This is a genomic window from Pseudacidovorax intermedius (assembly GCF_003350475.1).
Lineage (GTDB): Bacteria > Pseudomonadota > Gammaproteobacteria > Burkholderiales > Burkholderiaceae_C > Xenophilus > Xenophilus intermedius.
Map to the genome: position 1 here is coordinate 1 of NZ_QQAV01000018.1, position 54461 is coordinate 54461.

The 54461-nt window shown below is 69.2% G+C and carries 56 protein-coding genes and 1 tRNA gene (1 of these 57 running past the window's edge); 37 read left to right on the plus strand and 20 right to left on the minus strand.

What is annotated here, in order from left to right; all coding sequences use genetic code 11:
* Positions 1-90: 90 nt before the first annotated feature.
* From dnaB to ppsA, 6 genes are all read right to left on the minus strand, one after another.
* Entirely contained in the window at positions 91-1503 is a 1413-nt protein-coding gene (dnaB, locus tag DFR41_RS26295; protein ID WP_076511839.1) for a replicative DNA helicase, read from the minus strand.
* Positions 1504-1691: 188 nt separating this feature from the next.
* Positions 1692-2144, minus strand: coding sequence for a 50S ribosomal protein L9 (gene rplI, locus DFR41_RS26300; RefSeq protein ID WP_017757857.1), 453 nt, complete (start codon positions 2142-2144; stop codon positions 1692-1694).
* Between the two features lie 19 nt (positions 2145-2163).
* Positions 2164-2445 (minus strand): 30S ribosomal protein S18, encoded by a 282-nt coding sequence (gene rpsR / locus DFR41_RS26305; RefSeq protein WP_017757858.1) that lies wholly within the window; start codon positions 2443-2445, stop codon positions 2164-2166.
* A gap of 21 nt (positions 2446-2466) precedes the next feature.
* Positions 2467-2772, minus strand: a complete 306-nt coding sequence (priB, locus tag DFR41_RS26310; RefSeq protein WP_244917889.1) for a primosomal replication protein N — start codon at positions 2770-2772, stop codon at positions 2467-2469.
* A 1-nt stretch (position 2773) separates the two neighbouring features.
* Complete coding sequence (gene rpsF / locus DFR41_RS26315) at positions 2774-3154, minus strand: 30S ribosomal protein S6 (protein WP_017757860.1); 381 nt, start codon at positions 3152-3154, stop codon at positions 2774-2776.
* A gap of 242 nt (positions 3155-3396) precedes the next feature.
* Positions 3397-5790, minus strand: coding sequence for a phosphoenolpyruvate synthase (gene ppsA, locus DFR41_RS26320; RefSeq protein ID WP_114804917.1), 2394 nt, complete (start codon positions 5788-5790; stop codon positions 3397-3399).
* A gap of 201 nt (positions 5791-5991) precedes the next feature.
* On the opposite strand from ppsA, the gene ppsR reads away from it, so the two are divergent.
* Positions 5992-6813, plus strand: coding sequence for a posphoenolpyruvate synthetase regulatory kinase/phosphorylase PpsR (gene ppsR / locus DFR41_RS26325; RefSeq protein ID WP_017757862.1), 822 nt, complete (start codon positions 5992-5994; stop codon positions 6811-6813).
* On the opposite strand, the gene DFR41_RS26330 is transcribed toward ppsR, so the two are convergent.
* Together DFR41_RS26330 and DFR41_RS26335 are read right to left on the minus strand one after the other, a co-directional pair.
* Positions 6807-7157, minus strand: coding sequence for a DUF3861 domain-containing protein (locus DFR41_RS26330; protein ID WP_017757863.1), 351 nt, complete (start codon positions 7155-7157; stop codon positions 6807-6809). The two genes, ppsR and DFR41_RS26330, sit on opposite strands and share 7 nt — an antisense overlap.
* Positions 7158-7183: 26 nt before the next feature.
* Entirely contained in the window at positions 7184-7759 is a 576-nt protein-coding gene (locus tag DFR41_RS26335) for a PadR family transcriptional regulator (RefSeq protein WP_114804918.1), read from the minus strand.
* Positions 7760-7951: 192 nt separating this feature from the next.
* Between DFR41_RS26335 and DFR41_RS26340 the strand changes: the two genes are divergently transcribed.
* Together DFR41_RS26340 and DFR41_RS26345 are read left to right on the plus strand one after the other, a co-directional pair.
* Positions 7952-10822, plus strand: coding sequence for an adenosylcobalamin-dependent ribonucleoside-diphosphate reductase (locus DFR41_RS26340; protein WP_114804919.1), 2871 nt, complete (start codon positions 7952-7954; stop codon positions 10820-10822).
* 117 nt (positions 10823-10939) lie between these two features.
* Positions 10940-11704, plus strand: coding sequence for a Crp/Fnr family transcriptional regulator (locus DFR41_RS26345; protein WP_170159483.1), 765 nt, complete (start codon positions 10940-10942; stop codon positions 11702-11704).
* Between the two features lie 62 nt (positions 11705-11766).
* Here DFR41_RS26345 and hrcA read toward each other — a convergent pair whose 3' ends face one another.
* Positions 11767-12780, minus strand: a complete 1014-nt coding sequence (gene hrcA / locus DFR41_RS26350) for a heat-inducible transcriptional repressor HrcA (protein WP_017759773.1) — start codon at positions 12778-12780, stop codon at positions 11767-11769.
* A gap of 95 nt (positions 12781-12875) precedes the next feature.
* On the opposite strand from hrcA, the gene DFR41_RS26355 reads away from it, so the two are divergent.
* Genes DFR41_RS26355 through rapZ form a run of 3 tightly spaced genes read left to right on the plus strand, consistent with a single transcriptional unit; the run spans position 12876 to position 16345 of the window.
* Positions 12876-13775, plus strand: coding sequence for an NAD kinase (locus DFR41_RS26355; RefSeq protein WP_114804920.1), 900 nt, complete (start codon positions 12876-12878; stop codon positions 13773-13775).
* The gene (gene recN, locus DFR41_RS26360) at positions 13776-15458 is read left to right on the plus strand and encodes a DNA repair protein RecN (protein WP_114804921.1); all 1683 of its coding nucleotides are present in this window, start codon (positions 13776-13778) and stop codon (positions 15456-15458) included. It begins immediately after the preceding gene.
* A 5-nt stretch (positions 15459-15463) separates the two neighbouring features.
* Positions 15464-16345 carry an RNase adapter RapZ gene (gene rapZ / locus DFR41_RS26365; protein WP_017758146.1) on the plus strand — a complete coding sequence of 294 codons (882 nt, stop codon included), beginning with the start codon at positions 15464-15466 and terminating at the stop codon, positions 16343-16345.
* A gap of 65 nt (positions 16346-16410) precedes the next feature.
* Here the strand turns inward: rapZ and mutY are convergent, their stop codons facing one another.
* The 3 genes from mutY to mutM form a co-directional block, all read right to left on the minus strand.
* Complete coding sequence (mutY, locus tag DFR41_RS26370; protein ID WP_114804949.1) at positions 16411-17484, minus strand: A/G-specific adenine glycosylase; 1074 nt, start codon at positions 17482-17484, stop codon at positions 16411-16413.
* A 29-nt stretch (positions 17485-17513) separates the two neighbouring features.
* Positions 17514-19484 carry a dynamin family protein gene (locus DFR41_RS26375; RefSeq protein WP_114804922.1) on the minus strand — a complete coding sequence of 657 codons (1971 nt, stop codon included), beginning with the start codon at positions 19482-19484 and terminating at the stop codon, positions 17514-17516.
* A gap of 99 nt (positions 19485-19583) precedes the next feature.
* Positions 19584-20399, minus strand: coding sequence for a bifunctional DNA-formamidopyrimidine glycosylase/DNA-(apurinic or apyrimidinic site) lyase (gene mutM, locus DFR41_RS26380; RefSeq protein WP_017758149.1), 816 nt, complete (start codon positions 20397-20399; stop codon positions 19584-19586).
* Between the two features lie 222 nt (positions 20400-20621).
* On the opposite strand from mutM, the gene DFR41_RS26385 reads away from it, so the two are divergent.
* The 8 genes from DFR41_RS26385 (at position 20622) to DFR41_RS26420 (ending at position 26859) form a co-directional block, all read left to right on the plus strand.
* Positions 20622-22250 carry a tetratricopeptide repeat protein gene (locus tag DFR41_RS26385; protein ID WP_244917890.1) on the plus strand — a complete coding sequence of 543 codons (1629 nt, stop codon included), beginning with the start codon at positions 20622-20624 and terminating at the stop codon, positions 22248-22250.
* A gap of 14 nt (positions 22251-22264) precedes the next feature.
* Positions 22265-22747 (plus strand): outer membrane lipoprotein LolB, encoded by a 483-nt coding sequence (locus DFR41_RS26390; protein WP_114804950.1) that lies wholly within the window; start codon positions 22265-22267, stop codon positions 22745-22747.
* Positions 22744-23613 carry a 4-(cytidine 5'-diphospho)-2-C-methyl-D-erythritol kinase gene (ispE, locus tag DFR41_RS26395; RefSeq protein WP_114804924.1) on the plus strand — a complete coding sequence of 290 codons (870 nt, stop codon included), beginning with the start codon at positions 22744-22746 and terminating at the stop codon, positions 23611-23613. Before DFR41_RS26390 ends, ispE begins: the two co-directional genes overlap by 4 nt.
* A 70-nt stretch (positions 23614-23683) precedes the next feature.
* Positions 23684-23760, plus strand: a tRNA-Gln gene (locus tag DFR41_RS26400).
* Between the two features lie 54 nt (positions 23761-23814).
* Complete coding sequence (locus DFR41_RS26405; RefSeq protein ID WP_017758153.1) at positions 23815-24789, plus strand: ribose-phosphate pyrophosphokinase; 975 nt, start codon at positions 23815-23817, stop codon at positions 24787-24789.
* Positions 24790-24915: 126 nt separating this feature from the next.
* The gene (locus DFR41_RS26410; RefSeq protein ID WP_017758154.1) at positions 24916-25548 is read left to right on the plus strand and encodes a 50S ribosomal protein L25/general stress protein Ctc; all 633 of its coding nucleotides are present in this window, start codon (positions 24916-24918) and stop codon (positions 25546-25548) included.
* 141 nt (positions 25549-25689) lie between these two features.
* On the plus strand, positions 25690-26319 hold the full coding sequence (gene pth, locus DFR41_RS26415) for an aminoacyl-tRNA hydrolase (RefSeq protein WP_114804925.1): 630 nt from the start codon (positions 25690-25692) through the stop codon (positions 26317-26319).
* Positions 26320-26418: 99 nt separating this feature from the next.
* Positions 26419-26859 (plus strand): hypothetical protein, encoded by a 441-nt coding sequence (locus DFR41_RS26420; RefSeq protein ID WP_114804926.1) that lies wholly within the window; start codon positions 26419-26421, stop codon positions 26857-26859.
* A 23-nt stretch (positions 26860-26882) separates the two neighbouring features.
* Here DFR41_RS26420 and DFR41_RS26425 read toward each other — a convergent pair whose 3' ends face one another.
* Positions 26883-27161 carry a YfhL family 4Fe-4S dicluster ferredoxin gene (locus DFR41_RS26425; RefSeq protein WP_114804927.1) on the minus strand — a complete coding sequence of 93 codons (279 nt, stop codon included), beginning with the start codon at positions 27159-27161 and terminating at the stop codon, positions 26883-26885.
* Positions 27162-27262: 101 nt separating this feature from the next.
* Between DFR41_RS26425 and DFR41_RS26430 the strand changes: the two genes are divergently transcribed.
* From DFR41_RS26430 to DFR41_RS26495, 13 genes are all read left to right on the plus strand, one after another.
* Positions 27263-28222, plus strand: coding sequence for an ABC transporter permease (locus DFR41_RS26430; RefSeq protein WP_114804928.1), 960 nt, complete (start codon positions 27263-27265; stop codon positions 28220-28222).
* Positions 28219-29112, plus strand: a complete 894-nt coding sequence (locus DFR41_RS26435; protein ID WP_017762148.1) for an ABC transporter permease — start codon at positions 28219-28221, stop codon at positions 29110-29112. Before DFR41_RS26430 ends, DFR41_RS26435 begins: the two co-directional genes overlap by 4 nt.
* A 58-nt stretch (positions 29113-29170) precedes the next feature.
* The gene (locus DFR41_RS26440; protein ID WP_017762149.1) at positions 29171-30166 is read left to right on the plus strand and encodes an ABC transporter ATP-binding protein; all 996 of its coding nucleotides are present in this window, start codon (positions 29171-29173) and stop codon (positions 30164-30166) included.
* 79 nt (positions 30167-30245) lie between these two features.
* Positions 30246-31064 carry an ATP-binding cassette domain-containing protein gene (locus DFR41_RS26445; RefSeq protein ID WP_017762150.1) on the plus strand — a complete coding sequence of 273 codons (819 nt, stop codon included), beginning with the start codon at positions 30246-30248 and terminating at the stop codon, positions 31062-31064.
* A gap of 92 nt (positions 31065-31156) precedes the next feature.
* A complete protein-coding gene (locus DFR41_RS26450; RefSeq protein WP_017762151.1) occupies positions 31157-32647 on the plus strand; it encodes an ABC transporter substrate-binding protein in 1491 nt (496 codons plus the stop codon).
* A gap of 34 nt (positions 32648-32681) precedes the next feature.
* Positions 32682-34037, plus strand: coding sequence for a tetratricopeptide repeat protein (locus DFR41_RS26455; protein WP_114804929.1), 1356 nt, complete (start codon positions 32682-32684; stop codon positions 34035-34037).
* 3 nt (positions 34038-34040) lie between these two features.
* The gene (locus DFR41_RS26460) at positions 34041-34745 is read left to right on the plus strand and encodes a phosphoribosyltransferase (RefSeq protein ID WP_114804930.1); all 705 of its coding nucleotides are present in this window, start codon (positions 34041-34043) and stop codon (positions 34743-34745) included.
* Between the two features lie 163 nt (positions 34746-34908).
* Complete coding sequence (locus tag DFR41_RS26465; protein ID WP_170159484.1) at positions 34909-36033, plus strand: ABC transporter substrate-binding protein; 1125 nt, start codon at positions 34909-34911, stop codon at positions 36031-36033.
* Positions 36033-36755 carry an isochorismatase family protein gene (locus DFR41_RS26470; protein ID WP_114804932.1) on the plus strand — a complete coding sequence of 241 codons (723 nt, stop codon included), beginning with the start codon at positions 36033-36035 and terminating at the stop codon, positions 36753-36755. Before DFR41_RS26465 ends, DFR41_RS26470 begins: the two co-directional genes overlap by 1 nt.
* Positions 36752-37504, plus strand: coding sequence for an ABC transporter permease (locus DFR41_RS26475; protein ID WP_114804933.1), 753 nt, complete (start codon positions 36752-36754; stop codon positions 37502-37504). Before DFR41_RS26470 ends, DFR41_RS26475 begins: the two co-directional genes overlap by 4 nt.
* Before the next feature lie 13 nt (positions 37505-37517).
* Positions 37518-38348, plus strand: coding sequence for an ABC transporter ATP-binding protein (locus DFR41_RS26480; RefSeq protein WP_244917891.1), 831 nt, complete (start codon positions 37518-37520; stop codon positions 38346-38348).
* Positions 38320-39039, plus strand: a complete 720-nt coding sequence (locus tag DFR41_RS27580; protein WP_170159486.1) for a GntR family transcriptional regulator — start codon at positions 38320-38322, stop codon at positions 39037-39039. The genes DFR41_RS26480 and DFR41_RS27580 overlap by 29 nt, the downstream gene beginning before the upstream one ends.
* Positions 39040-39180: 141 nt before the next feature.
* Complete coding sequence (locus DFR41_RS26495) at positions 39181-39375, plus strand: oxidoreductase-like domain-containing protein (RefSeq protein WP_114804953.1); 195 nt, start codon at positions 39181-39183, stop codon at positions 39373-39375.
* Here DFR41_RS26495 and DFR41_RS26500 read toward each other — a convergent pair.
* Positions 39363-40547: a M20 aminoacylase family protein gene (locus tag DFR41_RS26500; RefSeq protein ID WP_114804952.1), complete on the minus strand. Its 1185-nt coding sequence runs from the start codon at positions 40545-40547 to the stop codon at positions 39363-39365. The two genes, DFR41_RS26495 and DFR41_RS26500, sit on opposite strands and share 13 nt — an antisense overlap.
* Positions 40548-40746: 199 nt before the next feature.
* On the opposite strand from DFR41_RS26500, the gene DFR41_RS26505 reads away from it, so the two are divergent.
* The 7 genes from DFR41_RS26505 to DFR41_RS26535 are packed head-to-tail and all read left to right on the plus strand — an operon-like array spanning position 40747 to position 46861.
* On the plus strand, positions 40747-42342 hold the full coding sequence (locus tag DFR41_RS26505) for an ABC transporter substrate-binding protein (protein ID WP_170159487.1): 1596 nt from the start codon (positions 40747-40749) through the stop codon (positions 42340-42342).
* 18 nt (positions 42343-42360) lie between these two features.
* A complete protein-coding gene (locus DFR41_RS26510) occupies positions 42361-43326 on the plus strand; it encodes an ABC transporter permease (RefSeq protein WP_017761139.1) in 966 nt (321 codons plus the stop codon).
* A gap of 25 nt (positions 43327-43351) precedes the next feature.
* The gene (locus DFR41_RS26515) at positions 43352-44251 is read left to right on the plus strand and encodes an ABC transporter permease (protein ID WP_081682317.1); all 900 of its coding nucleotides are present in this window, start codon (positions 43352-43354) and stop codon (positions 44249-44251) included.
* Entirely contained in the window at positions 44248-45315 is a 1068-nt protein-coding gene (locus DFR41_RS26520; protein ID WP_114804936.1) for an ABC transporter ATP-binding protein, read from the plus strand. The genes DFR41_RS26515 and DFR41_RS26520 overlap by 4 nt, the downstream gene beginning before the upstream one ends.
* The gene (locus DFR41_RS26525) at positions 45312-46229 is read left to right on the plus strand and encodes an ATP-binding cassette domain-containing protein (protein ID WP_017761136.1); all 918 of its coding nucleotides are present in this window, start codon (positions 45312-45314) and stop codon (positions 46227-46229) included. The genes DFR41_RS26520 and DFR41_RS26525 overlap by 4 nt, the downstream gene beginning before the upstream one ends.
* 21 nt (positions 46230-46250) lie before the next feature.
* Entirely contained in the window at positions 46251-46550 is a 300-nt protein-coding gene (locus DFR41_RS26530) for a YlcI/YnfO family protein (RefSeq protein ID WP_017761135.1), read from the plus strand.
* On the plus strand, positions 46550-46861 hold the full coding sequence (locus DFR41_RS26535; protein ID WP_017761134.1) for a type II toxin-antitoxin system RelE/ParE family toxin: 312 nt from the start codon (positions 46550-46552) through the stop codon (positions 46859-46861). The genes DFR41_RS26530 and DFR41_RS26535 overlap by 1 nt, the downstream gene beginning before the upstream one ends.
* A 9-nt stretch (positions 46862-46870) precedes the next feature.
* Here DFR41_RS26535 and add read toward each other — a convergent pair whose 3' ends face one another.
* From add to DFR41_RS26555, 4 genes are all read right to left on the minus strand, one after another.
* Complete coding sequence (add, locus tag DFR41_RS26540; protein ID WP_017761133.1) at positions 46871-47911, minus strand: adenosine deaminase; 1041 nt, start codon at positions 47909-47911, stop codon at positions 46871-46873.
* 70 nt (positions 47912-47981) lie between these two features.
* Complete coding sequence (locus DFR41_RS26545; RefSeq protein ID WP_114804954.1) at positions 47982-48914, minus strand: nucleoside hydrolase; 933 nt, start codon at positions 48912-48914, stop codon at positions 47982-47984.
* A gap of 8 nt (positions 48915-48922) precedes the next feature.
* Entirely contained in the window at positions 48923-49612 is a 690-nt protein-coding gene (locus DFR41_RS26550) for a histidine phosphatase family protein (RefSeq protein ID WP_017758432.1), read from the minus strand.
* Between the two features lie 18 nt (positions 49613-49630).
* Positions 49631-50245, minus strand: coding sequence for a Yip1 family protein (locus tag DFR41_RS26555; protein WP_114804937.1), 615 nt, complete (start codon positions 50243-50245; stop codon positions 49631-49633).
* Positions 50246-50365: 120 nt separating this feature from the next.
* Here DFR41_RS26555 and DFR41_RS26560 point away from each other — a divergent pair, with 120 nt between their 5' ends.
* The 3 genes from DFR41_RS26560 (at position 50366) to DFR41_RS26570 (ending at position 53470) form a co-directional block, all read left to right on the plus strand.
* The gene (locus tag DFR41_RS26560) at positions 50366-51085 is read left to right on the plus strand and encodes an alpha/beta fold hydrolase (protein WP_114804938.1); all 720 of its coding nucleotides are present in this window, start codon (positions 50366-50368) and stop codon (positions 51083-51085) included.
* A gap of 108 nt (positions 51086-51193) precedes the next feature.
* Positions 51194-52141: a helix-turn-helix domain-containing protein gene (locus DFR41_RS26565; RefSeq protein ID WP_114804939.1), complete on the plus strand. Its 948-nt coding sequence runs from the start codon at positions 51194-51196 to the stop codon at positions 52139-52141.
* 159 nt (positions 52142-52300) lie between these two features.
* Positions 52301-53470, plus strand: a complete 1170-nt coding sequence (locus DFR41_RS26570; RefSeq protein WP_114804940.1) for a serine hydrolase domain-containing protein — start codon at positions 52301-52303, stop codon at positions 53468-53470.
* Between the two features lie 42 nt (positions 53471-53512).
* Here the strand turns inward: DFR41_RS26570 and pxpA are convergent, their stop codons facing one another.
* Positions 53513-54256, minus strand: coding sequence for a 5-oxoprolinase subunit PxpA (gene pxpA / locus DFR41_RS26575; RefSeq protein ID WP_114804941.1), 744 nt, complete (start codon positions 54254-54256; stop codon positions 53513-53515).
* A 23-nt stretch (positions 54257-54279) separates the two neighbouring features.
* Positions 54280-54461, minus strand: partial view of a 5-oxoprolinase subunit C family protein gene (locus DFR41_RS26580; RefSeq protein ID WP_114804942.1) — the end only. It continues 859 nt past the right edge of the window; 182 of the gene's 1041 nt are visible here — the last part of the coding sequence; the start codon falls outside the window, past its right edge; the stop codon is at positions 54280-54282.

Consider the following 54461-nt stretch of genomic DNA (forward strand, 5'->3'; position numbering starts at 1 on the left):
TCGGTCATATCGGCGCTGCCGTTCACCTTGTAGCGCAGCAGCACCATCGTTTCTTCGCGAACGCCGGGCGCGGTCATGGGCCTGGGATGCTCAGAAGTCATCGCCCCCGAAGCCGCCGGCCAGGTTCTCGAACTTGGTCAAGGGCTTCAGGAAGGCCAGCTTCACCGTGCCTGTCGGGCCGTTCCGCTGCTTGGCGATGATCACCTCGGCGACGCCGGGCTCCTTGGAGTCCTTGTTGTAGTAGTCGTCGCGGTAGATGAACATGATCACGTCCGCATCCTGCTCGATGGCGCCCGATTCGCGCAGGTCGCTCATCATCGGACGCTTGTCGGTGCGGCTTTCCACGCCGCGCGAGAGCTGCGACAGAGCGATCACCGGGCACTTGAGCTCCTTGGCCAGCATCTTGAGACCACGCGAGATCTCGCCCACCGCGGTCGCGCGGTTCTCGTCGGCCATGCCGCCCGAGACGCTCATCAGCTGCAGGTAGTCGACCACGATCAGGCCCAACTGGCCGCACTGGCGCGCCAACCGCCGCGCATTGGCTCGCAGCTCGCTGGTGGACAGGCCCGGCGTCTCGTCGATGTGCAGCGAGATGTTGCGCAGCTTCTCGATGGCCTCGGTCAGGCGCGGCCACTCCTCGTCGGTCAGCTTGCCGGTGCGTAGATGGCCCTGGTCGATGCGGCCGATGGAGCCCACGATACGCACCGCCAGCTGCGAGGCGCCCATTTCCATCGAGAACACCGCCACCGGCAGGCCCTCGTTGAGCGCCACATGCTCGGCGATGTTGATGGCCAGCGAGGTCTTGCCCATGGAAGGGCGCGCCGCCAGCACGATCATGTCGCCGGCCTGCATGCCCGAGGTCATGCGGTCGAAGTCGTAGAAGCCCGTCGGCACCCCCGTGATGTCGTTGGGGTTGTCGGCCATCTCGGTCACGCGGTCCAGCAGTTCGACCACCAGCGAGTCCATGCTGTGGAAGCCCTGCTTGTTGCGCGAGCCTTCTTCGCCGATGTTGAAGATCTTCTGCTCGGCCTCGTCCAAGATCTTGTCGACGGCCTTGCCCTGCGGATTGAACGCGGCGGTGGAGATCTCGTCGGCGGCGGAGATCAGCTTTCGCAGCACCGCGCGCTCGCGCACGATCTCGGCGTAACGGCGGATGTTGCTTGCGCTGGGCACGAACTGCGCCAGCGAGTTGAGGTAGGCCAAGCCACCCGTCTCCTCGGACTGGCCGAGGTTCTGCAGGTGCTCGTGCACCGTGATCACGTCCGCCGGCTTGTTGCCGTTGATCAGCTGGCCGACAGCGGCAAAGATCAGCTTGTGCTCGTGGCGGTAGAAGTCGCCCTCGGTGAGCAGATCGCCCACGCGGTCCCAGGCGCTGTTGTCGAGCAGCAGGCCGCCCAGCACGCTGGATTCGGCCTCGACGGAATTCGGCGGCACACGCAGTTGCGCCACCTGGCGGTCGCCGGAAGGGTCGTTGGGAGCGAAGGGAGAAAAGACAGCGGACATGGCGTGCAGGGCAGTCGGCGATGCTAGGCCGCCATGGCAGCCAAGTCACGGGATAAGTCTGGGGACAACCCGTGGGCTTCCGGTGCGCAGGCCGGGACAACTGGCCGGTGCGCCAATGACAAGGCCGCCCGGAGGCGGCCTTGGGATGCGAGGGCGGGCGGAAATCCGCCCACAATTCGCAAGGGGTATCAGGCGGTTTCGCCGTAGACCGTGACGGTGATCTCGACGACCACGTCCGTGTGCAGGGCCACGCTCACCGTGGTGTCGCCCACGGTCTTGATCGGGCCATTGGGCAGGCGCACTTGCGACTTGACCACGTCGTAGCCGGACTTCTTCAGTTCGTCGGCGATGTCGTGGTTGGTCACCGAGCCGAACAGGCGGCCGTCGACGCCGGCCTTCTGGGTCAGCTTGACGGTGGAGCCGGACAGCTTCTCGCCTTGCGACTGGGCCTCGGCCAGCTTGGCGGCGGCCGCCTTTTCCAGCTCGGCACGCTTGGCTTCGAATTCGGCCTTGGCCGACTCGGTGGCGCGGCGGGCACGGCCGGTGGGGATCAGAAAGTTGCGGGCGTAGCCGTCCTTGACCTTGACGATGTCGCCGAGCGCACCGAGGTTGACGATCTTGTCCAGAAGAATGACTTGCATGGAATGGACTCCTTCTGGATCAGACGCGGTGCTGGTCGCTGTACGGCAGCATCGCGAGGAAGCGGGCACGCTTGATCGCGGTGTTCAGCTGACGCTGGTAGATGGCACGGGTGCCGGTCAGGCGGGCGGGGACGATCTTGCCGTTCTCGCCGACGAAGTCGCGCAGGGTGTCGATGTCCTTGTAGTCGATCTCTTCCACACCGGCGACGGTGAAGCGGCAGAAACGCTTGCGCTTGAACAGCAGCGACTGGGTGTTGCGCTTCGGACGCTTGTCCTTGTTGAATTTCTTGAACGTGGCCATTTGAGGGACCTCTGTCGAAAATTAATCTTGCTGAAAATCCGTGACGTGGAGCACCGGGTGCTTGCCATTGCGGGGATTGGCCAGGAAACCCTGGAACCGCCACTGGCTGCCCAGCGCCTGCCGCGCGAGCCGCTCGGCCACTGCGCCAAAGGCCACTGCCTTGAGTGCCGCCTTCACCTGCCGGGCCTGTCCGGCTTCGTCCTGGGTCGATTCGTGATCGAGCCGCAGATCGATGGCCGGGAGCCCGGCCGGGGTGAAACGCAAGGCGGCAAGCTCTTCGATGCAGGCCGTCAGGAGCAGGTGGTTGGCCGCAGCGGGCGCAGCCACATCAGTTGCTGCTGTTGTTGGCGGCGTACTCGGCCTGCTGGGCCTTGCGGGCTTCCTCGCGCTCGACGGTCTTCATCATCGAGGAGGGGCCGGTGTCGGCCTTCTTCTTCAGCACGGTCAGGTGGCGCAGCACGGCGTCGTTGAACTTGAAGGCATGCTCCAGTTCGGACATCACGGCCTGGTCGGCCTCGATGTTGACGCACAGGTAGTGGGCCTTGTTCAGCTTGTTGATCTGGTAAGCCAGCTGGCGGCGGCCCCAGTCTTCGACACGATGCACCTTGCCGTTGCCGGCGGCGATCATGCCCTTGTAACGCTCCAGCATGGCCGGAACCTGCTCGCTTTGATCCGGATGGATCAGCAGAATGATTTCGTAGTGACGCATGACACTCCTTGGGGGTTTGCGGACGTTGCGCGCATGCGCGCCCGTCCAGAAAAGCCACCCGCCGCGTCCAGGCGGTGTGGCAAGGTAAAGCCCACGAGTATATGCCGAAACGAGCCAACGGTGCGAGCGGCTACGCGGTGGCTGCAAAAGCAAAGGGCAGGCCGCGCGAGCGGCCCGCCCTTTTCGATGTGGCGCCGCCCCGGTGAAGGGCCGGCGCGGCCTCCAGGGGCCTCAGGCCGCGATCAACGCTGCGCCAGGCGCTGCCAGGTCTCGATCACGCTGTCCGGGTTGAGCGAGATCGAGGCGATGCCCTGGTCCGCCAGCCACAGGGCGAAGTCGGGATGGTCGCTGGGCCCCTGGCCGCAGATGCCCACGTACTTGCCCTGCGACTTGCAGGCCTCGATGGCGCGCGAGAGCATGGCCTGGACGGCCGGGTCGCGCTCGTCGAAGTCGGCCGCCAGCAGCTCCAGGCCGGAATCGCGGTCCAGGCCCAGCGTGAGCTGGGTCAGGTCGTTCGAGCCGATGGAGAAGCCGTCGAAGAACTCCAGGAAGCGGTCCGCGAGGATGGCATTGCTGGGTACCTCGCACATCATGATGATCTTGAGCTCGTTCTCGCCGCGCTTGAGGCCGTGCTGGCCCAGCAACGCGGTCACGCGCTCGGCCTGCTTCAGCGTACGCACGAAGGGCACCATGATCTGCACGTTGGTCAGGCCCATCTCGTTGCGCACGCGCTTGAGCGCCTCGCACTCCATGGCGAAGGCCTCGCCGAACTCGGCGCTGATGTAGCGCGCCGCGCCGCGGAAGCCCAGCATGGGGTTCTCTTCTTCCGGCTCGTAGCGGCTGCCGCCGATCAGCTTGCGGTATTCGTTGGACTTGAAGTCCGACAGGCGCACGATCACCGGCTTGGGCCAGAAGGCCGCGGCGATGGTGGCCACGCCCTCGGCCACCTTGTCGACGTAGAAGGCCTTAGGCGAGGCATGGCCGCGCGCCACCGATTCCACGGCCTTCTTCAGGTCGGGGTCGACCTGCGGATAGTCCAGGATGGCCTTCGGGTGCACGCCGATGTTGTTGTTGATGATGAACTCCAGCCGCGCCAGGCCCACGCCTTCGTTGGGCAACTGGGCGAAGTCGAAGGCGAGCTGCGGGTTGCCCACGTTCATCATGATCTTGGTCGGGATCTTGGGCATCTCGCCGCGCTGGACCTCGGTCACCTCGGTCTCCAGCAGGCCGTCGTAGATGTGGCCGGTGTCGCCCTCGGCGCAGCTGACGGTGACCAGCGTGCCGTCCTTGAGCAGGCTGGTGGCATCGCCGCAGCCCACCACCGCCGGAATGCCCAGTTCGCGCGCGATGATGGCCGCATGGCAGGTGCGCCCGCCCCGGTTGGTGACGATGGCGCTGGCGCGCTTCATCACGGGCTCCCAGTTGGGGTCGGTCATGTCGGTGACCAGCACGTCGCCGGCCTGCACCTTGTCCATCTCGCTGATGCTGTGCACCAGGCGCACGGGGCCGGTGCCGATCTTCTGGCCGATGGCGCGGCCTTCGGCCAGCACGGCGCTCTTGCCCTTGAGCTTGAAGCGCTGCTCGACCTTGCCCTGCTGCTGGCTCTTCACCGTCTCGGGGCGGGCCTGCAGGATGTAGAGCTGACCGTCGGTGCCGTCCTTGCCCCACTCGATGTCCATCGGGCGGCCGTAGTGCTTCTCGATGACCATGGCGTACTTCGCCAGTTGCTCGACCTCGGCGTCGGTCAGCGAATAGCGATTGCGCAGCTCGGTCTTGACGTCGGTGGTCTTAACCAGCTTGCCCGAGGCCTTCTTTTCCTCGGGCGTGGCGAATTCCATCTGAATCAGCTTGGAGCCCAGGTTGCGGCGGATCACCGCGCGCTTGCCGGCTTCGAGCATCGGCTTGTGGACGTAGAACTCGTCGGGGTTGACAGCGCCCTGCACCACCGTCTCGCCCAGGCCGTAGCTGGAGGTGATGAAGACGACCTGGTCGAAGCCCGACTCGGTGTCGATGGTGAACATCACGCCCGCGGCGCCCAGGTCGGAGCGCACCATGCGCTGCACGCCGGCCGACAGGGCCACCACGTCGTGGGCGAAGCCCTTGTGCACGCGATAGCTGATGGCGCGGTCGTTGTAGAGGGAGGCGAACACCTCCTTCATCTTGTGCAGCACGTCCTCGATGCCGACGACGTTCAGGAAGGTTTCCTGCTGGCCGGCAAAGGAGGCATCGGGCAGGTCCTCGGCGGTGGCGGAAGAGCGGACGGCGAAACTGGCCTGGTCATTGCCTGCGCTCAGCTTGGCGAAGTGCTCGCGCACGGCCTTCTCGAGGTTGGCGGGGAAAGGCTGGGCCTCGATCCAGCTACGGATCTCGGCGCCGGCGGCAGCCAGGGCGCGAACGTCCTCGATGTCGAGGGTGGCCAGGCGCTGGGCGATACGTTCGGTCAGGCCTTCGTGGGCAAGGAACTCGCGGAAGGCGTGGGCGGTGGTGGCGAAGCCGGTGGGTACGCGCACGCCCTCGGGCAGCTGGGAAATCATCTCGCCGAGGCTGGCGTTCTTGCCGCCAACGGCCTCGACATCGCTCATCCTCAGGTTTTCGAAGGGGACGACCAGGGCGGTCGCTTCGAACAGTGCAGACATGGGAAGACTCCGGAGTTTAAAAAGCGGTGCGTTCCATGCAGCGGGCAGCCGGGCGCGATCGTTCTTCTTGCTCTGGGTGCGCGGGGCGACTGCATGGGAAGGGATGCGGGTGCGGCGCGCGGAGGGCACGCGCCGATAATCTGTGGGATTGTAGGGGCCGGCCCGAGCCGGCGCCGCAGGACAGAAACTACAGGCCGCCCCATGCACAAGCGCACCGTTTTCTTCGTTTCGGACGGCACCGGCATCACCGCCGAGACCTTCGGCAATGCCGTGCTCAACCAGTTCGAGCTCAAGGCGCGCCACGTCCGCATGCCCTTCACCGACACGGTGGACAAGGCCCACCAGGCGGTGCGCCAGATCAATCACACGGCCGAACTCGAAGGCTACCGGCCCATCGTCTTCACCACCCTGGCCAACATGGAAGTGCTGGAGGTGATCGAGACCGGCTGCAAGGGCATGCTGCTCGACCTGTTCGGCACCTTCGTGCGGCCGCTGGAGATCGAGCTGGCGATGAAGTCCAACCACCGCATCGGCCGCTTCTCGGACATCAGCAAGAGCAAGGAATACCACGACCGCATCGCCGCCATCGACTTCAGCCTGCAGCACGACGACGGCCAGAGCCATGCGGACCTGGAGGCGGCGGACGTGATCCTGGTGGGCGTGAGCCGCAGCGGCAAGACGCCGACCTCGCTCTACCTGGCGATGCAGCACGGGCTGAAGGCGGCCAACTATCCGCTGATCCCCGAGGACTTCGACCGCCGGCAGTTGCCGCCGGCGCTGATCGCCTTCCGCAAGAAGATCTTCGGCCTGACCATCCAGCCCGAACGGCTGGCCGAGATCCGCAACGAACGGCGGCCCAACTCGCGCTACGCGAGCATCGAGAACTGCCGCTACGAGGTGAGCGAGGCCGAGGCGATGATGCGCCGTGCCGGCATCCGCTGGCTGTCGACCACCACCAAGTCGATCGAGGAGATCGCGACCACCATCCTGCAGGAGCTGCGGCCGGAGCGGCTCAACTACTGAGCCTGGTCGGATTCGGGCGAGGCGTCGGTCGCCGGCGCGTCGCCAGCGGATCGTTGCGGGCCCTTCTTCAGGTGCTGCATGAAGGCACGGAAGTGCGGCGCGAAATCCGCGAAGAGCGGATGGCCGCGGTTCTCCAGCATCACTTCGCTGAACAGCTTCAGGCCCACCGCCAGCGCGTTGGCCGTGTCGGGCGGGAATTCGCCGCGGCCGCGCATGCGCTCGGCGATGGCGAGGATGTCGTCGTGGTTGCCGGCCTCGAAGCGCAGCGGCTCGGCGTGGGCGGACGGGTTGCCGTGCGCATCGGCCAGGTGTTCGACGGTGATTTGGTAGCGGTGTTGTTTCATGGTCGATCTCTCTGTCGGGGCGCCTCTCAGGCGCGTTCCACCTCGACCGCGGCGCGGTCGATGATCTCGGCGAGTCGACGGACCAGTTCCGTCGACTCCATCTCGCCTTCCAGGCGCAGGCGCAGCGCCATCTTCAGGTTCTCCATCGCGCGGCGGATCTCGGGGAGCCGGCGCGCATGGGCGCGGGCCCGCGCCTGCGCCAGGCGCTCCAGCACCGCCTCGATGGCCGACGCCTGCGCAGCACGTTCCGCCTCGCCCTGGGGCGTCAGATGGAAGCGCTTGCGGCCACCATCGCTGGCTTCCGAGCGGGCAAGGCCCAGATCCTCCAGCAACGCCAGCGTCGGATAGACGGTTCCCGGACTGGGGGTGTAGTCACCCCCGACCCACTCTCCGATCGCCTTGATCAGTTCATAGCCATGGCTCGGCTGGGCGGCCAGCGCATGGAGCATCAGCAGTCGCAGGTCGCCCGGCTCGAGCTGACGCGGCCGCCGACCACCGCTGCGGCCGTCCGCCGCCCCCTCCCCCAGCATGTCGGCACCTGAATGCCGGTGACCATGGCCTCTGCCGCCGCCACGTCCCGAGCGCATCCATTCTTCAGTCATCGTGCACCTTTCAACGTACTCAAGATGCTTCAATGATATATCTTAAAAGATCAAAAAAGCGTTAAGGACCGCAACCCACAGCATGAAAGTGGTCTTCCGACAGACCAAAGCGCTGGATTTCCATACAGTCAAAGCCACCGCTGCCGTATTGCTTGGAGACACGCAGCGACCGCCACCCTCCAGGAGTTGTCCATGCCGATCCTGAACAGCACCGCCCTGCCCGTCCAGGCCATCAGCCAGGACGTGCTGCGCGAGAAGTACGCCAAGGGCGACGAGCAAGAAGCCGCAGATGTCCGGCGGAGGGTGGCTCGAGCCCTTGCCGCCGTCGAGGCGCCAGAGCGCCGCGCCCAGTTCGAGATTGCTTTCATCGATGCACTGGAAGCCGGCTTCATCCCCGCCGGCCGCATCCTTTCGGCCGCCGGCACCGCGTTGGAGGCAACGCTCATCAACTGCTTCGTCCAGCCCGTGGGCGACTCCATCGCCGAGGACGACGAAGGCCACCCCGGCATCTACACCGCCCTGACCGAGGCAGCAGAAACCATGCGGCGCGGCGGCGGCGTGGGCTATGACTTTTCGCGCATCCGCCCCAAGGGCGCACGGGTGCGCAGCACGCAGTCGAGCGCATCGGGCCCGGTGAGCTACATGCGCGTGTTCGACCGCTCCTGCGAGACGGTGGAATCGGCCGGCTCGCGGCGCGGCGCGCAGATGGCCGTGCTGCGCTGCGACCATCCGGACGTCGAAGAGTTCATCCACGCCAAGGACAGCGGGGACCTGCGCAACTTCAACCTATCGGTGGGTGTGACCGACGCCTTCATACAGGCGGTACAGGCCGATGCTGAAGTGGAACTGGTGCACCGCGCCGAGCCCGGCGAGGCGCAGAAGGCCGAAGGCGCTCATCCACGCGGCGATGGCGCCTGGATCTACCGCCGCGTACCCGCACGCGCGCTGTGGGACCAGATCATGCGCGCCACCTACGACCATGCCGAGCCGGGCGTGCTCTTCCTCGACCGCATCAATGCCGACAACAACCTCGGCTACTGCGAGACCATCGCCGCGACAAACCCTTGCGCCGAACAGCCGCTGCCACCCTACGGCTGCTGCTGCCTGGGCTCCATCGACCTCACGCGCTTCGTGCGCCAGCCCTTCGAGCCCGAGGCCCGCTTCGACGAGGCGGCCTTCGACGCGCTGATCCCCACCTGCGTACGTATGCTCGACAACGTGCTGGACATCTCCATCTGGCCGCTGCCTCGCCAGCGCGAGGAAGCCATGGCCAAGCGGCGCATCGGCCTGGGCTTCACCGGTCTGGGCGATGCGCTGGCCATGCTCGGTCTGCGCTATGACGAGGCGCCCGCGCGGCAGATGGCCGCTCGGATCGCCGAGCGGCTGCGGGACGCGGCCTATGCAGCCTCCGCCGATCTCGCACGCGAGCGCGGCGCCTTCGCCCTGTTCAATGCCGACCTGTATCTGCAGCGTGGGCGCTTCGCCTCGCGCCTGCCTGCACCGCTTCGCGAGCGCATCCGCCAACACGGGTTGCGCAACTCGCATCTGCTGTCCATCGCGCCGACCGGCACCATCAGCCTGGCCTTTGCCGACAACGCCAGCAACGGCATCGAGCCGCCTTTCAGCTGGAGCTACCAGCGCAAGAAGCGCATGGCCGATGGCACCTTCCAGGAGTTCGCCGTGGAGGACCACGCCTGGCGCCTGTTCCGCCACCTGCGCGGGCTGGACGCGCCGCTGCCGTCCGCCTTCGTCACGGCACTGGAGATGAGCGCCCAGTCGCATGCGGCCATGGTGGCCGCCGTCGCGCCCTTCATCGATACCTCGATCAGCAAGACGGTGAACGTGCCGGCCGACTATCCCTACGCGGCCTTCCAGGATCTTTACCTGCAGGCGTGGCAGTCCGGCCTGAAGGGCCTGGCCACCTACCGGCCCAATGCCGTGCTGGGCGCCGTGCTCAGCGTGCCGCAGCCGGCCGCCGCCCTGCCCGCGCCGGGCATCGCCGACCGCCGCCTGGCGCTGGATCGCCTGCCGCGCGAGCCGGTGCTGGCCTCGCTGCGCTGGCCCGGCCGGCCGGACTTTCCCGCCGGCAATGCGGCGTGGTGCACCATGGTTCGGCATCCGCACGGGCAGTTCGCGCTTTTCGTCGGCGAAGCCCCGGACGGCGGCGAGGGCGCTCGGCCGCTGCCCTTCGAGGTGTGGGTCAACGGCGCCGAGCAGCCGCGCGGCCTGGGCGCCCTGGCCAAGACGCTGTCGATGGACCTGCGGGCGCGCGACGCCGAATGGGTGCGCCTCAAGCTCGACGCGCTCGCCACCGTGCAGGAGGAGCGCCCCTTCGACATGCCCTTCCCACCCCATGGCGAGGTGCGCACCTTCCCCGGCGTGGTTGCTGCCACCGCCGCCGTGCTGCGCTGGCGCTGCGAGCAGCTGGGCCTGTGGAACCCACCCGCACCCGGCACGCCGGTGCTCGATGCCCTGTTCAGCCTGGACGAGCCGCACACCGGCCCCTCCGGCACGCTGGCCTGGGCCGTGGACATCGAGAACCCGGCCACGGTCGAAGCCTTCACCCTCACGCTCAAGGAGGTGCTGCTGCCCAGCCCCGGCGGCGCCAACCATACCCGGCCTTGCGCCCTGGGCTTCTCGGGCAACTACCCGCGCGCGCTGGACGGCTTGGCGCGCGTGCTGTCGCTGGACATGCGGGTGATCGACCCGGCCTGGATCGGCATGAAGCTGCGCAAGCTGCTGAGCTATGCCGAGCCGCTGGGCCAGTTCATGGCCTTCGTGCCCAGCCTGGACCCGAAGGTGCGGCGGCAGCAGACCTGGCCCTCGACCGTGGCGTACCTCGCACGGCTGGTGATCCATCGCTACGCCATGCTCGGTGTGCTGGACGAAGAAGGCTTTCCGCTCCAGGAGATGGGCATCCTGGCGGCCCCTGCTACCACAGCGCTGGGCGTGCAGCAGGCCATGGCGGGCGCCGCCTGCCCTGAATGCGGCAACGCCACCCTGATCCGCAAGGACGGCTGCAGCTTCTGTACCGCCTGCGGCTTCACCGGACTGTGCGGCTGAGCGCAGGCGGCGGCCGATCCGCCAACCCTTGCGCTGGCTCAAGGCAGCGCGGTCGCATCGTGGGCAGAGTCGGGCATCGACCACCTGACGCCACCCCGACCTTTCATGCTGCCGGCTTTGTCCTCCCTGACCTCCGACGCCCCGCGCCCCGAAGCGCGGCGCTGGAAAGCCGCCACCGGGCGGCGGCCGGTCGTGCTGTCCGGCGTGCCCTTGTTGCGCAGCGCTTTCGCCCCGTGCGAGCCAGCACCGGCGACGCTGGAGCGGCTGGCCGGCGCCATGCGCCTGCATGTGCTGCCCAAGGGCGCCATCGCCGCCATGCCGGACAACCACCCACCGTCGTGGTGGCTCGTCGCCGAAGGCCGCATCGTGGTCGGCCGCATCGGCGCGGATGGGGGTCTGGTGGAAAACCGCGTCCTGGGCCCGGGCCAATGGCTGGATCTGGCCTCTGCCTGGCTGGAGTCGGACTGGATCGAGTCGGCCGTGTGCCCGGCCCGTGTCACCCTTGCGGCGCTGCCGCTGGAGCACCTGCTCGAAGCCGCCCGGCAGGACCCCGCCCTGCAGCGCGCCGTCGGCCTGGTCATGGCCGAGCGCATCCGCCAGCTGACCGATGGCCGGCACGAACTGGCCACCAAGGACGTGCTGGGCCGCCTGGCCGCGTGGCTGCTGCGCGAGCCCTTCGAGCCGGCCGGCAAGGACCGCTCGGTCCGGCTGCCGGTACAGAAGCGCTCCATTGCGCGCCAGCTCGTGATGGCGCAGGCCACGCTGTCCCGCTGCTTCCGCCGGCTGGTGGAACTGGGCTGCATCGAGATGCATGGCTACGTCGTGCTGATCCGCGACGTGCCGGCGCTGCAGGCGCTGGCGGGGGAAGCGCCGGCGCGTTGAGCGGCGACCGGCCGCAACGCGGGTCGCGCGCCTCGGCGCGTTGCCCGTGCCGCGCCGGACGACTACTTGTTGTTGTGGCTCAGCGCGTTGCTGACCAGCCGCGACGTGATGTCCACGATCTGGATCATGCGGTCGTAGGGCATGCGGGTCGGTCCGATCACGCCCAGGGTGCCGACCACCTCGCCGTTGACCTCGTAATTGGCGCTGACGACCGACAGTTCTTCGTACGGCACCACCTGGCTTTCGCCGCCGATGAAGATGCGCACGCCGTCGGATTTGCTGGACATGTCCAGCAGGCGCATCAGCTCGGCCTTCTGCTCGAACAGCTCGAAAGCGCGTCGCAGCTGGCCCATGTCGCTGGAGAAGTCGCTCACGGCCAGCAGGTTGCGCTCGCCGGCAATGATGACTTCTTCCTGCGCCTGCGAAAACGCCTGCGAACTCGCCTGCACGGCCGCCTGCATCAGCGAGGCGATCTCGGCGCGCAGGCCGTCCATCTCGCCCTTGAGACGGTCGCGCACCTGCTCGATGGACAGGCCGCCGTAGTGGGCGGTGAGGTAGTTCGACGTTTCGATCAGCTCCGACTGCGTGTAGTCCCGGTCGGTGAAGATCACCTGGTTCTGCACGTCGCCATCGGGCGAGACGATGATGACCAGGAGCCGCCGCTCCGACAGCCGCAGGAATTCGATGTGCCGGAAGGCCGTGGTGCGCCGCGGCGCCATCACCACACCGACGAACTGCGACAGGTTCGAGAGCAGTTGCGCGGCGCTGGCGATCACCTTCTGCGGCTGGTCGGGCGGCAGGCTGGGCGGCGTGGCCTGCAGTTGCGCCCGCTGCGCCGTCAGCATGGTGTCGACGAACAGGCGGTAGCCGCGCGCAGTGGGAATGCGGCCGGCGGAAGTGTGCGGGCTGACGATCAGCCCCAGGTCCTCGAGATCGGCCATCACATTGCGGATGGTGGCGGGGGAAAGCTCGAGACCGGCGGCGCGCGAGAGCGTGCGCGAGCCGACGGGTTGGCCGTCGGCGATGTAGCGTTCCACCAGGGTCTTGAGCAGCAGCTTGGCGCGGTCGTCCAGCATCGGCAAATGATACCCCGCAGCCCGCGATCCACTGGCAGCGGACAAGGCCTTGCCACGCAGCGGGACGCCGCCGGTGTCGTGATGTAATTTGTCCCATGCACGCACCCTTTCGCCATGTGGCGCTCATCGGCAAGTACCAGGCGACGGCGGCGCGCGAGCGCGATGCCGTCATCGAGGGCATCGCGGCGTTCCTGGAGTCGCGCGGCTGCGTCGTGGTGCTCGAGCGCAGCAGCGCCGAATGCGGCGAGGACGGTGTTCCGCGCGCCAGCCGCTGGCCCGTGCTGACCGTGCCCGAGATCGGCGAGCAGTGCGACCTGGGCTTGGTCGTCGGCGGCGACGGCACCATGCTCGGCATCGGCCGGCAACTGGCCCGATACGGCGTGCCGCTCATCGGTATCAACCGCGGCCGCCTGGGCTTCGTCACCGACATCCCGCTGGAACATTACGAGGCCACACTCACCCCGATGCTGGCTGGAGACTATGAGGAAGACCACCGCAGCCTGATCCAGGCGCGGGTCATGCGCGCCGGGGAGGTCGTCTTTACCGCCCAGGCCATGAACGACGTGGTGGTCAATCGTGGTGCCACCTCGGGCATGGTCGAGCTGCGAGTCTCCGTCGGCGGTCACCTGGTGGCCAACCAGCGCGCCGACGGGCTGATCATCGCCACACCCACCGGCTCGACCGCCTACGCGCTGTCGGCCGGTGGCCCCATGCTGCACCCCTCCATCCCTGGCTGGGTGATGGTGCCGATCGCGCCACATACCCTGTCGAACCGCCCGATCCTGCTGCCGGACGCCGAGGAGATCTCGGTGGAGGTGGTGGGCGGGCGCGATGCCAGCGCCAATTTCGACATGCAGTCGCTGGCCTCGCTTGCGCATGGCGACCAGGTGCTGGTGCGGCGCTCCGAGCACCGAGTGCGCTTTCTGCATCCGCGCGGCTGGAGCTACTTCGACACCCTGCGCAAGAAACTTCACTGGAACGAAGGAGGCTCCTGAGTGGCCCTGCGACGCATCGTCCTGCGCGATTTCGTCATCGTCCGCGCGCTCGACCTGGACTTAGCCGAGGGCTTCACCGTGCTCACCGGCGAGACCGGCGCCGGCAAGTCGATCCTGATCGACGCCCTGCAACTGGCGCTGGGCAACCGGGCCGACGCCGGTTCCGTGCGCGAAGGCGCCGAGCGACTGGATGTGAGCGCCGAATTCGACGCCGACCCGGCGCTCGGCACTTGGCTGGAAGAAGGCGGCTTCGAGGCCGGCGACACCCTGCTGCTGCGCCGCACCGTCGACACCCAGGGCCGCAGCCGCGGCTGGATCAACGGCAGCCCGGCCACCGCCACGCAGCTGCGTGAACTGGGCGCGCACCTGCTGGACATCCATGGCCAGCATGCCTGGCAGAGCCTGACACGCCCCGATGCCGTGCGCGGCCTGTTGGACGCCTACGCCGGCGTCCGCACCGCCGCCCTGGAGGCCGCGTGGCAGAACTGGCGCCAGGCCGGCACCGCGCTGGAAGCCGCCCGCAATGCGCAGGAAAGCCTGCTGCGCGAGCGCGAACGCCTCCAGTGGCAGATCGGCGAGGTCGACAAGCTCGCGCCCGGCGCCGACGAGTGGGAAGAACTCTCCAGCCAGCACACCCGGCTGGCCAACGCCCAGTCGCTGATCGATGCCGCGCAGGCCGCCACCGGCCTGCTGGAAGAGGACGAACAAGGCGCCCTGGCCCTGCTTTCCCGCGCCGCCGACCGCCTGCAGGATCTGGCCCACATCGAGCCCGAATTCAAGACGCTGGGTGACGAACTCGCCGGCAGCTTGGCCCAGGCCTCCGACGCGCTGCATGCGCTGCACGGCTACCTGCGCCGCACCGAGACCGACGCCGATCAGCTGCAGGCACTGGACGAACGCCTGGGCCTGTGGATGTCCCTGGCCCGCCGCTACCGCCGCCCGCCCGAGGAGCTGCCCGCCCTGCTCGCCAGCTGGCGGCAGGAACTGCAGACGCTGGAAGCCCAGGCCGACCTCGCCGCGCTGGAGCAGGCCGAGCAGCGGGCGCGCCTGGCCTTCGACAAGGAGGCACGCGCCGTCGGTCAGGCCCGCAAAAAGGCGGCCCCGAAGCTCGCCGCGGCCATCACCGAAGCGATGCAAGGCCTGGGCATGCAGGGCGGCCGCTTCGCCGTCGATCTGCAGCCGCTTCCGCAACCGGCGCGCCATGGGCTGGAAGACATCGCCTTCCTCGTGGCCGGCCATGCCGGCGGCACGCCGCGGCCCGTGGGCAAGGTGGCCTCGGGCGGGGAGCTGTCGCGCATCGCGCTGGCCATCGCCGTCACCACCAGCCAGTTGGGCACGGCGCAGGCGCTGATCTTCGACGAGGTGGACACCGGCATCGGCGGCGCGGTGGCCGACACCGTGGGTCGCCTGATGCGCCAGCTCGGCCGTGATCGCCAGGTGCTGGCGGTGACCCACCTGCCGCAGGTGGCGGCCTGCGCCGACCACCATCTGCGCGTGGCCAAACGCACGCTCAATGCGGCGAGCGCACAGGGCGGCAAGCCGCAGCCGGTCACGGAAAGCACGGTCGCGCCGCTCGACGGCGAAGGCCGCATGCAGGAGATCGCCCGGATGCTGGGCGGCGAGCGCGTCTCGGCCGCCTCCCTCGCCCATGCCCGCGAAATGCTGAGCCCGCAGGAAAGCTGACGACGATGAATCCCTCCATGGACCTGGTGCTGATCACCGGCATGTCCGGCTCCGGCAAGTCGGTGGCCCTGGCCGCGCTCGAAGACGCCGGCTACTACTGCGTCGACAACCTGCCGCCCGAGCTGCTGGATGACTTCATCCGGCTGCAGAAGGAGAACCAGGCGCCGCTGGTGGCCGTGGCCATCGATGCGCGCAGCGGCACCTCACTGTCGAAGGCGCCCATCCGCCTGGCGGCGCTGCGGCAGGAAGGCATGGCCGTGCGCTCGTTGTTCCTCGATGCGACCACCGAGGCGCTGGTGCGCCGCTATTCCGAGACCCGGCGCCGGCATCCGCTGTCGCGCCAGCACGGCGGCGTCGACGCGCCGGAGCAGGAGCGCGCCTTGATCCAGGCCATCGAGCTGGAGCGCGAACTGCTGGCCGAACTGCGCGAGGGCGCAGACCTGATCGACACCAGCCTGATCCGCCCGGCCCAGCTTCGCACCTACATCAAGGCGCTGATCGAGGCGCCGCAGCGCACGCTGACCCTGGTGTTCCAGTCCTTCGCCTTCAAGCGCGGCGTGCCGCTCGATGCCGACTACGTGTTCGATGTCCGCATGCTGCCCAATCCGCATTACGTTGCGGCGCTGCGCCCGCTCACCGGCCGCGACCAGCCGGTGATCGACTGGCTGCGCCAGCACGATGCCGTGGCCCGCATGTTCGGCGACATCGAGCAGTTCCTGCAGCATTGGATGGATGCGCTGGCGGACGACCATCGCAGCTATGTCACCGTGGCCATCGGCTGCACGGGCGGTCAGCACCGCTCGGTCTTCCTGGTCGAGCAGTTGGCCCGCACCTTCGGCGAACGCTGGGTGACGCTGCGGCGGCACCGCGAGATGGACGCCGAATAACCGCTGATCGCCCAGACTCCAGCGCCCTGGGCGAGGCGTCCTGACCCGGGTCCCACCCGGCGGGCTCAGCCGATGATCCGGGTGGGGCGCTCTTCCAGCAACCGACGCACCGGCGCAGGCAGGCCCAGCGCCGGCCAGTCCTCGGCGGCCACCCACCGCCCCTCCAGGCCAGCCATGTCGCTGCGCGCCGCGTCGACCTGGACGGGGTGCAGATGCAGGTCCTTGTGCGTGAGCACATGCAGGAAAGCCGGCAGATGCCGCAACGCCGGGCGCAACGCCTCTGGCATGACCGCCTCCAGCGCTTCGGCGCTGTCGAAGACCGGCAGCGCATGCAGGCCGGACCAAATGCCACTGGCCGGCCGCTTCTGCAACCACACCGCCTCCCCGTCGGCCGAGCGCGCCAGCAGCAGCCACAGCGACTGCGCGCTGCGCTTGAGCTTGCGTGTCTTGATGGGCAGCCGCGCCGGATCGCCCTGCCGGCGGCCTTCGCACAGCGCCTCGACCGGGCAGATCAGGCACTGCGGCTGGCGGGGCAGGCAGACCGTGGCACCCAGGTCCATCAGCCCCTGCGTGTAGCGGGAGATGGCCTCGGTGTCGCCCTCGGGCGGCAGCAGTTCGTCGGCCGCCTTCCACAGCAGTTTCTCGTTGGCGGTGCTCGCCAGGTCGCCCTCGAAGGCCAGCAGGCGCGAGAGCACGCGCTTGACGTTGCCGTCCATGATCGACACCCGCTCGCCGAAGCAGAAGGCGGCGATGGCGGACGCCGTGGAGCGGCCGATGCCGGGCAGCGTCTGCAGCAGTTCGGCGCTGTACGGAAAGCTGCCGCCGAAGCGCGCGACCACGTCCTGGGCGCAGCGGTGCAAGTTGCGTGCGCGGCTGTAGTAGCCCAGTCCGCTCCACAGGGCCATGACCTCGTCCTCGGGCGCTGCGGCCAAATCCGCCACCGTGGGACAGCGCGTCAGGAAGCGCTCGTAGTAGCCCAGCACGGTCGACACCTGCGTCTGCTGCAGCATGATCTCGGACAGCCAGACCCGGTACGGGTCGCGGGTGTTCTGCCAGGGCAGGCTGCTGCGGCCATGCGTCTTCTGCCAGGTCACCAGGCGCAGCCAGAACGCATCGGCGCATTGGCGCGCCTGCCGCACGACCGGTGCGGCGTCGGTCGCGGCGGATCTCACGCCGCGCGCAATTGGGTGTCGCCGGCAGCCGGCGGGGCGCCGGGCTCGGGCTTGCGGCCGACGAGCACCTCGCAGAGGTCGCGCAGCCGCTGCTCCAGGGCCCGCAGCTGCGCGCCCTGGCCGGCCAGTTCCGCCAGGCGCTCGTCCAGGCTGCTGGCGGCGTCGCGCACGCGGGCCATCGACTCCACGCGCCGGGCATAGGTCGCACGGCGCTCGTTCATCTGGCGGTCCATCTGGGAGAAGGCGCTGCGGCGCCAGTCTTCGATCTCGCCCAGGGCGGCATCGCGGACGGTGCGCACGCGGCTGGACAGGGCCTGCGCCAGCCGCTCGCAGAATTCGGATTGCACGAGGCGCAGGATGTTGCCCATGCCAAGGTAGTGCAGATGGCTCTGCTCGATGCTGCTCATCTCGGCAATGTACTTCGACAGATCGGGCTCGGCCGGGGCCTGCAGGGCAAAGCCATGTTCGGCATTGAGTTGGCGGAAGGCCGCATGCAGCATGGCCTGCAACTCGGCCATGGTGGCCTGCACATCGCAGAGGTTGGTGCGCAGCCCGTCGAAGGTGCGGGCGTAGACCTGCGCAAGCTGCAGCTTGATGCCGGGCCGGCCCAATGCCTGCGCAAACTGCGCCATGTCGGACTTGAGTGCCGTCGGGCCGAGAACGGCCTGCATCTCGCGCATGCGCTTGCCCAGCACGGCGCGCAGGGCCGAGACGCGTTCGGCCCCCGCCTCGAATTCCGACTGTTCCTGCTCGACCCGGCGCATCATGTGCCGCAGCGTGGCGGTGTTCTTGCCGCGCAGGCCTTCGAGCTCCATGCCCTGCTCCGTCAGCTCCCGCTGGCGCAGGCGCAGGATGCGCTGCGCCTCGGCGCGCACGGCGTCCAGCCCGCCCTCCACGGCGCGGCGCAGGATGGCCTCCCGTTCGGCGAGCAGCCCCTGGCCCAGCAGCGCCTCGAGGGCCGGCAACCGGCTGGCCTGCAGCAGCGGCGCATCGCCTGCGATGCGCGCCTGCAGGCCCTTCTGCGCCGATACCGGCAGCACGCGCCGGCGGGGCACGCCCAGCATGTCTGCGGACAGGGCGCACTGCCGCTCGATCTGGGCCTCGATCTGTCCGGGTGCGCTGAGCGAGTCCCACAGCGTGTCGATCTTGTTCAGCGCGACGATGCGCGAGGCAACGGCCGGTGCGGCCTCGCCCAGGTGTTCGCGCCAGATGGCGAGGTCGGAGCGGGTCACGCCCGTGTCGGCCCCCAGGATGAACAGCACTGCGTGGGCCTGGGGCAGCAGGCTCATCGTGAGCTCGGGCTCGGCGCCGATGGCGTTGAGCCCCGGCGTGTCCAGGATGACCAGGCCCTGCTCCAGCAGAGGATGCGGAAGGTTGAGCACCGCATGGCGCCAGCGCGGGACCTCGACGTGCCGATGGGCATCCACGGGCAGGGCGTCGTCGCAGGCGTCCTCGCGCCAGAAACCCAGCGCCTTGGCCCGTTCGAGCGGGACACGGTCGACCTCGGCCACTTTCTGCATGGCGGCCGCGAGCTGCTCGCCGTCATCGGGCGACAGCGCAATCCCGGTCCAGCCCTCGGACGATTCGCGCCACTGCTGCAGCGACCGGGGAACGAGCCGCGTGTCGATCGGCAGCAGCCGCAGCCCGGGGGCCTGCCCCGCGTCATGGCGAAGCTCCACGGGGCACATGGTGGTGCGTCCGGCGCTGGCCGGCATGATGCGCCGGCCATAGTCCGCAAAGAACAAGGCGTTGATCAGCTCGGACTTGCCGCGCGAGAACTCCGCGACGAAGGCCACCATGACCCGGCTGTCGCGCATCAGGGACTCGGCATGCCTCAGCCGCTCGGCCACGGCGTCGTCGAGCAGGTCGTTGTCGCCCAGCCAGGAAGCCAGCCAACGCAGCCGATGGGCCAGACTGCGTCGCCAGGCACCGTGCTGCTCGAACTGCTGGGAGAAAGGAACGCTCACGGACGCCTGCGAAAGAATTTACAAAATATAACAGTTGCGAATACCCTTCACCGCCCTGCGGCGAGGCGCCGGCGCCCGAGGCTCCGGTCCGTACGGCGCTCAAGCCTTCTGGCAATTCGGGCAGAAATAGGTCGAGCGCTGGCCCTGGCGCAGAAGCCGGATCGGCGCGCCGCATTGCCGGCAGGGCTCGCCTGCCCGTCCGTAGACCATGGCCTGGAGCTGGAAGTGCCCAGCCTGACCGTCGATGTGGGAGAAATCGCGCAGCGTGCTGCCGCCCGCCTCGACCGCACGCGCCAACACCTCTCGGACGGCGGCATGCAGCCGTGCGGCACGCGGCCGTGAAATGCGGGCCGCGGGCACCGTCGGCCGGATGCCGGCAAGGAACAGTGCCTCGGAGGCGTAGATGTTGCCGACCCCCACCACCACATCGCCGGCCAGAAGCACCTGCTTGACCGGCGCACGCCGTCTTCTCAGCCCCTCGTGGAAGCGGCCGAGGTCGAAGGCATCGCCGAGCGGCTCCATGCCCAGACCACCCAGCAGCTTGCGCGCCAGCGGCGCGTCCTCGCCATCGACATGGATCACCGCGCCGAAGCGCCGCGGATCGTTCAACCGCAGCGTGCCACGCGTGGTGGTCAGGTCGAAGTGGTCGTGCGGTCCGGGCTCGGGCAGCGCCGGCGCAAACCGCAGGCTGCCCGACATGCCCAGGTGCACCAGCAGCATGCCCTGGTCGAGATCGATCAGCAGGTACTTGCCACGCCGCCGCACCTGCACCACGGTGCGCCCGACCAGCGCGTCCGGGTCCACCTCGAGCGCCCATCGCAGCGGCTTGCCCACACGCAGGGCGGTGATGACGCCGCCGGCAATGCGCTCGGCAAAACCGCGGCGGGTGACTTCGACTTCTGGGAGCTCGGGCATCGGAACAGGCCGCATGCGCAGGAGCAGCGCACCATCGCCCTCGCCCCAGATGCGGACAAAGGCTTGGATTATTATGGTTCGATGAGTCCCTTGCCCCGCCGGCGCCATCTGGCGACAGCCGTTCTGACCCTCGCCTCGCTCAGCGCCGCCGCGCAGTCGGTGCCCCCCGGTCCACCACCCGCGCCGCCCGCCCCGGCCGCGGAACCCGCCCAGCCCTCGGCCATGACGGCCGAGCTGTTCTACGAAGTGCTGCTGGGCGAACTCAACGCCCGCGACGGCGATCCGGTCGAGGGCTTCCAACTGCTTCTGGACTCCGCTCGCCGTACCCGCGAGCCGGCCCTCTTCCAGCGCGCCGTCGATGTCGCCGTGCGCGCCCGCTCGCCCGAAGCCGCCCTGGTGGCCGTTCGTGCCTGGAAACAGGCCATTCCGGACGCCCGGGAGCCGCGCCGGCTGGAGCTGCAGATCCTGATCCTGCTGGGCCGCCTGACCGAGACCGTGGACCCGCTGCGTGCGGACCTCGCCGCCACGCCGGTGCCGGAGCGCCCCGCAGCCCTTGCGAGCGCCGTCAGGGCCTACAGCCGGGCGTCCAACAAGCAGGCCGCTGCCCAGGCCTTCGAACAAGGCCTGTCGGATGAACTGAAGGCGGGCGCCCCCTCGGCTGGACTGGCCTGGGCGGCCGTCGGCCGTCTGCGCCTGAACGCGGCCGACACCGCCGGCGCCCTGGCGGCTGCGCAGCAGGGCAACGCCGCCGACCCGAAGGCCGACGCGCCTGCCGTGCTGGCACTCGAACTGATGGACCCGTCCCGGCCCGACGCCGAGGCGCTCGTGCGCCGCTACCTGAGCCAGGAGGACGCCCTGCCCGAGGCGCGCGTGGCCTATGCCCGCGCACTGGCACTGGGGCAGCGCTACGACGAGGCCACGGCGCAGATGGAGACGCTTACGCGCAGCCGACCCGACCTGCCCGATCCCTGGCTGCTGCTCGGCTCTCTGCAGGCGCAGGTCCATCAGGACGCGGCCGCGCAGACGTCCCTGCAGCGCTACCTGGACCTCGCCACCGGCCAGAGCGATGCGGACGAACGCGCCCGCGGCATTGCGCAGGCCTACCTGCAGCTCGCCCAGTTGGCAGAACGTCGCAAGGATTTCGCCGCCGCCGAACAGTACCTGTCGCGCGTGGAGGGCGACGAGGACATGGCGTCCGCCCAGTTGCGTCGGGCGATGCTGCTGGCCAAGCAAGGCAAGGTGGCCGAGGCACGCCAGATCGTGCGCAGCATGCCCGCACGCACGGATGCCGACCGCCGCCAGCAATTGCAGGCCGAAGCCCAGGTGCTGCGTGAGGCCAAGATGAACCAGGCCGTGTACGACCTGCTTGCCGCCGCCAGCGCCCAGGCGCCGAACGACGCCGACCTGCTCTACGACCTCGCCATGGCGGCCGAGAAGCTCAACCGCGTGGACGAGACCGAACGGCTGCTGCGCCGCGTGATCGCCCTCAAGCCGGACAATGCCAACGCGTACAACGCGCTGGGCTATTCGCTCGCCGATCGGAGCATCCGTCTTCCGGAAGCCCGCCAGTTGATCCGCAAGGCGGTGGAACTTTCGCCCAACGATCCCTTCATCGCCGACAGCCTGGGTTGGGTCGAGTTCCGGCTCGGCAATATGGCCGAGGCGCAGCGCATCCTCGAAGGCGCCTACAAGACGCGGCCCGATCCGGAGATCGGCGCCCATCTCGGCGAGGTGCTGTGGGCGCAGGGCCAACACGACCGTGCATTGAGCATCTGGCGCGAGGCCTCCATGGCCGATGCGGAGAACGAGACCCTGCAGGCCACGCTGCGGCGCCTGCGCGTCAAGCTGTGAAGCGCCGCCTGCTGATGACCAGCGCTGCGGGCGCCGCCCTTGCGCTGGCCGGCTGCGCCGCCCCGCAGGCGGCACGTCGCGCGGAGGCCGGCAGCAGCCACTGGAGCGGGCGCCTGTCCCTGTCGGTCGACAGCAATCCGCCGCAGTCTTTCGCAGCCGTGTTCGAGCTGGACGGCAATCCGGAGCAGGGCGAGCTCTTGCTGACCACGCCGCTTGGCAACACCCTGGGCGCCCTGCAATGGAGCCCCGGCACCGCCGTGCTGCGCGATGGCGCCCAGCAGCGACGCTTCGCCTCCATCGCCGCGCTGACCGAGGCTGTGACGGGCGCGGCACTGCCCATCGACGCATTGTTCGAATGGCTGCAGGGCCGTCCGGCCCAGGTCCCGGGCTGGCGGGCCGAACTGTCGCAGGTGGCGCAAGGCCGACTCCAGGCGACGCGCGATGCCCCCTTGCCCACCGCGCAGCTACGGGTCGTCTTCGAGCGCCCTTCGCCATGAAGGCCCTCTATGACCTGCCCGCGCCTGCCAAGCTGAACCTCTTCCTTCACATCACCGGTCGGCGCGCAGATGGCTACCACCTGCTGCAGTCGGCGTTCATGCTGATCGACTGGTGCGACACGCTGCATGTGGAGCGGCGCCTGGACGGTGGCCTGTCGCGCGAAGACCTGGGACAACCCCTGCCCGCCGACGATCTCGTATTGCTCGCCGCCCGCGCGCTGAAGAGCGCGACCGGCACGCAGCAGGGTGCCCACATCGGCGTGCACAAGCGCATACCGGCGCAGGCGGGCATGGGCGGCGGCTCATCGGATGCGGCCACCTGCCTCCTGGCGCTGAACCGGCTCTGGCGGTTGGATCTGCCGCTGGCCGAACTCGAACGCATCGGCCTCACCCTGGGCGCCGACGTGCCCTTCTTTCTGCGCGGCCGCAATGCGTGGGTCGCGGGCATCGGCGAGCAGATCACTCCGCTGACGCTGCCCGCAGCCCGCTTCGCCGTGCTCAAGCCAGAGGCTGGACTCGACACACGCCTTATTTTTTCTGCGGATGATCTTCACAGGTCCACAAAACCTGCTATAGTTTCTGTCTTCGCTGCTCAGGACGGCAAACGAATCTTCCAATTCGGACACAACGACCTGCAGCCGGTTGCCCAGCGGCTTTGTCCGCAAGTGAGTCAAGCCCTTCAATGGCTCGATGCACAAGGCCTCAGTGCCAGGATGACCGGCTCCGGAAGTGCCGTCTTCGCGCAGCTGCCGAACGATGCGCCGCAAGGCCCGATCGATCAGCTCTCGAAGGATCTTCCCGAGGGTTGGCAATATCGGATCTGCAGCAATCTCGCTCACCATCCTCTTCAGGGCTGGGCCGCGTAGGCAATAACCAGTCGCTCGCGATTGGTTGCGACATTCATCGGTGGATGGTCACTGGACCGTCCTCCTGTGTAGGGGAGTCGCCAAGTTGGTTAAGGCACCGGATTTTGATTCCGGCATTCGAGGGTTCGAGTCCTTCCTCCCCTGCCAAATGCTTTAAAGCATCAGGCCCCACCTTTTCTCTCTGACCGCCGGGAAGCGCACATGCAGGCCCCACATCCTGACTTCATGGTTTTCACCGGCAATGCCAACCCTGGCATGGCAGCAGAGATCGTCCAGCATCTCGGCACCTCGCTTGGCGCTGCGCGTGTCGGCCGCTTCTCCGATGGCGAGGTCACGGTCGAAATCAACCAGAACGTGCGGGCCCGTGAGGTCTTCGTGGTGCAGTCCACCTGTGCGCCCACGAACGAAAACCTGATGGAACTGCTGATCATGGTCGACGCGCTCAAGCGCGCCTCGGCCGAGCGGATCAGCGCCGTGATTCCCTACTTCGGCTATGCCCGCCAGGACCGCCGCCCGCGCTCCTCGCGCGTGCCGATCTCGGCCAAGGTCGTCGCCAACCTGCTGCAGACCGTCGGCGTCTCGCGCGTCCTGACGATGGACCTGCACGCCGACCAGATCCAGGGTTTCTTCGACATCCCCGTCGACAACATCTACGCCTCTCCGGTTCTGCTGGGCGACCTGCGCACCAAGAACTACGAAGACCTGATGGTGGTGAGCCCCGACGTCGGCGGCGTGGTGCGTGCCCGCGCCATCGCCAAGCAACTGGGCTGCGACCTGGCCATCATCGACAAGCGCCGCCCCAAGGCCAACGTCAGTGAGGTGATGCACGTCATCGGCGAGATCGAAGGCCGCAACTGCGTGATCATGGACGACATGATCGACACGGCCGGCACGCTGGTGAAGGCGGCGGAGGTGCTCAAGGAGCGCGGCGCCAAGAAGGTGTACGCCTACTGCACGCACCCGGTCTTCTCGGGTCCCGCCATCGAGCGCATCGCCCAGGGCTCAGCCCTCGACGAGGTCTGCGTCACCAACACCATCCCGCTGTCCGACGGCGCCCTGGCCTGCGGCAAGATCCGCCAGCTGTCCGTGGCCCCCCTCTTCGCGGAAACCATCCACCGTATCGCCAACGGCGAATCGGTCATGAGCCTGTTCTCGGATTCGGACAGCGCCGCCTGAGGCGCACTCCGGTCCTGGAACTTTCAGTGGGCGCCCTCGCGGCGCCTTTTTGTCGAACGGCACCGCACTGGTCGCGGTGGGTGCCACAGAGGCGGGTCTTTGGCCTGGACCTCACAGGAGTCACTTATGAAATTTGTCGCTTTCGAGCGCGCCAAGCAGGGCACGGGTGCGAGCCGCCGTCTCCGCAATTCGGGCAAGACGCCCGGCATCGTCTACGGTGGCGAAGGCCAGCCGCAACTGGTCGAACTCGACCACAACGCCCTGTGGCACGCCCTGAAGAAGGAAGCCTTCCACTCCTCCATCCTCGAGATGGACCTGGGCGGCAACGTGACCAAGGTGCTGCTGCGCGATGTGCAGTACCACCCGTACAAGCAGCTGGTCCAGCACGTGGACTTCCAGCGCGTCGATGCCCGCACCCGCCTGACCGTGAAGGTGCCGCTGCACTTCAAGGGTGAGGAAGAGTCCGAAGCCGTCAAGCTGCACCAGAACCTGGTGAACCACGTGATGACGGAAATCGAAATCAGCGTGCTGCCGGCCGACCTGCCCGAGTTCATCGAGGTCGACCTGTCGGGTCTGGCTGCTGGCGGTACCGTGCACCTGGCCGACATCAAGCTGCCGGGCCGCGCCAAGGCCATCACCCATGGCAAGCCGAACCCCGTGATCGTGTCGGCCGTGGCGCCTGTGGTCGAGGAAGAGGCGCCTGCTGCTGCGCCCGCTCCGGCTGCCGAGCCCGCCAAGGGCAAGGGCAAGAAGAAGTAATTGCTTCTTTGCCCGAGGCTGCGCACCTTCGGTGCGCCCGCCTCACGGCTCGAACAGGCCCGCCTCGCGCGGGCCTTTTTCATGGGCGGATCGCCCACTCCTTCTCTCCTTCGCCCGGCCAGGCGCCGGGATAATCCATCCATGATCAAGCTCTTCGTCGGCCTCGGCAATCCGGGGCCCGAGTATGAGGACACGCGCCACAACGCCGGCTTCTGGTGGATCGACGCCCTCGCCCGCGACTGGAAGCTCCACCTCGCACCCGAGCGCAGCTACCACGGCCTGGCCGCCAGAACGAATGTGGGCGGCCAGACAGTCTGGCTGCTGGAGCCGCAGACCTTCATGAACCTGTCGGGCAAGTCGGTGGCGGCGCTCGCCCGCTTCTTCAAGATCGCGCCGGAAGAAATCCTGGTGGTGCACGACGAGCTGGACGTGGTGCCCGGCCAGGCCAAGCTCAAGTTCGGTGGCAGCCACGCCGGCCACAACGGCCTGCGCGACATCCATGCGCAGTTGGGCACCGGCGACTACTGGCGGCTGCGCGTCGGCATCGGCCATCCGGGCGTGAAGTCCGAGGTGGTGAACTGGGTGCTGAAGAAGCCGCTGCGCGAACAACGCGAAGCCATCGACGACGCCATCGTCCGCAGCCTGCGGGCGGTCCCCACCCTCCTGGCCGGCGACATAACCGCCGCGATGCAACAGATCCACACCCACAAGCCGCCCCGGCCCAAGCCGCCGCGCCAGGAGAACGCGCCTGCGGAAAAACCGCCAGGCTAGATCCACCACTCGTTCGATCAGGGAGGAACCGTGCGACCCATCCACCACCAACAACCGGCGCACCACGATCATCCAGGGCGGCGCCCGGGCCGGCACTCCATGCTCGCCGTGCTGACGGTGCTGCTGGCAACGACTGCAGCAGCGCAGGCGCAGCCCCAGCCGACGCGCAGCGGGACCATCTGGCGCTGCGGCAACACCTACAGCCAGATCCCCTGCGACAACGGGCGCTCGCTCGACGAGACCCCGCCGTCATCTCCCCAGAAGGCCCGCGAGGCGCAGGCCCAGACCGACCGCATCCAGCGCCGCGCCGATGCCATGGCCCGCGAGCGGGAGCGGATGGAAGACCGGGCCAATGGTCAGCGGCCCGCCGTCTTCGACCACCCCCCGGCGCAACACGCCGGGCCTGCACTGGCCGACCACCACCTGAACAAGCCCCGCGCGCCCAAGCGCGCCACCGTCGGCGGCGACTTCAGCGCACGTGCCGCGGGCGAGGCACCCGCGGGCGCCAAGAAAAAGAAGAAGAAAAAGTCGGAGGCGTGAAGCGGCCGGTCGAGCCGCAGCGCTCAACGCTGCGGCTCGACCGGTTCCACGGACACGGCGCCCGTCAGCCGCTCGTACTTGGCCATCAGCATCGGCCGGGTCTCCACATGCGCGGGATTCACCGGGATGCAGGCCACCGGGCAGATCTGCACGCACTGCGGTTCGTCGAAGTGGCCCACGCATTCGGTGCAACGGTGCGGATCGATCTGGTAGAAGGATTCGCCCATCGAGATGGCATCGTTGGGGCACTCCGGCTCGCAGACGTCGCAGTTGATGCATTCGTCGGTGATCATCAGGGCCATCCCCGGATTATCCCTGGGCGGGCACGCACGTTGCATGCGCGTGAATCATTCCCCTGTCCGGTTATGCTGCGCCGCTTGCCTTCGCGGGCCCAGCTTTCACGATGAGTCTCTTTCTTCTCAAGCGTCTGACGACGCTGGTCGGCACCCTGATCGGGGCGTCCGTCATCATCTTCCTCGTTCTCGAAATCCTGCCCGGCAACGCGGCCCAGATGCTGATGGGCCCGGATGCCTCGCCCGATGCCGTGGCGGCCCTGGCCACCAAGCTGGGCTTGGACCAGCCAGCCTGGACGCGCTACTGGCACTGGGTCGGCGGCATGCTCACCGGCAACCTGGGCGACAGCTACACCTACGGCTCGCCGGTGGCCGAGCTGATCCTGGAGCGGCTGCAGCTGACCATCCCCCTCGCCTTCATGGCCATGCTGCTGACCACGGTGCTGGCGCTGCTGGTGGGCATGACCGCTGCCGCGCGCCACAACCAGTTGGGCGACGTGGGCCTGATGGGCCTCACGCAGGTGGGCATCGCCATTCCCAACTTCTGGTTCGCCATCCTGCTGATCCTGCTGTTCTCGGTGAAGCTGCAATGGTTCTCCGCGGGCGGCTTCGATGGCTGGGGCGAAGGCGTGGGCGGCATCCTCGACGGCGTGAAGTCGCTGCTGCTGCCCGCGCTGTCGCTGGCGGTGGTGCAGGCCGCGATCCTGGCGCGCATCACGCGCTCGGCGGTGCTTGAGGTGATGCGCGAGGACTTTGTGCGCACCGCCCGCGCCAAGGGCGTGAGCCAGCGCGCCGTGCTGTGGCTGCACGTGCTGCGCAATGCGCTGATCCCGGTCATCACGGTGATGGGCATGCAGTTCTCCGAACTGCTGGCCGGCACCATCGTGGTGGAGAACGTGTTCTACCTGCCGGGCCTGGGTCGCCTGATCTTCCAGGCCATCAGCAATCGCGACCTGGTCGTGGTGCGCAACTGCGTGATGCTGCTGGCCGCCTTCGTGGTGATCGTCAACTTCGTGGTCGACGTGCTCTATGCCGTGATCGACCCGCGCATCAAGGCTTCCGACATATGAGCAGCGCCGGCACTCCTGCAGCCACGCCCTCCGCCACTGGCCGCCTCATGCGCCGGCACGGCTTCTGGCAGCGAGCGCTGCGCCACCGCAGCTTCATGATCGGCGGCGTGCTCACGCTGGCGCTGATCGTGGCGGCCGCCCTGTCCTTCGTGTGGACGCCCTGGTCGCCCTACGACATGGACATGGCCAACAAGCTGGCCGGTCCGTCGGCCAAGCACTGGCTGGGCACGGACGCCTTCGGCCGCGACGTGGCCTCGCTGCTGCTGGTGGGCGCGCGGGCCTCGATCCTGGTGGGCATCATCGCGGTGGGCATCGGCCTGGTGGCCGGCACGGCGCTGGGCCTGCTGGCGGCGGCCAGGCGCGGCTGGGTCGAGGAGGCCATCATGCGCCTGACCGACTTCTCGCTGGCCTTCCCGGCGATCCTGCTGGCGATCATGCTGACGGCCGTGTTCGGGGCGGGCATCGTCAACGCCATCATCGCCATCGGCATCTACAACATCCCGATCTTTGCGCGCATCACGCGCGCCTCGGCCAATGCCGTGTGGTCGCGCGAGTACATCGCGGCGGCGCAAGCCTGCGGCAAGGGGCCGTTCGCGATCACGGTGCAGCACGTGCTGCCCAACATTTCGGCAGTGCTGATCGTGCAGATCACCATCCGCTTCGCCATCGCCATCCTGGCCGAGGCGGCGCTGTCGTACCTGGGGCTTGGCACGCAGCCGCCGCAGCCCTCGTGGGGCCGCATGCTGAGCGAGGCGCAGACGCTGATGTTCCAGCAACCGCTGCTGGCGGTGTGGCCCGGCGCGGCCATCGCCATGGCGGTGCTCGGCCTGAACCTGATGGGCGACGGCCTGCGCGACCTGCTCGACCCTCGCCTGGCTCGCGCACGATGAACCGCATTCCTTCCGCCTCCCTTTACGCGCCCGGCCTGCACCGGGCGGCGCGCTGACCATGGCCCTGCTCGACGTCAACGACCTGCACATCGGCCTGCAGACCCACCGCGGCCCGGCCGAGGCGGTGCGCGGCATTTCCTTCTCGCTGGAGCGCGGCGAAACGCTGGGCATCGTCGGCGAATCCGGCTGCGGCAAGTCCATCACCGTGATGGCGCTGATGGGTCTGCTGCCCAACACTGCCCGCGTCACCGGCAGCATTCGCTTCGACGGCCAGGAACTCGTGGGCCTGCCCGAGAAGGCGCTGTGCGGCATCCGCGGCAACCGCATCGGCATGGTGTTCCAGGAGCCGATGACGGCCCTGAACCCCGTGCACACCATCGCCCGCCAGGTGGGTGAACCGCTGCGGCTGCACCGCGGCCTGTCGAAGGCCGAGGCGCGCAAGGAAGTGCTGGCCCTGCTCGACCGCGTGGGCATTCCCGATGCGACATCGCGGCTGGACGCCTATCCGCACCAGTTCTCCGGCGGCCAGCGCCAGCGCATCGGCATCGCCATGGCGCTGGCCTGCGGGCCCGACCTGCTGATCGCCGACGAGCCCACCACCGCCCTGGACGTGACCATCCAGAAGCAGATCCTCGATCTGATCCAGGACTTGGTGAAGGAGCGCGGCATGGGCCTGATCCTGATCTCGCACGACCTGGGCGTGATCGCCAACAACGTGCAGCGCATGCTGGTGATGTACGGCGGCAGCGTGGTCGAGAGCGGGCCGACGGCCTCGGTGTTCGCGGCCAAGGCGCATCCCTACACCCAGGGCCTGTTCGCGGCCCGGCCCGTGCTGGGCGCACCGCGCGGGGGCCGGCTGGCCACCATCCGCGGCAGCGTGCCCGAGCTGGTCGACCTGCCGGCCGGCTGCCCGTTCGCGGGCCGCTGCAGTTTCACCGAAGACTATTGCCACACCACGCCCGTGCCGCCGACGCAGTTGCCGGGCGACCATGCCGTGCGCTGCCTGCGGCTGGACGCCGTCGCCGCGGCTGCGGCAGAAGGAGCCACGGCATGAACGCAGCTAGAGCCCTCGTCATGCGCGAAGACGCAGCCAGCGCGCTGCGTGACGCTTCTCTCCTCTCCAGGGCTTTCCGATGAGCACCCCGCCCCTGCTGAAGGTCACCGACCTGGTCCGCCACTACGCGCTGCCGCGCGAGAAGCTCTTTTCTCCGCCACCCACCGTCAAGGCCCTCAACGGCGTGAACTTCGAGGTGCAGGCCGGACGCAGCCTGGGCATCGTGGGCGAGTCGGGCTCGGGCAAGTCCACCATCGCCCGGCTGGTGATGGCGCTGGACAAGCCCACGTCCGGCCGCATCGAACTGCTGGGTCGCGACCTGAACCAGCTCTCGGCCGCCGATCTGCGCACCGCGCGCCGCGACTTCCAGATGGTCTTCCAGGACCCCTACGGCTCGCTCGACCCGCGCCAGACCGTGGGCCGCATCGTGGCCGAGCCACTGGACGCGCTGGCCAATGCCTCGCGCGCCGAGCAGCGCGAGCGCGCGGCCGAATCGCTGGCCGCCGTGGGCCTGCGCAGCACCGACATCGACAAGTACCCGCACGAGTTCTCGGGCGGCCAGCGCCAGCGCATCGCCATCGCCCGCGCCCTCATCACGCGGCCCAAACTGATCGTGGCCGACGAGCCGGTGAGCGCGCTGGACGTGTCGGTGCAGGCCCAGGTGCTCAACCTCATGCAGGACCTGCAGCAGCAGTTCGGCGTGAGCTACCTGCTCATCAGCCACGATCTGGCCGTCGTCAACCACCTGTGCGACGACGTCTGCGTGGTGCTCAAGGGCCGCATCGTCGAGCAGGGACCGCCCGAGCGGCTGTTCCGCGAGGCGGAGCACCCGTACACCCGCAGCCTGCTGGAGGCGGTGCAGCATGCGCCCTCCGGCGATGTGCTGCACGCGGCCTGAAAGCCGCTCCAGAGTTGGGCCACAATGGCCCGCGCCGAGGGGCCGCCGGCCGCTCGAGACCCGTTTCCGTCAGCCTTTTCGGAGATCACCTCATGTTGAATCGTCGCACCCTCCTGGTCACCGGCAGCGCCTCCGTCGCGCTGGCCAGCCCCCTCGCCTCGCTGGCCCAGAGCCGCAAGGACACCATGGTGCTGGGCATGACGCTGGAGCCGCCGGGCCTGGACCCGACCGCCGGCGCCGCCTCCGCCATCGGCGAGGTCGTGCTCTACAACATCCTGGAGACGCTCACCAAGATCAATGCCGATGGCAGCGTGTCGCCGCTGCTGGCCGAGAGCTGGGAAGTCTCGCCCGACCTGAAGACCTACACCTTCAAGCTGCGCCGCGGCGTCAAGTTCAGCAACGGCGAGCCCTTCAATGCGCAGACGGTCAAGTTCGCCTTCGACCGCGCCGGCGGCGAGAAGAGCACCAACAAGGACAAGCGCACCTTCGCCGCCATCAGCACGCAGGCGGTGGACGACTACACCGTGGTGCTGATCAATAAAGAGATCGACCCCGACCTGCCCTTCGTGCTGGGCCAGGCCACCGCCGTGATCGTCGAGCCCAAGAGCGCCGACGGCAACGCCGCCAAGCCCGTGGGCACCGGCCCCTACAAGCTGGACGCCTGGGCCAAGGGCTCCACGCTGACGCTCAGCAAGTGGGACGGCTTCCGCGACCCCAAGCTCGCCAAGCTCAACAAGATCATCTTCCGCTTCATCTCCGACCCGGCGGCGCAGGCCGCCTCGCTGATGGCCGGCGACGTGGACGCCTTCCCCCGTATCGCCACGCGTGTGGTGCCGCAGTTCAAGGCCAATCCGCAGTTCCAGGTGATCCTGGGCGGCTCGCGCGCCAAGACCATCGTCGCCATCAACAGCAAGAAGAAGCCGCTGGACGACGTGCGCGTGCGCCGCGCCATCCTGGCCGCCATCGACCGCAAGGCCTTCATCGACGGCGCGGCCGACGGCTTCGGCACGCCCATCGGCAGCCACTATGTGCCCGGCGCGCCCGGCTACGTCGACACCACCGGCATCAACCCCTACGACCCCGAGAAGGCCAAGAAGCTGCTGGCCGAGGCCGGCGTGAAGCTGCCGCTGGAACTCACCATGACGCTGCCGCCCCCGCCTTATGCCCGCCAGGGCGGCGAGGTGGTCGTGGCGCAGTTGGCCAAGGTAGGCATCAACGTCAAGACGCAGAACGTCGAGTGGGCCCAATGGCTGAGCCAGACCTACGGCGGCGGCCACAACTACGACCTGTCCATCATTTCGCACGTCGAGCCCTTCGACCTGGGCAACTATTCCAAGCCCGACTACTACTGGGGCTACGACAACAAGGCCTTCACCCAGCTCTACGACAAGATCAAGACCACAGGCGACGCCAAGGAGCGCAACAAGCTGCTGGGCGACGCGCAGAAGCTGCTGGCCCAGGACGCGGCCAACGGCTTCATGTACCAGCCGCAGTTCCCGGTGATCGCCAAGAAGAGCGTGAAGGGCCTGTGGACCCAGATGCCAATCTTCTGCAACGACCTGGCCGCGCTGCACTGGGGTTGATGCCCGGTTGAAGAGGCGGCGGCAGAATGGATGCATGCCCGCCGCCTCCCACTTGCCCGCCGATCCGTTCGGCAACCCGATCAGCGTCAGCGACACCACCAGCCGCCGGCTGATCGACGACTTCGCCTCGGGCTTCGTGGCCTGCGAATCCACGGCGGCCAACCTGGTCACCGAGGGCCACGACGACGACGCCCCGCTCTTCCAGGCCTATGCCGCGGCGCTCCAGATGTTCGCGGAGACGGGCGATGCGCCCGCCGCCGCCCGGCCCCATATCGACCGCGCACGGGCCGGTGCCGCCAGCGCCACCCAACGCGAACAGCGCTTCATCGAGGCCGTCGCCGCCTGGGTCGAGGGCGACATGCGCCGCGCGGTACAACTACATGAGCAACAGGCCCGCGACTTTCCACGCGACCTGGTCTCCGTCAAGCTGGGCCAATACCACTGCTTCAACCTTGGCGACTGTGCCGGCATGCTGCGCCTGGGTCTGGCCGCCCTGCCCCATGCGGCCGACGTGCCGCAGGTGCATGGCATGGTGGCCTTCGGCTTCGAACAGTGCCACCGGCTGCGCGAGGCCGAGGCCAGTGCCCGCCGCGCGATCACGATGCAGCGCAAGGAGCCCTGGGCCCACCATGCGCTGGCGCATGTCATGCTCACCGAGGGCCGGCTGCACGAGGGCCTGGCCTTCATGGAGGACGTGAGCGAGACCTGGACGGGGCTCAACTCCTTCATGGTCACGCACAACTGGTGGCACCTGGCGCTGTTCCTCATCGACCTGGACCGTGCGGACGAGGCGCTGGCCGTGCACGACCGGCATTGCTGGGGCGTGGCCAAGGCCTATTCACAGGACCAGATCGGCGCCGTCTCGCTGCTCGCCCGGCTAGAGCTGGCCGGACAGGACGTGGGCGAGCGCTGGACCGAACTCGGCGGCTACCTGGCCCAGCACACGCAGGACCAGGTGCTGCCCTTCCTGGACCTGCAATACCTCTACGGCCTGGCCCGCGCCGGCCGGCCCGAGGCGGATGACCTGCTGGCCCGGATCGAGGACTTCGCGCCCAGGGCGCCCGAGGCCAGCCGCCATGCCTGGCAAAAGGTCTGCGTGCCCGCGGCCCATGGCCTGGTGGCCCATGCGCGCGGCGAGTTCAAGAAGGCCGCAGAGGCTTTGGGCACCGCGCTGCCGCGCATGATCGAGATCGGCGGGAGCCATGCCCAGCGGGACCTCTTCGGTCAGATCCATGTCGACGCGCTGGTGCGCAGCGGCGAAGGCCGCCATCTGGCACAGGCGCTGGACGTAGTGCAGCCGCAGCGCAACGGCCAGCCGGAATCGCTGCGACTGGCTCGGCTCGCCGATACGATCCACGCCGGCCTGGGACTGCCTCAGGAGCCACGCTGATCCATGACCACGTCCGTCCCGCATTTCACCGAACCCACGACCCATTACTGGCAGCAGCTGTTGCCGGCAGACGCAGCACCGCCGCTCACGCCGCCCTGGCGCCACGGCGTGCCCGCCCCCCTGCCCGACGGCCGCGTGCTGATGCTGCCCATTCGCCAGATGGCGGACGACCCGAGCCTGGCCGTCGCCTCCTTCCTCTGCAACCAGGCATCGCTCGAAGTGGTGGACGAGCTCGGGCGCCTGCTGGCCGAGCGCCTGGCGCCCAGCGCGCCCGAGGTGGTCATCGGCCTGCCCACGCTGGGCCTGACCTTCGCCCCGCTGGTCGCACGGCACCTGGGCCACGCGCGCTACGTGCCGCTGGGCTATTCGCGCAAGTTCTGGTACGACGAGACGCTGTCGGGCGCGGTGCAGTCCATCACCACGCCCACGCCGGGCAAGCGCGTCTACCTCGACCCGCACCTGCTCCCGCTGGTGCAGGGCAAGCGCGCCGTGGTGGTGGACGATGCCGTGAGCAGCGGCCGCACGCTGCTCGCACCGTGGACCATGCTGGAGTCCATCGGCGTCGAAGTGGCGGCCGTTGGCGTGGCAATGCGGCAGGGGCAGCGCTGGCGCGACACGCTGGGGCCACAGCGCGCTGCACGCGTCATCGGCGTCTTCGAAAGCCCGCTGCTGCGCGCGACCGAAGAAGGATGGGTGCCGCGGGACTGAGCATGCGACGGGCCGGCCCCGCAGGCGGGCGCCGTCGGCGAGGTGGTACGCAATCTGCTTGAGGCAGGCGGTCCACTTTGTCGTATCCCTTTTCGTATACGTTTTTGGTGCGTGCACGCTGGCCCAGGACTGGCGCGCGCCGGCGTCTGCGATGGAGCCCCGCATGTCCTCCCGCGCTTCTTTCTCGCCCGTCGCCCATGAGGCGAATGCCTTCACACGCCGCCGCTGGCTCCAGGCCGCGGGCGCCGCCGGCGCCACGCTCGCCGCGCCCGCCTTCGCGCAGACACGCCCCATCAGCATCACCCTGCCCTGGGTGGTGAACGGCTCCAACTACTGGCCCATGGTCGGCAAGGAGCTGGGCTTCTTCAAGAAGCGCGGTATCGACCTCACCGTCTCGCGCGGCAACGGCTCCGTCGCAGCAGCCCAGGCCGTGGCCAACAAGCAATTCGACATGGGCGTGGTGTTCTTCGGCGGCACGCTGGTCAACATGGCGCGCGGGCTGCCGCTGCAGGCCCTGGCCACCGTCGGCTACGACTCGCTGATGGGCAACCTCGTGCTGGCCGACTCACCGATCCGCGGGCCCAAGGACTTCGAGGGCAAGCGCGTCGGCACCGTCGCCACTTCGGCCGAGTCGCCCTACTGGGCCGCTTATGCCGCCAAGACCGGCATCGACCTTTCAAAGGTCACGCGACAGCAGCTCGATGCACGGCTGATCGAGCGCGCCCTCATGGACCGGCAGGTCGACGCCATCACGGCCATCGGCTCGTCCAGCATCCCGGTGCTGGACTCACTGGGGGTCAAGACGCGCTTCATCCCCTGGGCCTCCGCCGGCATCGAGCTGTATGCGGCGCAGGTCATCGCGCGCACCGAGACCATCCAGGCCGACCCCGGTCTCTGCCAGGCCATGGTGGACGGCATCCTCGAATCGGTGGTCTACACGCTCAAGAAGCCCGAGGAGTCGCTGGAGATCCTGTTCAAGGCCCAGCCCGAGATCGCTCTCGCCAAGGGCGGCAAGGAGAACGCCCGCCTGTCGCAAGGCCTCGCCCAGGCCACCATGGTGGCGCCCGAGGCCATCGAGCACGGCATGGGCTACAGCAGCATTCCCAAGCTCGCCGGAATGATCTCGCTGGCCGCCCGCGCCGGCGCACTCAAGGCCGATGCCAAGCCGCTGGTGCCCGAGGACCTGGCCACCAACCGCTTCGCGGGCCGCATCAAGTTGAGCAGCGGCGAATGGGACGTCGTTCGGCGCAATGTGGCGCCCTACGCCAAGATGGTGGGCATGGCCTGATGGCCACGCAGGCCAGGGCGATCACGCTGCCGACGCTGCCAGAGCCGCTGGAGGCCTGCGCCTCGCAGACGGCGCTGGTGGTGATCGACATGCAGAACGGCTATCTGTCGCCCGGTGGTTACCTCGACCTGGCCGGCTTCGACATCAGCGGCACGCCACCCGTGATCGAGCGCGCAGCGAAGGTGCTTCAGGCGGCACGCCGTGCAGGGCTCATGGTGGTCCATGCGCAGAACGGCTGGAGTCCCTCGCTGGCGGAGGCCGGTCCGCGCCGCTCGCCGATGTGGCACAAGTCCAATCCGCTCAAGTACATGCGCGCCCATCCGGGCAGCCAGCTGCTGATCCGCGGCACGTGGGACCATGCCATCGTCGAGGCCCTGCAGCCGCTGCCGCACGAGCCCGTCGTCCACAAGCCCCGCTACAGCGCTTTCGCTGGCACCAACCTGGAGATGATGCTTCGGGCGCATGGCATCACCACCCTGGTCTTCGTCGGCGTCAACACCAATGTGTGTGTCGAGACGGCCGTGCGGGATGCCTTCCACCGCGAATTCTTCGCCGTGATGGTCGCCGACGCCACGCTGCAGGCCGGCCCGCCTTCCGTCTACGAATCCAGCGTGTTCAACATCGAGAAGTTCTTCGGCTGGACCGCTTCGGCGGCCGACATGGTGACATTCCTCGACGGCCTGGCGATGCCGGGTGCCGATACCGTGGCCTCGTCCTCATGACAGCGCCTTGGAGACGCTTTGTCCTGCCCGTTGCCTTCGCTCTGGCGACGCTGCTCGCCTGGGAGGCTGCGGTACGCATCTTTGCCATCCGCGAGGTGCTGCTGCCGGCACCGAGCGCGGTCGTCGCGCGGCTGATCGAGACTTTTCCGCTGCTCATGCAGCATGCCTGGCCCACCGTGTGGGAAAGCGTGGCGGGCTTCGTCATCGCCTCGGTGCTGGGCGTGGCGCTCGCCGCACTGCTCAGCGCTTCGGCCCTGATGCGCGACATGCTCTATCCCAACGTCGTGCTGTTCCAGCTCATCCCCAAGATCGCGCTGGCACCGCTGTTCATCGTCTGGCTGGGCATCGGCTTCCAGTCGCGGCTCACCTTCTCGGTGTTCATCAGCTTCTTTCCGGTGGTGATCGCCACATTGGCCGGGCTGGACCATGTGGACAGGTCGCTGCTACGTCTGTGCCGGGCGCTCACGGCGTCGAGCTGGCAGGTCTTCGCCTGGGTACGGCTGCCGCATGCGTTGCCCTATGTCTTCAGCGGCATGAAGATCGCGACCACCTTCGCCATCATCGGCGTGGTGGTGGGCGAGTTCATCACCTCGCAGGCCGGGCTGGGCTACCTGGTGCTGTTCGCCTCGGCGCAGGCGGACACCGCCCTGATCCTGGCGGCGATCCTGGTGCTGTGCTTCTTCGGCCTGGCCTTCTACGGCCTGGTGGCGCTGCTGGAGCGCTGGACCCAGCGCCGCTTCGGCCACTGACGCCATGCCGCCCATGACGAACCCACCCGCCTGGCTGCTGCCCGCCAGCACCGCCCCCGACCGTGCGGCGAGCTACCTGAGCGTGCAGGACGCCGGCAAGACCTACGCCGGCCGCACCGGCGCCGTGCACGCGGTCGAGCATGCCGACTTCGACATCGACGAGGGCGACTTCGTCAGCCTGGTCGGCCCGAGCGGCTGCGGCAAGAGCACGCTGATGTCCATGATCGGCGGCCTGGAGACGCCCAGCACCGGCCGCATCCGCGTGGGCGGCACGCCCGTGGACGGGCCTCGGCGCGACTTCGGCTACGTGTTCCAGGACGCCACGCTGCTGCCGTGGAAGAGCGTGCTGGACAACGTGCTCTTCCCCATCCGCGCCCACCGCCGGCCGGTGGCCGAGTTCCGGGCCGAAGCCGAGCGCCTGCTGCGCCTGACCGGCCTGTGGGACTTCCGCGACAAGCGGCCCGCAGAACTCTCCGGCGGCATGCGCCAGCGCGTGGCCATCTGCCGCGGGCTGATCCACGACCCGCGCCTGTTGCTGATGGACGAGCCCTTCTCGGCGCTGGACGCCATCACCCGCGACGACATGAACCTGGCGCTCGCCCGCCTGTGGGACCAGCAGCAGCGCCGCACCGCCGTCTTCATCACCCACAGCATCCGCGAGGCGGTGCTGCTGTCCGACCGCGTGCTGGTGATGAACGCGCGGCCCTCGCGCATCGTGGCCGACATCCGCGTGCCGCTGGCCCGGCCCCGCCATGCAGGGCTGCAGGAGGATCCGGTGTTCAACCAGATCTGCGCCTTCGTGCGCGAGAAGATCCATGAAGGCCATGGCGGGCACGGCGTCTGACTCGCCGCTCGCGCGCCTGGTGCGCGAGCGGCTGGGCGCAACGGGCGTGCGGCCCTCCACCGACGACATCGTCCACGTGCTGCACCAGGCCATCGTGCGGGGGCTGCTGGCGCCCGGGCTCGCGCTGCGGCAGGACGAACTGGCGGCGCTGTTCCAGGTGAGCAAGATCCCCGTGCGCGAGGCGCTGCGCACGCTGGAGGCCCAGGGCTTCGTCGAGCTGCAGCTCAACCGCGGGGCCATCGTCAGGCCGCTGACACTGGCCCAGCTGCGCGATGCCTTCGACCTCCGGCTGATGATCGAGCCGCACCTGATGCGCACCGCCGCCCCGCGGCTCACGCCGGCCATGCTGGACCAGGCCGAGGCCCTGATCCAGGACATGGACGACGCCGCCGACGCCTGGCGCTTCAGCGAGTGCAACACCCGCTTCCACGACCTGCTCTACGCGCCGGCCGACCTGCCGCTGTCGCGCTCCATCCTCGCCATGCTGCAGGGCCACATCCAGCGCATGTCCTTCATGCAGCTGTCGCTGGCGGGCTTCAACCGCAGCTCCAACGAGGACCATCGAACGATCGTGGCGGCCTGCCGAACCGGCGATGGCCAGGCCGCGGCGCAGGCCGTCGAGGCCCACGTGCAGAGCGTGCGCGACATCGTGCTCACGCTGTACCTGCGCCACCAGACCGACGCCGATTGAACGCGCGCCCGCGCCTACACTCCGCGGCGCCTGTGCAACGCGGCGCCGTCGAAGCGGCTTGTGCACAGGCCATGACTTCCAGCATTCGTGAACGCTCACGCTCCCACCACCCTGCCCCAGGTCCACGCCCTGTTCGCGGCCATGCAGGCCCGCGCCCAGGCCGCCGGCGTGACGCTGCGGGCGCCGCCGCCCGAGCCCACGACCTGCTGCGGCCGCGGCTGCAACGGCTGCGTGTGGGACGGCTTCTATGCCGCCGCCGACTGGTGGATGGAAGACGCGCAGGAGGCCCTCGCAGCAGCCAAGGCTGGGGCCTCGCCCGAGGCTCAGCGCAGGTAGGCCTGCACCAGCGACACCCAGTAGCTCGCCGTGCTGGGCAGGATCTCGTCGTTGAAGTCGTAGCCGGTGTTGTGGACCATGCAGCCCGGCCCGTTGCCCGGCGTGCCGTCGCCGTTGCCGACGATGAAGTAGCAGCCGGGCACCTCGTTCAGCATGAAGGCAAAGTCGTCGCTCGCCTGCAGCGGCGCCATGTCGGGGATCAGCGCGCGTTCGCCCATCGTGCGCAGCGCCACTTCGTGCGCGAAGGCGGTGGCGCCGGCGTCGTTGACGCAGGGCGGCATCTTCCACTGGTAGTCGACGCGCGCCGTGGCGCCGTGCACCGCCGCCTGGGCCTGCGCCATGGCCGTGATGCGGTCGCGCAGCAGCGCACGCACTTCGGGCCGCCGGGCACGGATGGTGAGCTTGAGTTCCGCCGTGTTGGGAATCACGTTGGGCGCCTGCCCCGCATGCACCGAGCCGACCGTGACCACCGCCATGTCGTTCGGGTCCACCTCGCGCGAGACGAGGGTCTGCAGTGCCAGGATCAGGTGCGCCGCCACCACCACCGGATCCACCGTGGTGTGCGGCATGGCGCCATGGCCCCCTTTGCCTTCGATGGTGATGACAGCCGTGTCGGACGAGCTGTAGATCGGCCCCGCCAGGAAGCCGAAGCGCCCGGCCGGGAAGCCGGGCTCGTTGTGGTACGCATAGACGGCGTCGCAGGGAAAGCGCTCGAACAGGCCTTCTTCCACCATCCGCTTCGCGCCCATCAGGCCTTCCTCGGCCGGCTGGAAGATGAGGTTCAACGTGCCGCTGAAGGCCCGGCTCGCGGCCAGCACCTGCGCCGCCGCCAGCAGAGTGGCGGTATGGCCGTCGTGGCCGCAGGCATGCATGCGGCCGGGCTGGCGGCTGGCCCAGGGCAGGCCGGTGGTTTCGGTCATGGGCAGCGCGTCCATGTCGGCGCGCAGGCCCAGGCGCTTGCCGCCGGCGCCCACGGTCAGCGTGCCTACCACGCCGGTGCCGCCCAGGCCGCGGTGCACGGTGTAGCCCCAGCGCGCCAGGCGCTCAGCGACCAGTGCGCTGGTCTGCTCTTCCTCATAGCCCAGCTCGGGATGGGCATGGATCTGCCGGCGCAGGCCGACCATGTCGTCGAGGTGCGCGGCAATGCCGGGATGGATGGGGACGTCGATCATGCGAAGGGCCTTGCAGTTGCCATGCCACGCGAGCAGCGGCCGGCGCCGGTCAGGGAAAGCCGCGCATTCTGCGCCTCCGGGCCGCCGTTCACGAAAGCGTGCGACGGGCGCATCGGGAGGAGCCCTGGATCAGCCCGTCGAATGGCCTCGAACTTGCTATAAACAGTGCCCTCCCGGCCTGCCCAGAATCCACAACACCATGGCTCCCTCCGACCTTCTTCCTTCCCTCACCCGCCGCCAGCTCGGCCTGGGCGCCATCGCCCTGGCCGGCGGGCTGGCCACGGGCCCGCGTGCCTGGGCCGCCACCGGCAAGGGCACGGCCGTGCTGGGCATCGATGCCGATCCGCCCACGCTCAACCTGGGCACCACCACCGACTTCGCGGCCGGCGACGTGTCGGCCAAGATCCTCGAAGGCCTGGTCTGGCTGGACCAGCAGTACAACCCGCAGCCCTCGCTCGCCACGGCGTGGACCGTGTCGCCCGATGGCAAGACCTACCGTTTTACGCTCCGCAAGGGCGTCAACTGGCACGACGGCCGTGACTTCAGCAGCGCCGACGTGCGCTTCTCGCTGACCGAGATCGTGGGCAAGCTGCATCCACGCGCGGCGCCGGTGTTCAAGAACCTGGGGGTGGAGGTCGAGGCGCCCGATGCCGCCACCGTCGTCATCCGGCTGCAGAAGCCCTATGCGCCCTTCCTGTCGCAGATGACCGTGTTCGATGCGCCCATCCTGCCGAAGCACCTGTACGAGAACGGCAACGTGGGCACCAATCCCGCTAACCAGAAGCCGGTGGGCACGGGCCCCTTCAAGTTCGGCGAATGGAAGCGCGGCTCGGCCATCACGCTGGTGCTCAACGACCAGTACTGGGATGCCGGCAAGCCCTACCTGCAGAGCCTGATCTTCCAGGTCATCCCCCAGGCGGCCAACCGCGTGCCGGCGCTGCAGACGGGCGAGATCGACGAACTGCTGGACTTCTACACGCCCAAGCCCGAGGTGCCGCGCATCCTGGCCGACAAGGGCCTGACCACGCGCCGCGGCGTCAACATCCCGGCCATCTACTTCCTGATGTTCAACACGCAGTCGCCGCTGCTGTCGAAGGTGGAAGCACGGCACGCGCTGGCCTTCGCCATCGACCGGCCGCGGCTGGTCAAGCAGGTGATGAACGGCATCGCGCGGCCCGGTGCGGGCGCCTTCGGCGACGGCTTCAAGTGGCTGATGAACGACGAGGTGGGCTACGACCGCAAGTACCCGCTCAACCCGGCCAAGGCCAAGGTCCTGCTCGACAAGCTGGGCGTCAAGCCCGGCACGACCACGCTGCGCATGCCCTTCGACGCCGGCCGCGCGCAGATGCGTGCACAGGCCCAGATCATCCAGGACAACCTGCGTCAGATCGGCCTGGAGGTGAAGCTGGAGCCGCTGGAGCGTTCGGTGTACTACGACCGCGTCTTCGCCAAGCGCGACTTCGACATGACGCTGGCCTCGTATTTCTCCGCGGGCGATCCGGCCATCGGCTACACGCGGCTCTACAACACCTACACCGGCACCGCGCCCAACACCAACGCCAGCGGCTATTCCAATCCCAAGGTGGATTCGCTGCTGGCCGAGGCCGCCACCTCGGTGGACCGCGCCCAGCGCGCCCGCGACTACAAGGCGCTGCAGGTGATCCTCAATGAAGACCTGCCCTCGCTGGTCCTGTTCGACGAGGAGACGGTGGACACCGCGTCGAAAAAGCTGAGCGGCGTGTTCCCCGCGCTGGACGCGCGCGACCAGTGGGCCGGCGTGCGCCGCGCCGACTGAGCGCGGTCCGCCAGTCCGATGGGACGCTTCATCCTGCGCCGCCTGCTGCAGGCGGTGCCGCTGCTGCTGGCGGTGGTGGTGCTCAACTTCCTGCTGATCGCCTTCACGCCCGGCGACCCGATCACGCTCTTGGTCGGCGACTTTCCGGCGCCGCCCGAGTACCTGGCCCAGATGCGCCGCGACTACGGCCTCGATCAGCCCGTGTGGATGCAGTTGCTGCGCTACCTGGGCAAGGTGCTGCAGGGCGACTTCGGCTTTTCCTTCGCTAACCAGCAGCCGGTGGCGAGCCTGATCCTCGAACGCCTGGGCGCCACGCTGGAGCTCACGCTCACCGCGCTCGGCCTGGCCAGTGTGCTGGGCGTCGCCTTCGGCGTGCTGGCGGCACGCTCACGCGGTGGAGCGGCCGACTCGGTGATCCAGGCTGCATCGTCCGCGGGATATGCGGTGCCGGACTTCTGGCTGGGGCAGCTGCTGATCCTGGCCTTCGCCATCGGCCTGGGCTGGCTGCCCTCGCAGGGCTACAACCCGGTGCGTGGCGTGGCGCCGGGCTGGGAAGGCTTCGTGCAGCACCTGCGCTACCTGCTGCTGCCCGCGCTGGCGCTGTCGATGCGCTACCTCACGCTCATCACCCGCATCACGCGCGCCTCGATGCTGGAGGTGATGAATGCCGACTACATCCTCGCCGCGCGTGCACGCGGTAGCGCCGAATGGCAGGTGGTGCTGGGCCATGCGCTGCGCAATGCGGCGGCGCCGGTGCTCACCGTGATTGGCTACAACCTGGGCTTCGTGCTGGCCGGCTCGGCGCTGATCGAGGCCGTGTTCGCCTGGCCGGGCATCGGCCGGCTGCTGTACGAATCCATCGCCAAGCGCGACTATCCCGTCATGCTGGCCATCCTGCTGATGGTGTCGGTGACGGTGGTGCTGGCCAACCTGCTCACCGACATCCTGCATCGCCTGCTGGACCCGCGCCTGGAACGCGCATGACGCGCGGCCTCGGCGCCCAACCACGATGACCTCCTCCCCTTCTCCTTCCTTGCCGCTGGCGAACGAGCCCGCGGTGGGCACGGCCTTTCAGCGCGCCGGCTTCTGGCGCCGGCTGCTGCGCCGCCCCGGCAGCCGGCTCGCACTGGCCTGGCTGGTGCTGCTGCTGGCCACGGCGATCCTCGCGCCCTGGGTGGGCCGGGCCGATCCGCTCTCGGGCGGCGGCGATGCGCTGCTTCCCCCCTTCTCTGCCGGCCATTGGCTGGGCACCGACGACCTGGGCCGCGACATCTGGGCGCGGGTGGTGCACGGCTCGCGCATCTCGCTGATCGTGGGCGTGGCCAGCGCGCTGCTCGCGGTGGCCGCCGGCGTCGTCGTGGGTGCACTCGCCGGCTATTTCGGCGGCCTGCTCGATGCGGTGCTGATGCGCACGGCCGAGTTCTTCCAGACCCTGCCGCGCTTCGTGGTGGCGCTGATCGTCATCGCGCTCTACGGCACCAGCGTCGCCAAGATGGTGATGGTGATCGCCGCGCTGTCGTGGCCGCAACTGGCGCGCGTGGTGCGGGCCTCGGTCGCCAGCCTGCGCCAGTCGCAGTTCGTGGAGGCGGCGCGCGTGGCGGGCATGGACCATGGCGGCATCATCCTGCGCGAGATCCTGCCCAACGTGGCCGCGCCCATCATCGTGCTCGGCTCGCTGGACATCGCCATGGCCATCCTGATCGAGGCCAGCCTGAGCTTTTTCGGCCTGGGCGACCCGAACCTGGTGTCCTGGGGCACCATGCTCAACGAGGCGCAGCAGTACCTGCGCGACGCGTGGTGGATGTCGGTGTTTCCGGGCATGGCCATTGCGCTCACGGTGCTCGGCTTCAACCTGATGGGCGACGCCCTGAACGATGCGCTCCATCCGCGCGGAGAGTCCTTCCGATGAACGGCATACCCTCCTCCGCCATGTTCGGCGGCGATCCGCAGGGTGCGCCGGCCGAGCCGCCGCTGCTCGACGTGCGCGGCCTGTCGGTCGACGTGGGCCGCGGTGCGCAGGCGCTGCGCGTGGTGCGCGACGTGAGCTTCACCGTGCGCCGCGGCGAGGCCGTGGGCTTGGTCGGCGAGTCCGGCTCGGGCAAGTCGATGACGGCCTTCGCGCTGATGAACCTGTTTCCCTCGCCACTCGCGCGTGTGGCCGAGGGCGAGGTGCGGCTGCAGGGCCGCGACCTGCGTGGCCTCGACGCCGAATCGATGCGGCAGGTGCGCGGCGCGGGCATCGGCATGGTCTTCCAGGACCCGACCAGCTACCTCGACCCGCTGATCCCCGTCGGCCGCCAGATCGCCGAGCCGCTGCGCGCCCATGGCCGCACCGACGGGCTCGACGCCCGCGTGCACGAGCTGATCGAGCTGATGGAGCTGCCCCAGCCTGCACAGACCGCGCGCAAGTACCCGCACGAACTCTCGGGCGGCCAGCGCCAGCGCATCCTGATCGCGGCGGCGCTGGCCATGCGGCCCGCGCTGCTGATCGCCGACGAGCCCACCACCGCGCTCGACGTGACGGTGCAGGCCGGCATCCTGCAACTGCTGGCGCGGCTGCGGCGCGAGCTGGACCTGGGCATCCTGCTCATCACCCACGACCTGGGCGTGGTGGCCGAGACCTGCCAACGCGTCAACGTGATGTACGCCGGCGAGATCGTCGAGCAGGAAGCCGTCGGCCCGCTCTTCGCCGCACCGCGCCACCCGTACACGCAGGGGCTGCTCGGCAGCATCCTCACGCCGCAGTCGCGGGCGCATTCGCTGTTCTCCATTCCGGGCGCGGTGCCCATCGCCGGACGTTGGCCGAACGGCTGCCGCTTCCATCCGCGTTGCCCCATCGCACGCCCCGGGGTGTGCGACGCACAGCCGCCGGCCTTGCTCGGCAGCGGCCTGGGTGAAGGGGCGGACCGCTGCCACCTGAGCGCCGAGCGCGGCAGTGCCAATGCATGGCGTGCGGCGGAGATCCGCGCATGACGGGCCACACGATGACGCCCGACGCCCTTGCCGCCTCGACCGCGGCTGAAGACCGGACCTCGACCATTGCCGCGCCGCTGCTCGAAGCCCGTGCCGTCGGCCGAAGCTTTGCCCAGCGCGGCACCGGCGGCCTGTGGCGCGCGCGCCAGACCCAGCTGGCGGTGGACGGCGTGTCCATGCAGATCCATCCCGGCGAGGTGGTGGCGCTGGTCGGCGAAAGCGGCAGCGGCAAGACCACGCTGGGCCGCATGCTGCTGGGCCTGACCGCGCCCAGCAGCGGCCAGGTGCTGTTCCGCGGCGAAGATGTGGCCGGGCTGCGCGGCGAGGCCTGGCAGCGTTTCCGCCGCGAGGTGCAGGTGGTCTTCCAGGACACGGGCGGTTCGCTCAACCCGCGCCACACCATCGGCCAGAGCGTGGCGCTGCCGCTGCGCCACAACCGGGGCCTCGACGCGGCCGCCAGTGCCCGCGAGGTCGATGCGCTGCTGGAGCAGGTCGGTCTGCCGCCCGCGCACTTCCGCCACCGACTGCCGCACGAGCTGTCGGGCGGCCAGCGCCAGCGCGTGGGCATCGCCCGTGCCCTCGCCTCGCAGCCCGCCGTGATCGTGGCGGACGAGCCGGTCTCGGCGCTGGACGTGTCCATCCGCGCGCAGATCCTGCGGCTCATGGCCGAACTGCAGCGCGAGCGCGGCCTGGCCTACCTGTTCATCACCCACGACCTGGGCGTGGTGCGCGCCCTGGCCGACCGCGTGCTGGTGATGACCGGCGGCCGCGTGGTCGAAAGCGGCAGCGCCGACGAGGTGCTGGAACGGCCGCAGCATGCGTACACCCAGCGGCTGCTGGCGGCGACGCCGGTGCCGGATCCGGGCCGGCAGTCGGTGCGCGAAGCGAGCACGACGCAGCGCCTGAACGCATAGCATCTGCACTACACTGCGGGAATGCTGAAGAACGCACAACTGCCGCCGGTGCGCGTCACGGCCGACGTGAGGCAACAGATCGAGAACGTGCTGCTCGAAGGGGAAAGCCTGTCGCAGTTCGTCGAGCGCGCCGCCGTCGACGCGGCGCGTCGCCGACAGGCCCAGCAGGAATTCATCGCTCGCGGGCGCGCCTCGCTGGCCCGTGCGCGCGAGACGGGCGAACTCCACGATGCCGATCAGGCCCTGGAAGCCATGCGCAGCCGCATGGCGGCTCGCCTGTCAAAGGCGAATGCTGCCGGCAAAACACCGACTCGCCGCTGATGGGCTACACGGTCCGGTTGACGCCGGAAGCGCTCGAAGACCTGCAGCGGCTGGAAGACTTCCTGGTCGACGCAGCCTTGAATCACGGCGACTTCGACCTTCCCGGGCGCGCCATGGATGCCATCCAGCAGGAGTTCGCCATCCTGCGGCGCAATCCCTTCACGTGCCGCATCGCCTTCGACGACCGGCTCGAGCGTGAGCTGGTCATTCCGTTCGGCGGCTCGGGCTATGTAGCCCTGTTCCAGATCGAGAGCGACCACGACGTTGTCGTCACCGCCCTACGCCACCAGCGCGAGGACGACTACCACTGAAACCGACGTTCACGCAGCCATCAGTGCTTCGAACTCCTGTGTGAATACCACGCGCCAGGCGCTTCGGGTACTGTCGTCGATCCAGGCCGCATCCAGGCCATTGAGCATGAAGCCGCGCAGGTCTTCGCGCGTGAAGCCGAAGTCGCTCACCATCTTGCGCCAGGCCTGCGTGGGCGTGACCAGGTGCAGCGTCGGGTCATCGGTGTTGGGGTGGATGCGCAGGCCGAGGCCCGGCATGCGGCGGATGGGATGGTCCAGCGCCCAGCGCTCGGGCGGCAGGGTGCGCAGGTAGTAGGAGTTGGTCGGCACCACGGTGAAGACGATGCCGCGCTCGGCGCATTCGCGCGCGAAGTCGGGCGCGTCGACGATGGTGTAGCCGTGGTCGATGCGGTCCACCTTCAGCAGATCAACCGCGGTGCGCACGTTGGTCCAGGGCATGCCGAACTCGCCGGCATGCGCCGTGGTCTTGAGCCCGGCCTCGCGCGCCAGCGCATAGGCGGGTGCGAACCATTCGGGCGGATGATCGATCTCGCTGTAGTCGATGCCGATACCCACCACCTCGTCCACGCGGTGCGCCCGCACCCACTCGACCATCTCTACCGCGGCCTCGGGCGAGGCCTCGCGGTCGATGGCGGGGATCAGCCGGCCCACGATGCCGTGGTCCGCCTGGGCGTCATGGATGGCGCGCACGATGGCGGCCAGCGCCTGCGGATAGGCGATGCCCGACTTCTGCGCGGTGCCCGTGGGGTTCCAGAAGAACTCGGCATAGCGCACGGTGTGGGCGGCGGCGTCCTGCAGGTATTCGTAGGTCAGCCGGTGCAGGTCGTCGGGCGAGCGGATGAGTTGCGCGTCGAGCGTGCGCAGGGCCTTGAGCACGCCCACCGGCTTCTCGCCGCGGATGTAGAAGGCGTCGATCTCGGGTTGGGTGATGGCCGCCTGCGCGCGCCGTGCCAGGTCGCTGAAGGTGGCGTGGCGCACGGTGCCCAGCAGGTGGCAATGCAGTTCCACCTTGGGCAGGGCGTGGCAGAAGTCGGTGAGCGCGTCGGTCATCGGGGCATCGTAGTGCGCGGCGCCTCGGCGAGCGTGATGCGCAGCGCCCGACCGAGCGCAGGGCTCGGGCTCAGACCGCGGCGGCGGCCAGGGCGTCCAGCACGACGCGCCGCACGCGCGCCTCGTCGACGATGTGGGCCACCCGCGCATTGGCCGTAGCCTTGCGCGGCACGCGCCACTCCACCACGGTCATGCCGCGGGTGTGGCGGCCCTCGCACTCGGCCACCACATGGGCGGGTCGCCACTGCATGCAGTCGGCGTCCACCAGTGCCGCAGCGGCCGTGGGGTCGTACAGCGACATGGGCAGGCGGCCGTCGGGGCTGGCGATGCGCACATAGCCCAGCAGCAGGTCGCCCAGCAGCCGGCCGCGGGGTGTGCCCAGGTCGCGCAGGCGCTGCGCATCGTCGGCATGTACGCGCACCTGGCGGCAGGCGTCCAGGCCCACCATCTCCAGCGGCACGCCGGCATCGAGCACGACGTTGATCGCCTCCGGGTCCACCGCGGCATTGAACTCGGCCGCGGCCGTGTGGTTGCCCGGGCCGGCGCTGCCGCCCATCCAGACCAGCCGGCCGATGCGCGGTGCCAGCGTGGCATCGTGCTGCAGCAGGGTGGCGATGTTGGTGAGCGGGCCGAGGGCCAGCACGGTGGCCGGCGCGGCGGCCTGCCGCAGCCAGACGGCCAGGGCATCGACCGCAGGCAGCGCATCGAGCACCGCGCGCGCAGGCGGCAGTTGCTCGCCAGCCGAGGCCATCGCGTCCTCGCCCAGGATGTTCTGCGCCGTGACCAGCGCGCCCACCAGCGGCGCCGCACAGCCGGCATGGATGGGCATGCGCCAGCCGAAGCAGTGCGCCGTGCGCAGGGCGTTGTCCGTCACCACCGGCAGCGGCGCATTGCCGGCCACCAGGGAGAGTCCGTCGATGGTCCAGCCGGGCTGCTGCGCCACCGTGATCACGGCGGCCAGATCGTCGAAGCCGAGGTCGGTGTCGATCCAGACGTGGTTCATGCCGAAGTTCAACTCAGCTTGAGATGCCGCCGCTGGTCGTAGCTGGGCTGCGGGCCCAGGCCTTGCAGGTGCGCCGTTTCGGCCCAGCCGACGATGACCAGCGCCTCGGGCTTCGCCGGGTCGTCGATGCGGATGCGGTTGATGCCGGCGTTGGGAATGTCGCTCTGCCGCGGCCCGTCCAGGCCCAGGCCGTGCACCGTGCGCCAGACCATGTCGAGCACACCGCCATGCGTGACCACCAGCACCGGCCCGTCCGCGTACTGCGCGGCGATGTCGGCCAGGGCCTGCATCACGCGGACATGGAACTGCCGCGTGCTCTCGCCGCCCGGCAGCGAGCGGTCGGCCTCGAAGCGCAGCCAGCCGTCCCAGGCTTCGGGATGCTTCTCGCGGATCTCCTCGGCCCGCAGACCCTCGCCGACGCCGAAGGCCTGTTCGCGCAGCGTGACCGTGGTGCGCACCGGCAGGCCCAGCTGCTGCGCCGCGGGCGCCGCCGTCTGCTGGGTGCGCAGCAGGTCGCTGCAGACGATGTGGCGCACAAGCTCGTGCGCCAGGGCCAGGCCGAGGCGGCGGGCCTGCTCGTGGCCGGTGTCGTTGAGGGGAACGTCGATGTGGCCCTGGAAGCGCAGTTCGCGGTTCCAGTCGGTCTCGCCATGGCGGATGAGGATCAGGTCGGTGGGCATGCTGCGGCCATTGTCCATGGCCGCCTGCGGCCCACGTCAGGCCACGGTCAAGATCGGGAGCCAGGCACCCACCGGCATCCGGGGCGCCGGCGTGAACACCGACAGCAGTGCGCCCAACACCACCGACGCTACGATGGCACACAGCGCGAACACCACCGTGTAGACCAGCGCCTTCTCGGCCGGGCACTCCATGAGCACCGGCACGCCGATGTAGAAAAGATAGACCGAATAAAGGCCCACCAGCGCGCCCAGCACCGCCAGCGCAGGCAACAGGCCGAAGATGCCGCCCGCGAAGCCGGCGGTGCTGGCATAGGCCACCAGCTTGAGCGCCTGGATGGGATTGCGCCGACCACCGAAGCTCGGCGCCAGCGCATCGACGATCAGCGCCAGCACATAGACCATCACCAGCGAAAGCACGTAGCTCACGATGGCTTGCACCAGCCCGCTCACGATGGGCACTCGGAAGCGGACGCCGAACACGCCCGCCCCGATGATCGACAGGCCGATGAAGCCCGCCACGGCCGGGATGGCCGCCAGGATCAAAAGGTAGTCGCGGTAGAGCGTGGCCGTATCGGTGGACTCGGCCGCGATCTCGGGCCAGGTGCGCTTGGGACGCAGCAGGATGTCCTGCACGCGTTGGACCAGGTTCATGGAAAGGCACTCCTGCGTTGGCAACAGCGGAAAGTCTAGGCAGCGCCCGCCGGACTGGCTGCTGGCCGTGCAGCCTATGCCGATGGCGCATGGCAGGTACGCCACTGCAACAATGGACAGATGCCTGCCGACACCCCTGCCCGCCTCGTCTTCCTGCCCGGTCTTGCCTGCGACGAACGCCTGTGGGCGGCGCAGTTGCCCGCCATGCCCAACGCCTTGCGCCCCCGCGTGGCGGATGTCAGCCGACGCCACGGCAGCATCGAGGCGATGGCGCGCGCACTGCTGGACGAAGAAGAGGGCCCGCTGCTGCTGGCCGGCGCCTCCATGGGCGGCATGGTGGCCATGGAGGCCGCCCGCCAAGCACCGGAACGCGTCGCCGGCCTGGCGCTGCTCGGCACCTCGCCCCTGCCGGAAACGCCGGAGATGTATGCGCTGCGCAGCGCCGCCATCGAGGAGTTCGCCGCTGGCCGCGCCGAGGCGGTGATCCGCACCAACGTGGCCTTCGCCTTCCATCCGACGAATGCCACGGACCCGGCCCTGGTGCAGCGCTACCTGGCCATGGTGCTGGATGCCGGCGCCGAACAGCTGATCCGCCAGAACCGCGCCGTCATGGCACGGCCCGATGCGCGGCTGCACCTGGGCGACCTGCGCTGCCCCGTGCTGCTGATATGCGGCGAGGCCGACCGTCTCACACCGCCCGACTGCACGCACGCGATGGCGGCGCTGATCCCGCAGGCCGAGGTGGTGTGGCTGCCCGAGGCGGGCCACATGCTCACCATGGAAGCGCCGGAGGCGGTGAACGCCGCGCTGCTGCGCTGGCTGGCGCCCTTCCTGCGCTGATCACCCTCCACGTCGCGCGCCCGACGAAGCAGCGCCCGTCTCCGGCGTCAGCCTCGCCGCACGCCGCCGGACGTATGCTCGGCCTCCCGTCCGCTGCCGAGGTCGCCCATGAGAAACCTCTGTTCCTGGTCTTCGGAAAGCCTGCCCGAGCCCCAGCGGCTGCGCGGCTGGCGCGATGCGCTGCATGCCACCGTGCTGGAGATGGACGCCGTGCCGCTGCAGCGCGACGGCTTCTTCGGCAGCATCGAGCGCTGTGCCCTGCAGCGCATCCTGCCGCACCAGGCGCGCGGCACGCCACAGAAGATCGTGCGCGGCGCGGCCGACATCGCACGCAGCCAGCACAACGCCTACTACCTGCTCTCCCAGCCGCGCCTGCCCTGGCGCGCAGCCCAGGCCGGCCACATGGCCCTGCTGCAGCCGGGCGACGCGGTGCTGATCGACTCGCGCGAGCCCTATGCCTTCGACTTCGGCGCGGGACTGGACGACCTGTCCATCGAGCTGCCCATCGACTGGGTGGCGCACTGGGTGGCCGACCCGGCCCGGCTCATCGGCCGGCCGCTGCGGGCCGATGCCGGCTGGGGCCTGGCGCTTCGCGGCGTCAAGGAGGCGCTGGTGCCCCTGACCTTGCGCCAACAGCCGGCCGACCATGATGCCTTGATCGAGGCCCAGCTCGGCGGCCTGCTCTCGCTGCTGGGCGACGCGCACGCCCCTGCGCAGCCCGAGCCGCCCAATGCGCAGGCCCGCATCCTCGGCGTGCTGCGCGCACGCTTCATGCAACCCGGGCTGACGGCCGCCGAGGTCGCCACCGAAGCGGGCGTGTCGCTGCGCGCCTTGCACCGCGCCATGGCGGCGCAGGGCCGCGGCTTTCTGCCCACGCTGATGGCCCTGCGGGTGGAGGCCGCCGCCGGCATGCTGGTGCAGCCGCGCCTGCGCCACCTGGGCGTGGCCGAGATCGGCCGGCGCTGCGGCTTTGCCGATGCCTCGCACTTCGCACGGCAGTTCCTGCGCCAGCGGGGCATCGCGCCCGCCGCCTTCCGCGCCCAGGCACTGCGCTGAGCGCTTGCGCGCTGGCACGCAGCGGCCAGCCATTTGGCGTGATACGGCGAGCCGCCGGGGCCACCGCTTCCTAGACTTTTTCCGGCAGGCCGCCCGCGCGGCCGCCGCGCCCGCATGCGTACGCCGGCGTGCGCGCTTCCAACGACACAGGAGACAGACATGACCCTCAAGACGACCCTCGACACGATCCTGGCCGAAGGCGTGGCCCGCGGCCAGGCCCCCGGCGTGGTGGCCCTGGTGGCCGACCGCGACGGCCTGCGATACGAAGGCGCCGCCGGCGAACGCCAGCTCGGCAGCGGCGTCGCCATGACGCCGGACACCGTGCTCTGGATCGCCTCCATGACCAAGGCCATCACCTCGGTGGCGGCCGTGCAGTGCGTGGAGCGCGGCCTGCTCGACCTGGACGCGCCCGCTGCCCGCGTGGTGCCCGCCATCGGCGAGCTGGGCGTGCTGACCGGCTTCGACGCCGAGGGCCGGCCGACCACCCGGCCGCCCAGGCGGCCGATCACGCTGCGTCACCTGCTCTCGCACAGTTCCGGCTGCAGCTACGAGATCTGGAACCCCGACATGCAAAAGGTGCAGGCGGCGCTGGACATTCCCGGCGTCATCGGCTGCCAGCTCAAGGCCCTGACGCTGCCGCTGGTGGCCGACCCCGGCGAGCGCTGGGAATACGGCGTGGGCATCGACTGGGCCGGCCGCATGGTCGAGGCCGTGAGCGGCCTCCCGCTGGGCGAGTTCATGCGCCAGAACCTCTGGGAGCCGCTGGGCATGGCGAGCACCGGCTTTCGCATCATGCCCGACATGCGCCAGCGCCTCGCCGGCGTGCACCTGCGGGGCGAGGACGGTGCCTTCGCGCCCTTCCCCTTCGAGATCGCGCAGGAGCCCGAATTCCACATGGGCGGCGGCGGGCTCTACAGCACCATGGGCGACTACGCGCGCTTCATGCGCATGGTGCTCAACCTGGGCCAGCTCGACGGCGAGCGCGTGCTGCGGCCCGAGACGGTGACCACGCACCTGTCGCTCAACCAGATCGGCAATGCGCGCGTGAGCCTGCTCAAGGCGGCCATCCCGCTCACGGCCGACGCGGAGTTCTTTCCCGGAATCGCCAAGCGCTGGAGCCTGGCCTTCCAGATCAACGAGCAGCCGGCGCCCACCGGCCGGCCCGCCGGCAGCCTGTCGTGGGCGGGGCTGGCCAACAGCTTCTTCTGGATCGACCCGCACACCGGCATCGCCGGGCTGCTGGCCACGCAGACCTTCCCCTTCGCGGATGCGCGGGTGATGGAGCTGCTCTACCGCTTCGAGAAAGGCGTGTACGACACGCTGGGCTGAGCGCCTGCGCTGCCTGCCCGGCGCCGAGGGCGCAAGCGAGCGTCAGCCCGGGAAGGGCGCGACGCCGATGCCCTCGGCCGCCAGCCGCTCGCGAATGCGGCGCGCGAAGGCCAGCGCATGGGCGCCGTCGCCGTGCAGGCACACGCTCTGCGCATTGACCGGCACCACGCTGCCGTCGATGGCGGTGACCTGCCGGTCGCGCACCAGCGACAGCGTCTGCGCGAGCGACTGCTCCTCGCTCTCGATCAGCGCGCCCGGCTGGCTGCGCGGCACCAGGCTGCCGTCGGGCATGTAGCCGCGGTCGGCGAAGACTTCTTCCACCGGCGTCAGGCCGGCGGCGCGGGCCGCCTCGATCATGCCGCTGCCGGCCAGGCCGAAGAACTTGAGCGACGGGTCGAAGCGGCGCACCGCCTCGCACAGCGCCGCGGCCAGCTCGGGTTCCTTCACGGCCTGGTTGTAGAGCATGCCGTGCGGCTTGACGTGCGCCAGACGTCCGCCTTCGGCGCGCACGATCGCGTCCAGCGCGCCGATCTGGTAGAGCATGTCGGCAACGATCTGTGCTGGCGGCAGCTGCATGGCGCTGCGGCCGAAGTTCTCGCGGTCCGGAAAGCTGGGATGCGCGCCGATGGCCACGCCCTTGGCCAGCGCCCAGCGCACGCACTGCTGCATGGTCAGCGCGTCGCCGGCATGCCAGCCGCAGGCGATGTTGGCCGAACTCACCAGGCCCAGCAGGGCCTCGTCGTTGCCGGCGCCTTCGCCGAGGTCCGCGTTGAGGTCGATCTGCATGGGAAATCGCTCCAGAAAGAAGGTCAGAGTCGCGCCGGCGCGGCGAGCGGCCAGCCCATGGCCGCCAGCCCGCGGTCGATGTCGTGGCGCCAACGTTCGAGCGCCTGCCAGGCCCGCGCCGCTGCGGCGGCGTCGACCTCGACCATGCGCAGCCGGCTGCCGAGTGGCGCCTGCGCCAGCTTCCACAGGTCGGCGCGGATCACCA

What these genes read in the sequence shown, in the direction of transcription:
- dnaB (WP_076511839.1), bottom strand. Translation starts at nt 1,503, where the DNA reads ATGTCCGCTGTCTTTTCTCCCTTCGCTCCCAACGACCCTTCCGGCGAC.
- rplI (WP_017757857.1), bottom strand. Translation starts at nt 2,144, where the DNA reads ATGCAAGTCATTCTTCTGGACAAGATCGTCAACCTCGGTGCGCTCGGC.
- rpsR (WP_017757858.1), bottom strand. Translation starts at nt 2,445, where the DNA reads ATGGCCACGTTCAAGAAATTCAACAAGGACAAGCGTCCGAAGCGCAAC.
- rpsF (WP_017757860.1), bottom strand. Translation starts at nt 3,154, where the DNA reads ATGCGTCACTACGAAATCATTCTGCTGATCCATCCGGATCAAAGCGAG.
- ppsA (WP_114804917.1), bottom strand. Translation starts at nt 5,790, where the DNA reads ATGTCTGCACTGTTCGAAGCGACCGCCCTGGTCGTCCCCTTCGAAAAC.
- ppsR (WP_017757862.1), top strand. Translation starts at nt 5,992, where the DNA reads ATGCACAAGCGCACCGTTTTCTTCGTTTCGGACGGCACCGGCATCACC.
- DFR41_RS26330 (WP_017757863.1), bottom strand. Translation starts at nt 7,157, where the DNA reads ATGAAACAACACCGCTACCAAATCACCGTCGAACACCTGGCCGATGCG.
- DFR41_RS26335 (WP_114804918.1), bottom strand. Translation starts at nt 7,759, where the DNA reads ATGACTGAAGAATGGATGCGCTCGGGACGTGGCGGCGGCAGAGGCCAT.
- DFR41_RS26340 (WP_114804919.1), top strand. Translation starts at nt 7,952, where the DNA reads ATGCCGATCCTGAACAGCACCGCCCTGCCCGTCCAGGCCATCAGCCAG.
- hrcA (WP_017759773.1), bottom strand. Translation starts at nt 12,780, where the DNA reads ATGCTGGACGACCGCGCCAAGCTGCTGCTCAAGACCCTGGTGGAACGC.
- DFR41_RS26355 (WP_114804920.1), top strand. Translation starts at nt 12,876, where the DNA reads ATGCACGCACCCTTTCGCCATGTGGCGCTCATCGGCAAGTACCAGGCG.
- rapZ (WP_017758146.1), top strand. Translation starts at nt 15,464, where the DNA reads ATGAATCCCTCCATGGACCTGGTGCTGATCACCGGCATGTCCGGCTCC.
- mutM (WP_017758149.1), bottom strand. Translation starts at nt 20,399, where the DNA reads ATGCCCGAGCTCCCAGAAGTCGAAGTCACCCGCCGCGGTTTTGCCGAG.
- DFR41_RS26385 (WP_244917890.1), top strand. Translation starts at nt 20,622, where the DNA reads ATGACGGCCGAGCTGTTCTACGAAGTGCTGCTGGGCGAACTCAACGCC.
- DFR41_RS26390 (WP_114804950.1), top strand. Translation starts at nt 22,265, where the DNA reads ATGACCAGCGCTGCGGGCGCCGCCCTTGCGCTGGCCGGCTGCGCCGCC.
- ispE (WP_114804924.1), top strand. Translation starts at nt 22,744, where the DNA reads ATGAAGGCCCTCTATGACCTGCCCGCGCCTGCCAAGCTGAACCTCTTC.
- DFR41_RS26405 (WP_017758153.1), top strand. Translation starts at nt 23,815, where the DNA reads ATGCAGGCCCCACATCCTGACTTCATGGTTTTCACCGGCAATGCCAAC.
- DFR41_RS26410 (WP_017758154.1), top strand. Translation starts at nt 24,916, where the DNA reads ATGAAATTTGTCGCTTTCGAGCGCGCCAAGCAGGGCACGGGTGCGAGC.
- pth (WP_114804925.1), top strand. Translation starts at nt 25,690, where the DNA reads ATGATCAAGCTCTTCGTCGGCCTCGGCAATCCGGGGCCCGAGTATGAG.
- DFR41_RS26420 (WP_114804926.1), top strand. Translation starts at nt 26,419, where the DNA reads ATGCTCGCCGTGCTGACGGTGCTGCTGGCAACGACTGCAGCAGCGCAG.
- DFR41_RS26425 (WP_114804927.1), bottom strand. Translation starts at nt 27,161, where the DNA reads ATGGCCCTGATGATCACCGACGAATGCATCAACTGCGACGTCTGCGAG.
- DFR41_RS26430 (WP_114804928.1), top strand. Translation starts at nt 27,263, where the DNA reads ATGAGTCTCTTTCTTCTCAAGCGTCTGACGACGCTGGTCGGCACCCTG.
- DFR41_RS26435 (WP_017762148.1), top strand. Translation starts at nt 28,219, where the DNA reads ATGAGCAGCGCCGGCACTCCTGCAGCCACGCCCTCCGCCACTGGCCGC.
- DFR41_RS26440 (WP_017762149.1), top strand. Translation starts at nt 29,171, where the DNA reads ATGGCCCTGCTCGACGTCAACGACCTGCACATCGGCCTGCAGACCCAC.
- DFR41_RS26445 (WP_017762150.1), top strand. Translation starts at nt 30,246, where the DNA reads ATGAGCACCCCGCCCCTGCTGAAGGTCACCGACCTGGTCCGCCACTAC.
- DFR41_RS26450 (WP_017762151.1), top strand. Translation starts at nt 31,157, where the DNA reads ATGTTGAATCGTCGCACCCTCCTGGTCACCGGCAGCGCCTCCGTCGCG.
- DFR41_RS26455 (WP_114804929.1), top strand. Translation starts at nt 32,682, where the DNA reads ATGCCCGCCGCCTCCCACTTGCCCGCCGATCCGTTCGGCAACCCGATC.
- DFR41_RS26460 (WP_114804930.1), top strand. Translation starts at nt 34,041, where the DNA reads ATGACCACGTCCGTCCCGCATTTCACCGAACCCACGACCCATTACTGG.
- DFR41_RS26465 (WP_170159484.1), top strand. Translation starts at nt 34,909, where the DNA reads ATGTCCTCCCGCGCTTCTTTCTCGCCCGTCGCCCATGAGGCGAATGCC.
- DFR41_RS26470 (WP_114804932.1), top strand. Translation starts at nt 36,033, where the DNA reads ATGGCCACGCAGGCCAGGGCGATCACGCTGCCGACGCTGCCAGAGCCG.
- DFR41_RS26475 (WP_114804933.1), top strand. Translation starts at nt 36,752, where the DNA reads ATGACAGCGCCTTGGAGACGCTTTGTCCTGCCCGTTGCCTTCGCTCTG.
- DFR41_RS26480 (WP_244917891.1), top strand. Translation starts at nt 37,518, where the DNA reads ATGACGAACCCACCCGCCTGGCTGCTGCCCGCCAGCACCGCCCCCGAC.
- DFR41_RS27580 (WP_170159486.1), top strand. Translation starts at nt 38,320, where the DNA reads ATGAAGGCCATGGCGGGCACGGCGTCTGACTCGCCGCTCGCGCGCCTG.
- DFR41_RS26495 (WP_114804953.1), top strand. Translation starts at nt 39,181, where the DNA reads ATGCAGGCCCGCGCCCAGGCCGCCGGCGTGACGCTGCGGGCGCCGCCG.
- DFR41_RS26500 (WP_114804952.1), bottom strand. Translation starts at nt 40,547, where the DNA reads ATGATCGACGTCCCCATCCATCCCGGCATTGCCGCGCACCTCGACGAC.
- DFR41_RS26505 (WP_170159487.1), top strand. Translation starts at nt 40,747, where the DNA reads ATGGCTCCCTCCGACCTTCTTCCTTCCCTCACCCGCCGCCAGCTCGGC.
- DFR41_RS26510 (WP_017761139.1), top strand. Translation starts at nt 42,361, where the DNA reads ATGGGACGCTTCATCCTGCGCCGCCTGCTGCAGGCGGTGCCGCTGCTG.
- DFR41_RS26515 (WP_081682317.1), top strand. Translation starts at nt 43,352, where the DNA reads ATGACCTCCTCCCCTTCTCCTTCCTTGCCGCTGGCGAACGAGCCCGCG.
- DFR41_RS26520 (WP_114804936.1), top strand. Translation starts at nt 44,248, where the DNA reads ATGAACGGCATACCCTCCTCCGCCATGTTCGGCGGCGATCCGCAGGGT.
- DFR41_RS26525 (WP_017761136.1), top strand. Translation starts at nt 45,312, where the DNA reads ATGACGGGCCACACGATGACGCCCGACGCCCTTGCCGCCTCGACCGCG.
- DFR41_RS26530 (WP_017761135.1), top strand. Translation starts at nt 46,251, where the DNA reads ATGCTGAAGAACGCACAACTGCCGCCGGTGCGCGTCACGGCCGACGTG.
- DFR41_RS26535 (WP_017761134.1), top strand. Translation starts at nt 46,550, where the DNA reads ATGGGCTACACGGTCCGGTTGACGCCGGAAGCGCTCGAAGACCTGCAG.
- add (WP_017761133.1), bottom strand. Translation starts at nt 47,911, where the DNA reads ATGACCGACGCGCTCACCGACTTCTGCCACGCCCTGCCCAAGGTGGAA.
- DFR41_RS26545 (WP_114804954.1), bottom strand. Translation starts at nt 48,914, where the DNA reads ATGAACCACGTCTGGATCGACACCGACCTCGGCTTCGACGATCTGGCC.
- DFR41_RS26550 (WP_017758432.1), bottom strand. Translation starts at nt 49,612, where the DNA reads ATGGACAATGGCCGCAGCATGCCCACCGACCTGATCCTCATCCGCCAT.
- DFR41_RS26555 (WP_114804937.1), bottom strand. Translation starts at nt 50,245, where the DNA reads ATGAACCTGGTCCAACGCGTGCAGGACATCCTGCTGCGTCCCAAGCGC.
- DFR41_RS26560 (WP_114804938.1), top strand. Translation starts at nt 50,366, where the DNA reads ATGCCTGCCGACACCCCTGCCCGCCTCGTCTTCCTGCCCGGTCTTGCC.
- DFR41_RS26565 (WP_114804939.1), top strand. Translation starts at nt 51,194, where the DNA reads ATGAGAAACCTCTGTTCCTGGTCTTCGGAAAGCCTGCCCGAGCCCCAG.
- DFR41_RS26570 (WP_114804940.1), top strand. Translation starts at nt 52,301, where the DNA reads ATGACCCTCAAGACGACCCTCGACACGATCCTGGCCGAAGGCGTGGCC.
- pxpA (WP_114804941.1), bottom strand. Translation starts at nt 54,256, where the DNA reads ATGCAGATCGACCTCAACGCGGACCTCGGCGAAGGCGCCGGCAACGAC.